This window comes from Curtobacterium sp. MCBD17_019, assembly GCF_003234555.1.
Lineage (GTDB): Bacteria > Actinomycetota > Actinomycetes > Actinomycetales > Microbacteriaceae > Curtobacterium.
On record NZ_QKTT01000001.1, the window covers coordinates 1 to 56,406 of the forward strand.

The following is a 56,406-nucleotide window of genomic DNA, read 5'->3' on the forward strand; positions in this document are numbered from 1 at the left end:
GGCCACGCCCGTCGTCACCATGACGTCGGGCGGAGGTCCCGCCTCCCGGCCCGCCCGACGGGTCGGAGGTCGCATCAATCCGCACTCCGGTCCCGACCGGTTCGACGATGAGGTCTCCCCATGTCGAGAACGCCCGCTGCAGCAGCGCGTCCGTCCACCTTCCGCGCCATCGCGCGGATCTACCCCTACGTCCAGCCCGCGATCGGGCGCATCGTGCTCGGCATGGTCGCCGCGATGGTCGCGTCGCTCGTCGCGCTCGCGATCCCGTTCGTCCTGCAGGCCCTGGTCGACGGGCCGCTGAAGTCCGGCGACCGTGGCCAGATCGTCCCCGCGGGCCTGGCGGTGCTCGGCCTCGGGGTGCTCGAGGCCCTCATGATCGCCGCGCGCCGTCGCCTGGTCCTCCGGCCGGGCACGTACGTCGAGTCGCGTATGCGCAACGCCCTCTACGCCAAGCTCCAGGACCTGCCGGTCGCGTTCCACGACCGGTGGCAGTCGGGTCAGCTGCTGTCGCGGTCGGTGTCGGACCTCAGCCTGATCCGACGCTGGTTGGCGTTCGGCATCGTGCTGCTCGTCGTCAACATCGTCACGATCATCGTCGGCTTCGGCGTGCTGTTCACGTGGAGCTGGCTGCTCGCGCTCATCTTCATGGTCGCGTCGATCCCGATCTGGATCAACGGCCTCGTCTTCGAGCGCAAGTACTCGGTCGTCGCCCGGCGCAGCCAGGACCAGGTCGGTGACCTCGCGACGAGTGTGGAGCAGTCGGTGCACGGCATCCGCGTGCTCAAGGCGTTCGGCCGCGGCCGGTACAAGCTCGACGAGTTCAGCGAACAGGCCGAGCAGCTCCGGGGCACCGAGATCGAGAAGGCCCGGGCCATCGCCGGCATCTGGCTGTGGCTCCTGCTCGTGCCCGACGTCGCGTTCGCACTGTGCCTGCTCGCCGGGATCTGGCTGGCGTCGCAGGGCCACCTGACGGTCGGGGAGCTGTTCGCGTTCTTCTCGGCAGCGGCGGTCCTCCGGTTCCCGATCGAGTCCATCGGCTTCCTGCTGTCGATGACGTTCGACACCCGGACCGCGGTCGACCGGTTCTTCGAGGTCATGGACTCCGAGAACACGATCCAGGACCCGGAGCGTCCGCGCACGATCACCGACCCCCGTGGTGCGTTGACGTTCACCGACGTGCACTTCCACTACCAGGACGCGCCCGCGGGCACGCCGGACCTCGTCGACGGGGTGGACCTCGTCCTGCAGCCGGGCGAGACGATGGCGCTCGTCGGGCTCACCGGGTCGGGCAAGACGACGTTGCTCGCCCTGGTGCCGCGTCTGTACGACGTCACCGGCGGCTCGATCACGATCGACGGTGTCGACGTCCGCGAGCTCACGCGCGAGGAACTGCGGCACCGGGTCGGCGTCGCGTTCGAGGACGCCACGCTCTTCAGCGCCTCGGTGCGGGACAACGTGCTCCTCGGCCGCCCGGACGTCTCGGGGGACGAGGCCGAGGCCCTGCTCCGCGAGGCGCTCGACGTCGCGCAGGCGGAGTTCGTCGACCGGCTCCCGGACGGCGTCGACACCCGCGTCGGCGAGGAGGGCCTGAGCCTGTCCGGCGGGCAACGGCAGCGGCTCGCACTGGCCCGTGCGATCGCCGCCCGACCGAGCGTGCTCGTGCTCGACGACCCGTTGTCGGCGCTCGACGTCGACACCGAGGCCCGGGTCGAGGCGGGACTCCGACGCGTCCTCGCCGAGACGACCTCGCTCATCGTCGCGCACCGCCCCTCCACCGTGACGTTGGCCGACCGGGTCGCGCTCATGCAGGACGGGCGCATCACCGCCGTCGGGACGCACCACGACCTGATGGCCACGAACGACCACTACCGCTACGTCATCTCCTCGCTCGACGAGGACGACGCGACCGCGCGAGAGGAGGCACTGGCATGAGCGACCCCCAGCGGACGTCGGCCAGGCCGGACGCCCCCGGCGAGCCCGAGGACGAGTACCAGACCGAGTTCGAGGAGCGGGCCCAGCCCGCCACGGACACCGCACAACCGGGAGGCCCGGCCGCCGCCGTCACCGCGGCCGACGACGGGCAGCCCGTCACCGCCTCCATCACCGTGCGCGGTGTGCGCGGCGAGGAGCGGGAGCACTTCACGAAGGCCGAGAGCCGGCGGCTCCGGCGTCGGTCGCTCGCGCTCATGCGCTCGCTGCTCGGACCGCTCCGGCGCGACCTGTGGACGATCGCGATCGTCGTGGTGGTGTCGACCGGCGCGCAGGTGGCCGGTCCGACCCTCATCGCGTACGGCATCGACAGCGCGCTGCCGTCGGTGCTCCACCGACAGGACTGGCTCCCCGCGTACCTCGTGGTGGCCGGCTACATCGTCGTCGCCGTCGCGGGCGCGCTGCTCACCGCCTGGTACACCGTGCTCGCGGCGAAGATCAGCCAGAAGATCCTGCTCGATCTGCGCAAGCGCGTGTTCCTGCACACCCAGCGTCTGAGCCTCGAGTTCCACGAGACCTACACGTCGGGGCGGATCATCTCGCGCCAGACGAGCGACCTCGACTCGATCCGCGAACTCCTGGACTCCGGGCTGAACCAGCTCATCCAGGGCGTGCTCTACATGGTGTTCACGGCCATCGCGCTCGTGTCGCTCGACCCGACGTCCGGCCTCGTGCTCGCGATCGCCCTCGTGCCGCTGTGGTTCCTGACCCGGTGGTTCCAGAAGCGCTCGCAGCAGCTGTTCCGGGCGACGCGTGTCACGAGCGCCCGCGTGATCGTGCACTTCGTCGAGACCATGACGGGCATCCGGGCGGTGCAGGCGTTCCGCAAGGAGTCCCGCAACCGCGACGAGTACGCCGGGTACGTCGAGGACTACCGCGCCGCGAACGCCAAGGTGTTCAACCTGTTCGGGACGTTCGACCCGGGCCTCGTGCTCATCGGCAACGCGACGCTCGCGGCGGTCGTCATCATCGGCGCGTTCCGCGTCGTCGGTGGCTCGCTCGAGATCGGCGCCCTGCTCGCCGTCGCCCTGTACGCCCGGCGGTTCTTCGACCCGGCCGAACAGCTCGCGATGTTCTACAACGGGTACCAGTCGGCGTCCGCTGCGATGGAGAAGATCTCGGGCGTGCTCGAGGAGGAGCCGAGCGTGCCGGACCCGGTCCGGCCGCAGCACCTCGCCCAGGCGAAGGGCCGCGTCGACTTCGACGACGTCGTGTTCGCGTACAACGCCGAGACGGTCGTGCTCCCCGAGTTCGACCTGCACATCCCGGCCGGTCAGACGATCGCGCTCGTGGGGTCGACGGGCGCGGGCAAGTCGACGCTCGCGAAGCTCATGGCGCGGTTCTACGACCCGTCACAGGGTTCCGTGCGGCTCGACGGCATCGACCTGCGCGATCTCGACCCGCGGGACATGCGGCGCGCGATCGTCATGGTCACGCAAGAGGCGTACCTGTTCTCGGGGTCCGTCGCGGACAACATCGCGCTCGGCAAGCCGGGGGCGTCACGGGCCGAGATCGAGCGGGCGGCGAAGGCCGTCGGCGCCCACACGTTCATCGAGGCGCTGCCCGACGGGTACGACACCGACGTCAACAAGCGCGGTGGCCGGGTGTCGGCGGGCCAGCGGCAGCTGCTGTCGTTCGCCCGGGCGTTCCTGGCGGACCCGCGCGTGCTCATCCTCGACGAGGCCACGGCGTCGCTCGACATCCCGAGCGAGCGGCTCGTGCAGGAGGGCCTCGAGACCCTGCTCGCCGACCGCACCGCCGTGATCATCGCGCACCGGTTGTCGACGGTCGCGATCGCCCACCGGGTGCTCGTCATGGAACACGGGCAGATCGTCGAGGACGGCACGCCGGACGACCTCATCGCGGGTACCGGCCGGTTCGCCCAGCTCCACGCGGCCTGGCGGGACAGCTTGGTCTGACCCGCCGGCCCCGGTCCGGCCGGTCCGGTCCGGCCGGGCCGGTCCGGCCGTCCCGTCCCGGTCCCGCCGAGATCGCAGAACACGCCGCTCACGTCCTCATGTGAGCGGCGTGTTCTGCGATCTCGGCGACTCCGAGGACGGCGCGGGGGCGGCGCGGAGGCGTCCCGGGACAGGGCAGGATGGTCCCCATGAGCGACGGTGCCCGACCGACCACGACCCGACCGGACCGGACGGGAGGCCCCGCTGCGGCCCTCCCGATCGGCGTGCCCTGGTACGGCTGCCCGCTGCCCGTCGCCGTCCGCCGGTTCTGGCGCGGCTACGTGGTGCTGCGGGGCCGCGCGAGCCGCAGCGAGTGCTGGTGGTGGCTGCTCGTCGCGGCGCTGGTGGGTCTCGTGTTCGGCATCGTGGCCGGGATCGTCTTCGGGGTCACCGTGGCCACGCTGCCCTCGGGCACGACCACGAGCGGCGTCCCGGACGGGCCCGTCATCGCGATCGTCGTCGTCGTGGCCGTCAGCGCGGTCTGGGGCCTCGCCACGCTCCTGCCGACGATCGCGCTCGGGGTCCGACGCCTGCACGACACGGGACGCAGCGGGTGGTGGCTGCTGCTCGACCTCGTCCCGGTCGTCAACCTCGTGCTGCTCGTGCTGCTCGCCCTGCCGACCGCCCCGCGGGGCGACCGCTACGACCTGGAGGCCGGGCGCGCGACCGCCTGACGGCCGCGGCCCGGCGACCGGTCAGGCCGAGGCGGGGTGCAGCACGACCTTCGTCCAGCCCTCGTCGCGGGCGTCGAAGTGCCGGTACGCGTCCGGTGCCTGGTCGAGCGGCAGGTCGTGGCTCACGATGAAGGACGGTTCCGCCTTGCCCGCGGCGATGAGGTCGCGGAGCTGCCGGTTGTACCGCTTGACCGGCGCCTGCCCGGTGCCCATGTGCTGGCCCTTGAAGAAGAACGTGCCGTAGTCGAGCGCGATCTGCCCGTTCTTGGCGAGCTCGTCCGAGGCGCCCGGGTCCTGCGGCAGGTAGACACCGACGACGCCGATGCCGCCCGTGAACCGCACGGACGCGATGAGGCGGTTCAGCACGAGGTTCGGCTGCTCGTTGCCCTCGGGGTCGTGTGCCTGGTACCCGACGGCCTCCACACCGGCGTCCGCCCCGAGCCCCATGGTCTGGTCGAGGACCGCCTGGACGGGGTCGACCTCGGCGTCGTTGATCGGGATCGCACCGATCGACTCCACCAGACGCAGGCGGTCCGGCTGCCGGTCGACGACCATGACCTTCGCGGCACCCTTGATCGTGGCCGACAGTGCCGCCATCAACCCGACCGGGCCGGCGCCGTACACGACGACCGAGTCGCCCGGCTTCACCCCCGCGAGCTCGGTGCCGTGCCATCCCGTGGGGAAGATGTCCGACAGCATCGCGTAGTCGTTCTCCTTCTCGACCGAGTCCTCGCCGAGGCGGAGTGCGTTGTAGTCACCGAACGGCACGCGGAGGAGCTCCGCCTGCCCGCCGCGGTACGGACCCATGTCCGCGTAGCCGTACGCCGCACCGGCCGTCTCCGGGTTCGGCTGCGTCGTCAGGCAGAAGCTCGACCAGCCGCGCTCGCAGTTCTTGCAGAAGCCGCAGCCGATGTTGAAGGGGAGGACGACGCGCTCGCCGACCGAGACCTTCTCGACCCCGGAGCCGACCTCGATCACCTCGCCGAGGTTCTCGTGACCGAAGACGCTGCCCGGCTCGATGTCCGTCCGGCCGTCGTACATGTGCAGGTCCGACCCGCAGATGTTCGTGGCGGTCACCCGGATGAGGATGTCGGTCGGCTTCTCGATCCGGGCGTCGGGGACGTCCTGGACGCTGACGTCGCGCGGTCCGTTGTAGACGACTGCTCGCATGGTGCTCCTCCTGTTCGTCGCCGGACGACGGGAACGCCCGGCCCCCCGGGACGGTACGCGCGGTGCAGGCCGACTCCGGTCAGGGTGTGTCCCCCACGAGCGGTTCAGGAGGGCGACCAACGCGCCCGACGCATGTCGACCCTCCAGGTCGGGGTGCCCGGCCGGAGCGGGGTCCCCTCGGTGCGCCAGTGCTCGAGGGCGCGGGCCTCGTGCTCGACGGGCGGCAGACCCCCGGCGCGGACGACGCGCCACCACGGCAGACCGTGGCCCTCGTGCGCCATGACCCGGCCGACCTGCCGCGACGCCCGAGAACCGAGCACCGCCGCGACGTCGCCGTACGTCATCACCCGGCCGGGCGGGATGCCGCGGACCACATCGGCCACCGCGGCGCCGAAGTCCGTGCCGGGGTCTCCGGGCTCGTCCACCACCGGGTTCAGAGTGTCAGGGCGGCGAAGTGCTCCCCGTACTGCGTCTCGCCGATGACCTGGAACCCGATCGCGCGGAAGAACGGCTCGGGGCCGTCGTCGCCGGGCTCGAACATGACGGTCAGCCGGTCGAACCCGCGCGAGCGGGCTTCCTCGGCCAGGCCGTGCACGGCGAACCGGCCGACTCCGCGGCCCTGGGCCGAAGCGGCGACGTTGAGCCGCCAGATGCAGCTGCGGAGCTCCTCCTGGCTGTTCTCGGCGTCGAAGTTCCCCATGATGAACCCGACGACCTCGTCGCCGTCGAGCACCACGCGCGGCCAGGCCGTCGTCGGTCGGACGTAGGCCTCGGCGATGGAGTGCGACACCGGCTGGACGTACTGCTCCTGCCCTGGCTTGAGCGTGAGCGAGTTCGCCGCGACGATCGTCGCGGCGGAGAGGGGCTCGAGGCGGAGGTCCGTCATGCCGGTCAGGGTAGCGGTGCTCCTGCGAGCGGACCAGAGGGGCTGCCACGAGCTTCCGGAGAACCAGGACGCCCGGGCGTGGCGGGTCGGGCGATAGGGTCGGCCCCGGACGAACGGAGGAGCGATGGCCGAGCATCGACGCGGTGCCAACCTCCCGGCCATCGGCGGGTTCAACCGCACCGTGGTCCTCGACGCGATCCGCCGGAGCACCGACGGGCTGAGTCGCGTCGAGCTCGCCGACCGCACGGGGCTCAGCCCCCAGACCGTGTCCAACGTCACCCGGCACCTCATCGACGCGGGCATGGTCGTCGAGTCGGGCACCGTGGTCGCGGGCCGCGGCAAACCCCGCACGATCCTCCGACTCGAGCCCACCAGTCGGTACGCCGTTGGTGTCCACGTCGACCCGGCGGTCGTCACGAGCGTCCTCCTCGACCTCACGGGGGCGGTCGTCGCCGGGGCGAGCGTCCCGACGCCCTCCGCGGCGAACCCGGACGACGTCGTGTCGACGATGGCCGACGCGGTCGAGCGACTCGTCACCGACGCAGGCGTCGACCGCGCGGCGGTGCTCGGCGTCGGGGTGGCCTCGCCCGGACCGATCGACCCGGAACGGGGCGTCGTCCTCGACCCGCCGTTCCTGCCCCGGTGGCGGGACGTCCCGGTGCGCGACGCGCTCGCCGCGGCCACGGGCCTCCCGGTCCTGCTCGAGAAGGACGTGACGGCCGCCGCCGTCGGCGAGATGTGGCTGACCGACGAGGCGTCGGCCCGGAACTTCGCCTTCGTGTACTACGGCACCGGGTTCGGCGTCGGGCTCGTGATCGACCACGAGCCGCTCCGCGGATCGGGCGGGAACGCCGGCGACGCCGGCCACATCATGATCGACCAGGGCCTGCTGGCCGAACTGCCCGAGGGACCGGCCGCGCGCCGGATGTCGGACCGCGGCAGCCGGGGGGTCGGCACCGCGCCGGTGACGACCCGGGCCACCCGGTCGGGGGAGGGCCGGGCCGAGGTCGGCGACACCGTGACGCCCGAGCGCCTGGTCCGCTTCGGCGCCGCGGCCGGACTGGACATCGGCGCGCCCTGGGCGACCGGGGACGGCCCCACCGACGTGGCCGCGGTCGACGCCGCGTTCTCCGAGCTGTCGGCCCTGGTCGCGGAGGGCGACCCGATCGCGCGGGCGATCGCCGCGGCGGCCGGCACCGCGATGGGCCGTGCGGTCGTGGTCATCGTCAACCTGCTCGACGTGGACCGCGTCGTGTTCGGCGGACCCTTCTGGTCGCGCATCGCCGTGGAGGCCCTGCCCGCGGCCGCGCAGGCGATCGCGTCGTCGCCGGTCCTCGTGGCGAAGCACCCCGTCGTGGTCGAGCAGAGCGAGATCGACGAGGACGTCACCGCCGTGGGAGCGGCGTGTCTGGTGCTCGACACGACGTTGTCGCCCCGGGCCTCCACCCTGCTCATCGACCGCTGAGTGCCGCCCCGGCCGCCGGTCGGCCAGGCAGCCCCCTTTCCGCGAAATCGCACTCGTTGTCGCTCTGAGCGCGTGCTGAACGGCACCGAGTGCGATCTCGCGGGATCGGGGCGAAACGCACCCCCGTGGTGCTTGACAAGCATTAAGTCCATACGGTGGACTAATCGCGGACCGGGCAAGGGAGCCCGAAGCGTCCTGTGGAGCAAAGGAGCACCATGAAACGCCCTCGTCTCATCGCCGCGGTCGCAGCAGCAGCGGTCGCAGCCCTGGCCCTGGCCGGGTGCAGCAGCTCGGGATCCTCGAGCAGCGACACCATCAAGATCGCCTACCAGAAGTTCGGCAGCTTCCAGCAGCTCGACCATCACATGAAGGACGTCAAGGCGGCGTTCGAGAAGAAGTACCCGAACATGACCGTCGACCTGGTGCCGATCCAGGCGCAGGAGAACGACTACTACACGAAGCTCGCGCTCATGAACAAGGCGTCGGCCACCGCGCCCGACGTCATGTACGAGGACACGTTCCTCGTCAAGGCGGACGCGCAGGCCGGGTACCTCCTGCCGCTCGACAAGTACACGGCCAAGTGGAGCGACTGGAGCAAGTTCTACACGAACGCCAAGCAGGCGGGGCAGGGCGTCGACGGCAAGACCTACGGCGTCCCGATGGGCACCGACACCCGGGCCCTCTGGTACAACAAGGACATCTTCAAGAAGGTCGGGCTGCCCGTCCCGTGGCAGCCGAAGACCTGGCAGGACGTCCTCGACGCGGCGAAGACGATCAAGGCCAAGGACCCGAGCGTCATCCCGTTCCACATGTACTCGGGCAAGCCGCAGGGCGAGGCCTCGACCATGCAGGGCTTCGAGATGCTCCTGTACGGGGCGGACGGCAAGGGCAACACCCTCTACCAGAACAAGAAGTGGGTGACGGGCTCGAAGCAGTTCGTCGACGCGCTCCAGTTCGTCAAGGACGTCTACCAGGGCGGCCTCGGCCCGACACCGCAGCAGGAACTCGACCCGAACGTCGGCACGACCGTCGCGAACACGTGGCTGCCGAAGGGCCAGCTGGCGATCGACCTCGACGGTTCGTGGCAGTCCGGCACGTGGCTGAAGACCGGGACGGCCCCGTGGTCGCAGTGGTCGAGCGTGCTCGGTCAGGCGCCGATGCCGACGCAGAACGGCCAGGCCCCGGGCTACAACAGCATGTCCGGTGGCTGGACGCTCGCGGTCGGGGCGCATTCCGGGAACCCGCAGGCCGCGTTCAACTTCATCACGATGGCGTTGGACAAGCAGGGGTCGCTCAAGTACGACATCCAGAACAGCCAGATCGCGGTGCGCAGTGACGTCGCCGAGGACCCGACCTACGACGCGTCCAACCCGACGTTCAAGTTCTTCTCCGGACTCGTGGAACACACGCACTTCCGCCCGGCGACGAGCGACTACAGCCAGATCTCGAACGCCATCCAGGTGGCCATGGAATCCGTGATGACCGGGCAGCAGACGCCGAAACAGGCGGCTGCGACCTACGACAAGGCGGTGATCGGGGTGGTCGGTCAGGACCACACCGTCCAGATCAAGTAGGTGGGCCGGCCGGGAGGGCGCCCGCCGCTCAGCGGGATCGCGCCAGCGATCCGCGGCGGGCGCCGGGCGAGCCTGCGAGCCCGGACGGGCCCGCACCGCGCCTCCCGGCCGACCCGGTCACCCCACCCCACCGGCCACGACCCAGCGAAGAGGCGGTACCCCGATGGCAACCCAGATCGCGCCGGCCCTGCCCGGCACCCGCGGACCCCGACGAACGGACCCGCCCCGGCGGCGGAGCGGACACGGCCTGCGCACGGCCGCACGGGCGACGCCGCTCGTGCCGGCGATGGTCCTCATCGTCGTGTTCCTGGTCGGGCCGATCATCTCGTCGTTCTACGGCTCGTTCACGAACTCCGCGCTCACCGGCGCGGCCGCGTCGAGCCAGCAGTTCGTCGGACTCAAGAACTACGTCGACCTGTTCCAGGACAAGGACTTCCCGAAGTCCGTGCTGCTGACGCTCGTGTTCCTCATCGGCTCCGCGGTGATCGGGCAGAACGTGCTCGGCCTCGGCCTGGCACTGCTCATGCGGGAGGCGAACCGGGTGATCCGGGCACTCGTCGGCACCTTCGTGGTGGCCGCGTGGGTGCTCCCCGAGATCGTCGCGTCGTTCGCGGCCTACGCGTTCTTCAACGACAAGGGCACGCTCAACACGTTCCTGTCGATGATCGGGATCACCGGCGCGAACTGGCTCTACACGTACCCGATGATCGCGATCATCCTGGCGAACATCTGGCGCGGGACCGCGTTCTCGATGCTCGTCTACTCGGCGGCCGTGCAGGAGGTCCCGGACGAGATCACCGAGAGCGCCGAGGTCGACGGTGCCACCGGTTGGCAGCGGCTCGCGTACATCACCCTGCCGGTCATCCGGCGGAGCATCTCGACGAACCTCATGCTCACCACCCTGCAGACCCTGTCGGTGTTCACCCTCATCTACGTGATGACCGGTGGCGGCCCCGGCACGAACAGCTCGACCCTGCCGATCCTGGCGTACCAGGAGGCGTTCAAGTTCTCGCAGCTCGGGTTCGGGACGGCCATCGCGACGATCCTCCTCATCGTCGGCGCGGTCTTCTCGATCGTGTACATCCGGGCGCTGAAGCCGGAGGTGGACTGACCATGGCCATCACGATCGACCAACCCACGGCCACCGCGCCGGGGAACGCGCGCACGGGTGCCCGCGACCACGCCCGGTCGCTGCACATGACGAGCCCGGGGCACCGGACGATGCGCTGGGTGGCGAACGTCGTCCTGGCGATCGTCGCGATCTGCTTCGCCGTGCCGCTCGTCTGGCTCGTCCTCGCATCGTTCGACGCGAGCGCGACCCTGAGCGTCAAGCTGCCGACGCACTTCACCCTCGACAACTTCACGAAGGTCCTCACGCCGCAGCTCGCGTTCGTGCCGTTGCTCAACAGCCTCGTCCTGTCGGGCGGATGCGCGATCGTCACGGTCGTCATCGCGATCCTCGCCGCGTACCCGTTGTCGCGCTACCGGATGCGGGTCAACAAGCCGTTCCTGTACGGGATCCTGTTCGGGACGGGCCTGCCGATCACCGCGATGATGGTGCCGGTCTACAGCCTGTTCGTGTCGCTCAACCTCATCGACAACGTCGCCGGGACCGTGTTCTTCCTCGCCGCGACGAGCCTGCCGATGGCGATCTGGATGGCGAAGAACTTCATGGACTCCGTGCCGGTGCAGCTCGAGGAGGCCGCCTGGACCGACGGCGCCTCCATGATGGCGACGCTGACCCGGATCGTCGTGCCGCTCATGCGTCCGGGCATCGCCGTCGTGTTCATCTTCGTGTTCATCCAGGCGTGGGGGAACTTCTTCGTCCCGTTCGTCCTGCTGCTCTCGCCCGACAAGCAACCCGCCGCGGTCAGCATCTTCAACTTCTTCGGCCAGTACGGATCGGTGGCGTACGGGCAACTCGCCGCCTTCTCGATCCTCTACTCCGTCCCGGTGATCGCCCTCTACGTGATCGTCTCCCGCGGCCTCGGCGGCGGGAACGCGCTGGCGGGCGGCATCAAGGGCTGACGCCCGGGAGGCCCGACCGCGATCCGTCACGGACCGCAGCCCCGCCACGCCCCGGCCCGTCCACCAGCGCCGGTCCCGCCACGACCGGATCCGTCACCACCGACCCCTCCACACGCACGCCCGTCACCAGGAAGGCATCCCCGTGCACCACGACGAACCCCTCGTCCAGAGCCGCATCGCCCGGCTCGTCCGCGACCGCATCGACCCCCACGTGCACCGCCGGACCGCTCCCGTCACGATCACGGCCTGGCAGGTGCCGGACGAACCCGTGACGTTCGCCGAAGCCGTCGCGCAGCCGTCCGAGCCGTTCGCGATCGGCGACCCGTGGGGCGGCAAGCCGTGGGGCACGACCTGGTTCCACGTGACGGGGACCGTGCCCGACGACTTCGGCACCGCCGAGGGCACGAGCGTCGACCTCGTCGTCGACCTGGGGTTCAGCGCGCGACAGGCCGGGTTCCAGGCCGAGGGGCTCGTCTTCCGGCCCGACGGCAGCACCGTCAAGGCGATCGAGCCGCGCAACACCGCCGTGCCGATCACGGCCGGGCCCGGCGGTGCGGTCGACCTCTGGATCGAGGCCGCCGCGAACCCCGACGTCGGCGGGCACTTCGCGTACGACGCCACGCCGCTCGGATCGAAGCACACCGCGGGGAACGAGCCGATCTACCGGCTCCGGGAGCTCGCACTCGCGGAGCGGGACGACGTCGTCTGGGAGCTGCAGCAGGACCTGTGGGTGCTCCGCGGGCTGCTCACCGAACTGCCGACGGACTCGACGCGCGGCGCCGACATCCTCCGCACGCTCGAGCGCGCCGCCGACGCGATCGACCCCGACGACGTCGCGGGCACCGCCGCCGACGCCCGCGCGGTGCTGCGCGACGTCCTCGACGTCCCGGCCTCGACGGCGTCCCACCGCGCGGTGGCCGTCGGGCATGCCCACATCGACTCGGCGTGGCTCTGGCCGGTCCGCGAGACCATCCGCAAGTGCGCCCGGACGTTCTCGAACGTGCTCGAGCTCATGGACCGCGACCCCGAGTTCACGTTCGCCTGCTCGAGCGCCCAGCAGTACGCGTGGATGCGGGACCACTACCCGGAGGTCTTCGCCCGTATCAAGGAGCGGGTCGCCGAGGGTCGCTGGATCCCGGTCGGCGGCATGTGGGTCGAGTCGGACACGAACCTCCCCGGCGGTGAGGCCCTCGCTCGGCAGTTCGTCGCCGGCAAGCGGTTCTTCATCGACGAGCTCGGGTTCGAACCCCGCGAGGCCTGGCTGCCCGACTCGTTCGGCTACACCGGCGCCCTCCCGCAGATCATCCGCGCGGCCGGCTCCCGGTGGTTCCTGACGCAGAAGCCGTCGTGGAACGAGACGAACGTCATGCCGCACACGTCGTTCCACTGGGAGGGGATCGACGGCTCGAGGGTGCTCACGCACTTCCCGCCCGCGGACACGTACAACTCCGAACTGTCCCCGGCGGACCTGCACCGCGGCGAACGGCAGAACAAGGAGCGCGGCACCGCCGACGTCTCGATGCTCCTGTACGGGTTCGGCGACGGCGGTGGCGGCCCCACGCCCGAGATGCTCGGCGCGGCGCACCGCCAGCACGACCTCGAGGGTTCGCCGCGCGTCGAGCTCGGCACCCCGGCCGACGTGTACGAGGAGCTCGAGCGTCTGCTGCCGTCGCCGTCGGTGTGGTCGGGCGAGATGTACCTCGAGTTCCACCGCGGCACCTACACGTCGCAGATCCGGACCAAGCAGGGGAACCGGCGGTCGGAGCACCTGCTCCGCGAGGCCGAGCTCTGGGCGACGACCGCGGCCGTGCGACTCGGCCTCGACTACCCGTACGCGGCGCTCGAGGACGCCTGGCACACCGTGCTGCTCCAGCAGTTCCACGACATCCTGCCCGGCTCGAGCATCGCCTGGGTGTACGAGGTCGCGGAGGAGCACTACGCGGCCGTCGCGGCGACGCTCGAGGGGCTCATCGGCACGTCGACGTCCGCGCTCGCCAACGGGGGAGCTGCCGCGCTCGCCGGGGCCGCCGCCTCCTCGACCGCGATCGCCGACGGTGCGGGCCCGCTCGACGCACCGACCACCGCGGACGCCCTCGGCGTCGGCGGCGACGGGACGACCGGCGCGGTCGTGCGCTTCAACGCGGCGCCGGTCCGCGCGGAGGGGGTGACCGCGCTGGCTGGCGAGGTCGTCCCGGAGCCGGAAGCCGTTCCTCCCGTCCGGCGGGGCGACGCGTGGGTGTTCGACACCGGCGTCGTGGTGGCGACCGTCGACGACGACGGGCTCGTGGCGTCCGTCGTCGACGCCGCGTCGGGGCGCGAGGCGATCGCCCCCGGCACCCGGGGCGCGCTGTACACGGTGTTCCGCGACACCCCGAACCAGTGGGACGCCTGGGACATCGACCGGTCGTACCAGCGGCACGCGACCGAGCTCGCGACGGCCGACACGATCGCGGTCGAAGGGGATCGGCTCGTCGTGACCCGTGCGTTCCACGACTCCACCGTCACCACCCGGTTCTCGGCCCTCCGCGGCGAGCCGGAACTCCACGTCGAGACCGAGGTCGACTGGCACGAGCAGCAGAAGTTGCTCAAGCTCGGGTTCCCGATCGACGTCAAGGCCGACCAGGCGTCGTCGGAGATCCAGTTCGGTCACATCGACCGGCCGACCCACCAGAACACCTCGTGGGACTTCGCGCGGTTCGAGACGAGCGCGCACCGCTGGGTGCACGTGGCCGAGCCGGGGTTCGGGGTCGCGGTGGCGAACGACTCGACGTACGGGCACGACATCACCCGCGTGACGCGGCCCGACGGCGGGACCACGACGCTCGTGCGTGAATCGCTCGTGCGTGGGCCCAAGTTCCCGGACCCGTCGGCGGACCAGGGCCGGCACGTGTTCCGCACGGTCCTCCGGGTGGGAGCGACGGTGCTCGACGCCGCCGACAGTGGGTACCGGCTGAACCTGCCGGTGCGCGCGGTCGCGGGGGACACCCCGGTCGGACCGATCGTCACCGTGTCGGACCCGGCGGTGTTCGTGGAGGCCGTCAAGCTCGCGGAGGACCGCTCCGGCGACGTCGTCGTCCGCCTGTACGAGGCACGCGGCGGGCGGGCGACGGACGTGCTCGTCGACCTCGGGTTCCCCGTGGCCTCGGTCACGCGGACCGACCTGCTCGAGCGTGACCTCGCCGCTGGCGAGCCGGGCTCGGGTGCCTGGGGTGCGGACGAGCCCGTGACGCTGACGCTCCGTCCGTTCGAGATCGCGACGCTGCGGGTGCGGCGGGCCTGACGGCGGTCCCCGCCGGCCGGCCGGCCGGTCGGCCGGACCGGTCGGCCGGACGGGCCGACCGGGATCTCGGCGAAGACTCGGCGACCTCTCGGCATCCTTCTAGCACTCGACCTGCCCGAGTGCTAATCTGGTCACAGCTTGAGTCGATGCGACTCAAGTCCTCGATCATTCGACACGAAGGAGCTGATGACGATGGCCAACTTCGACCCGTTCCGTGAGCTCGACCGCATGGCGAGCAGCCTGTTCGAGAGCCGCGGTCCCCGTGTGATGCCGATGGACCTCTACCGCGACGGCGACCACTACGTCCTGAGCGCGGACCTGCCGGGCATCGACCCGGGCTCGGTGGACATCGACGTCGACGGTCAGCTCCTGACGATCCGCGCCGAGCGGACCGTCGGGGCCCCGGACGGCGCCAAGTGGATCACCCGCGAGCGCCAGTCGGGCTCGTTCCTGCGCCAGCTGACGCTCGGGCAGGGGCTGGACACGGCGCGCATCGCGGCGAGCTACGACAACGGCGTGCTCAGCGTCACGATCCCGGTCAGCGAGGCCGCCAAGCCCCGCCGGATCGAGGTCACGACCGGCAACCCGAGCGGCCAGACCCTCCGCGTCGGTGCCGGCGCCGAGGCCGGTCCCGCGGAACTGCAGTCCTGACGCACACGAAGGGCCCCGACCATCGGTCGGGGCCCTTCGTCGTGCCCACCACTCCGGTGAGATCGCACTCGTTGCCGCTTTGGACCCGTGCCAAGCGGCAACGAGTGCGATCTCGCGGGTGAGAGGGGGAGGAGAGGGCGAAGTGCGGGGTCAGGCCCGGGCGTGCCGGATGACGGGGCGGGCCAGGAGGCCGATGAGCCAGGCGAAGACGGCGAGCACGAACGCGCCGACGATGCCCCACCCGAAGCTGTCCACCCGCAGACCGAAGCCGATCGAGGTCGAGATCCCGGCGACGACGAGCAGCAGGACGGCGTTCACGATGAACGACACGAGCCCGAGCGTCAGGATGTAGATCGGGAACGCGACGATGCGGATCAGGGTCCCGATGATCCCGTTCACGAGCCCGAACACGAACGCGACGAGCAGGTAGGTCAGGACGGTGGCGACGAGCCCCTGATCGCCGAAGGCGTCGACGTGCACGCCGGGGACGATGAGCGTCGTGAGCCAGAGGGCCACGGCGTTGACGACGAGTCGGACGAGGAATCGCATGCCCCCATACTGCCCGCGGTGACCGTCCTGCGCCGAGGGCCGGACGGTGTGCGTCGCTAGGCTGACCGGGTGACCCAGCAGCCCGTCCGCCTCCGTCCCGAGATCGCGGCACTCCCGGCCTACCGGCAGGGCCGTCAGGCGCCCGGCGACGCCTTCAAGCTCTCGAGCAACGAGAACCCGTTCGACCCGCTGCCCGGCGTGGTCGAGGCCGTCCAGCGCCAGACCGCGTACAACCGGTACCCGGACGCCTCGGCGATCGCGGTGCGGGCGGTCCTCGCCGCCCGGTTCGGACTGACGGTGGACGAGGTCCACGTCGCGTCCGGCAGCGTCGCGATCCTGCACGAGCTCGCCAAGGCCGCGGCGGGCCCGGGTGACGAGGTCGTCTACGCCTGGCGGTCGTTCGAGGCCTACCCCGGACTCGTCACGGTCGCGGGGGCCGAGAGCGTGCAGGTCCCGAACCGGCCGGACGGTGGCCACGACCTGCCGGCGATGGCGGCCGCGGTCACGGAGCGGACCCGCATGGTGATCGTCTGCTCGCCGAACAACCCGACCGGGCCGATCGTCACGGGCGCCGAGTTCGCCGCGTTCATGGAGTCGGTGCCGACCGACCTGCTCGTGGTCCTCGACGAGGCCTACGCCGAGTTCGTGACGGACCCGGACGCCGTCCGCGGCGCCGGGCTGCTCGAGCGCTACCCGAACCTCGTCGTGCTCCGGACGTTCTCGAAGGCGTACGGGCTCGCGGGCCTCCGCATCGGCTACGCGCTCGGCCCGGCGTCCGTGCTCGACGCCGCCCGGTCGACCGCGATCCCGCTGTCGGTCACGGCGCAGGCCCAGGCGGCCGCGCTCGTGAGCCTGGAGCGCGAGCCGGAACTCCTCGAGCGGGTCGACCGCATCGCGGCGCTCCGGGACCGCGTGCGCGACGCCCTGCTCGACCAGGGCTGGCGCGTCCCGGTCGCGCAGGGCAACTTCGTCTGGCTGCCGGCGGGTGAGCGCACCGCCGCCGCCGCCGAGGCGTTCGAGCGGGCCGGGATCATGGTGCGCGCGTTCGCTCCCGAGGGCATCCGGGTGTCGATCGGGGAGTCGGAGGCTGTCGACACGCTCTTGCGGACCGCCCAGCACGTTGTCGGGAGTCTCACGGAGTAGGGCCTCGCGCGGCCAGTAGGTTGGTCCGCATGCCTTCCCCCGCCGCGGGTCCCGCGACGACCACGATCCGCATCCTCGACCCCGACGGGCGGTTCGTCGAGGACGACACGAACGCCGAGTACGCCGCTGTCGCGCGGAACATCCCCGACGACGTCCTGCTCGGTCTGCACCGCGACATGGTCGTCACCCGACGCTTCGACCACACTGCGGCGAACCTGCAGCGACAGGGCCAGCTCGGCTTGTGGGCACCGAGCCACGGGCAAGAGGCCGCCCAGGTCGGGTCCGCGCACGCCCTGCGTCCGCAGGACCACGTGTTCCCCTCGTACCGGGAGCACGCCGTCGCCCTGACCCGCGGTGTCGACCCGATGGAGATCATCGGCGTTTTCCGCGGCAACGCCCACGGCGGGTGGGACCCGGACGCCCGGGGCAACACCCACATCTACACGCTCGTCATCGGCTCCCAGGCCCTGCACGCCACCGGCTACGCGATGGGGCAGCGGCTCGACGGCGTGGTCGGTACGGGCGACCCGGGGGTCGACGCCTGCACGATCGTCTACTACGGCGACGGTGCGACGAGCCAGGGCGACGTCAGCGAGGCGTACGTCTTCGCCGCGAGCACCGGTGCGCCCGTGGTGTTCTTCCTGCAGAACAACCACTGGGCGATCTCGGTGCCGGTGTCGGTGCAGTCTCCGACGCCGCTCGTCGACCGGACCCGCGGGTTCGGGATCCCCAGTGTGCACATCGACGGCAACGACGTCCTCGCGGCCTACACGACGACCCTCGCGGCCGCCGACGACGCCCGCGCCGGTCGCGGCCCCCGCTTCATCGAGGCCGAGACCTACCGGATCGGCGCACACACCTCCTCGGACGACCCGACGCGGTACCGCGGCGACGACGAACTCGCCGCGTGGGTCGCGCGCGACCCGATCGTCCGGTCCGAGCGTCACCTGCGGGCGCGCGGCGTGGACGAGTCGTGGCTCGCCGCGATCGAGGAGGAGGCCGAGGACGTCGCGGCCGACGTGCGACGCCGGACCACGGCCCTCCAGGTCCCGCCGATGGAGGCCATGTTCGACCACGTGTACCGCGAGGCGCACCCACGCGTCGCCGAGCAGCGCGCGTGGCTGCGCGCGTACGAGGCGGCCCACGACACCGCAGGAGGCGATGCCGCGTGAGCGGGACCGAGGAGCTCGTCGACTACACCCTGCGCACCCACCCGGGTGCGGGGGCGGTCCCGTCGGATCCGGCCCCGGTCCTCCCGATGGCGAAGGCGCTGAACGCCGGGCTCGCCGCCGCGATGGAGCAGGACCCGCGGGTGCTGCTCATGGGCGAGGACATCGGCACGCTCGGTGGCGTGTTCCGGATCACCGAGGGGTTGCAGGAGCGGTTCGGGTCGCAGCGCGTCATGGACACCCCGCTCGCCGAGTCGGGGATCATCGGCACCGCGATCGGCCTGGCGCTCCGCGGGTACCGGCCCGTCGTCGAGATCCAGTTCGACGGCTTCGTGTGGCCCGGGTTCGACCAGATCACATCGCAGCTCGCGAAGATGGCGAACCGCCTGCCGGCCCACATGTCGGTGCCCGTCGTGATCCGGATCCCCTACGGCGGCCACATCGGCGCGGTCGAGCACCACCAGGAGAGCCCCGAGACGTACTTCGCGCACACCCCGGGCCTCCGCGTGGTGAGCCCGAGCACCCCGAACGACGCCTACTGGATGATCCAGGAGGCGATCCGGTCGGCGGACCCGGTCGTGTTCCTCGAGCCGAAGAGCCGGTACTGGCCGAAGGGGCAGGTCGACCTGGTCGACGGCGGCGTCCCGATGCACACGACGCGCATCGCCCGGACGGGGTCCGACGTCACGGTGGTCGGGCACGGCGCGATGGTGTCGACGCTGCTCCAGGCGGCCGAGATCGCCGAGACCGAGGGCACGAGCCTCGAGGTCGTCGACCTCCGATCGCTGTCGCCCATCGACTGGGAGCCCCTGCTCGAGTCCGCTCGTCGGACCGGCCGTGTCGTGATCGCGCAAGAGGCATCTGGCTTCGTCAGTCTCGGCAGCGAGATCGCGGCGACCATCGCCGAGAAGACCTTCTACACGCTCCAGGCACCGCCCCTGCGGGTCTCGGGGTTCGACATCCCGTTCCCGCAGTCGAAGTTGGAGCACCTGCACCTGCCCGACGCCGACCGCGTGCTCGAGGCCGTGGACCGCGCGCTCGCCTACTGATCCTGTCCGAGCGCGGTTCCCTGGCCGCGCCGGCCCGACCGAGAACGGAGTCACCATGCCCGTCGCAGAATTCCCGCTCCCCGATGTGGGAGAAGGCCTCACCGAAGCCGAGATCGTGCAGTGGCGCGTCGCGCTCGGGGACGAGGTCAGTGTCGACCAGGTCCTCGTCGAGATCGAGACCGCCAAGTCGCTCGTCGAGCTCCCCTCGCCGTTCGCGGGGACGGTGACGCGGCTGCTCGTGGACGAGGGCGCCACGGTGGAGGTCGGCGTGCCGATCATCCAGGTCGACTGCCCGGTCGAGGTCGGCTCCGGCGAGGTCGGCTCCGGCGAGGGCGGCCCCGCCGGGGCCCGCTCGGGCGCCGGAGCGACCGACTCCGCGTCGGACGGCACCGCGGCGGGTGCTGCGGGCCCCGACCGGTCGGGAGGCACGACCGCGGTCCTCGACGCACCGACCGTCACGACGACCCCGCAGATCGCCGACACCGCGATGCCGCTCGGCACCGACGAGGCGTCGGGCGCGGTCCTCGTCGGCTACGGGTCCGCCGCCGGTGCGCCGTCGCGCCGCCGGCCCGGTGCCCGCCGTGCTGCCGCCGTGGCCGCCGAGGCGGGGCGGGCGACCGCTCGGGCCGACCAGGAGGCCGCTGCAGCGCGTCGCCCCGCGAGCGTGCCTGCCGCGTCGGCGCTGCCGGTCGTCGCCAAGCCGCCGATCCGCAAGCTCGCGAAGGACCTCGGTGTCGACCTGACCGGCGTCGTCGCGACCGGACTCGCGGGCGAGGTCACGCGCGACGACGTCATCCGCTCCGCGACCCAGGCCACGGTGTTCCGCAACCTCGAGACCCCCGCGTGGGGCGACGTGCGCGAAGAGCGGATCCCGGTCAAGGGCGTGCGCAAGGCGATCGCGACCGCGATGACGTCGAGCGCCTTCACCGCGCCGCACGTCAGCCTGTTCGTCGACGTCGACGCGAGCCGTGCGATGGAGTTCGTCGCACGACTCAAGACCTCGCCCACGTTCGCCGGGGTCAAGGTGTCGCCGTTGCTCATCATGGCGAAGGCGGTGATCTGGGCGGTGCGGCGGAACCCCACCGTGAACTCGACGTGGACCGACCGCGAGATCATCGTGCACCACTTCGTGAACCTCGGGATCGCCGCGGCCACCCCGCGCGGTCTCATCGTGCCGAACGTCAAGGACGCCCAGGACATGTCGCTGTTCGAGCTCGCGCAGGCGCTCGAACGGCTCACGCTGACGGCGAGGGACGGCAAGACGACGCCCGAGGACATGGCTGCGGGCACGGTCACGATCACGAACATCGGCGTGTTCGGCATGGACACGGGAACGCCGATCCTCAACCCGGGCGAGGTCGGGATCGTCGCGATGGGCACGATCAAGCCGAAGCCGTGGGTCGTCGACGGCGAGGTCCGATCGCGCATGGTCACCACGATCGGCGCGAGCTTCGACCATCGTGTGGTGGACGGCGACGTCGCCAGCCGCTTCGTGCAGGACGTCGCGTCCGTCATGGAGGAGCCGGCGCTGCTGCTCGACTGACGGGCGACGTCCGGAGCGGCGACGTCCAGGGCGGCGGGGGCCCGCGCGTCGGCGTCCTCGATCACGCCTAGGCTTGGACCACGACCGATATACCAGGTTTCGTCCTCGAGGAGTCGTCCATGTCCGCTTCGCCCGTGCCCTCGCCTGGACCCCGCTCGGGTCCCGACCGCTCCGGCCGACCACGACCCTTCCCGGCGCGCATCGAGCGTCCGTGGCTGGCCGTCGCGGTCACGATCGTGGTGGTGCTGGTGCTCCCGTTCGCCGTCCTCGCCGGGCAGGCGGTCAGCACCGGGTCGGGCGTGAACCCGCTGTCGTCGTCGCAGGCGCTCCTGCACCAGTCGGCGGGCGAGGGCGTGCTGCTGGTCGTGTTCGCGGTGATCGTGACCGTGTTCGGCGGGTGGCGTCGGGTGCTCGCCGAGAGCGCGTCCGCCCGCCCGTGGTGGGCGGTGGTGGCGCTCGCCGCGTACGTCCTGGTGGCGGTCCTGACGTTCCTCGCTCCGGTCCGCTCCGGCGCCGCCGGGTACCTCGGGGCGCTCGTCGTCGCCGTGATCGCGGTCGCGGTGGTCGAAGAGCTCGTCTTCCGTGGGATCCTCGTGTCGGGGCTGCGCCGGGCGGCACCGGAATGGGTGGTCTGGCTGGTGTCGACCGCGGTGTTCGCCCTCATGCACCTGCTCAACCAGGGTGAGGCGGCGGGTGGTCTCTACCAGGTCGTGACGACCTTCGTGCTCGGCTCGGCCTGCTACCTGGCCCGACGCGTGGCGGGGGCGCTCTGGGGTGCCGTGCTGCTGCACGCGCTCTCCAACGGGATCCTCGGGTTCCGCGGGCACGCCGCCGTGGGCGTTCCGCCGCTGCTCGTGGTCGCCGCGACGGCGGTCATCGTGGTCGCCGCGGTCATGGGGATGGTCGTCGCGCTCCGTCGCGCTCCGCAGGACCGGGTCCACACCAGCGGCGGGGCGACCCCGCGCTGAGCGCGTGGTGGCTCAGCGGTCCTCGACGTCCTCGATGTCGTCGACGTCCTGTTCGACGTCGGCGAGTCGCTGCTGCCACACGATGCTCGCGGCCGCACCGCCGAGCACCTCCGTGGGCTCACGGTCCTGCTCCTGCGCGAGCGCGCTCCCGAGGCCGGCCGTGAGGCTGCCGCCCATGGCCCCGAGGGTCTCGACGACCTGTTCCTGTCGCGGCGTGAGTGGTTCGTCGACGAGTTCGGCGACGACCTCGCGGAGGTTCTCCTCGCTCGCGCGGAAGGCGTCCTCGTCGCCGGTCGTCATCGCGGTCGCCTCGCCCACCATGGCGAGCCCGAGACGCGCTGCGTCGTCCTGGATCCGTGTCACCCGTTCCGTCTGTGTCGTCTCGGGGTCGTCCTGGTCGATCCGTCCGTGCTCCTGATCCGTCATGCCGGGGACGGTACGCGCTCTCCATGGACGCGCGTCGGGTACCCGGCTGTCCCCGGAACGTGGCCGTCGCGTCGGTTGCGGACACGCGCGGCCCTCGCCCGGTTGGATGGATGGATGAGCCGATCCTCCCGTCATCCCCTCGGTGTCACCCTCGTCGAGGATGGTGCCAACGTCGCCGTGTTCTCCGCCACCGCCGACCGCGTCGAGTTCTGCCGGTTCGACGAGGACGGGACCGAGCACCGCACCGAACTCACGAACCGCACCGGGTACGTGTTCCACGACATCGTCCCGGACGTCGCCGTCGGCACCCGGTACGGCGTCCGCGTGCACGGTGCGTGGGACCCGGCGAACGGGCTCCGCCACAACGCCGCGAAGCTCCTGCTCGACCCGTACGCCACCGCGATCGACGGCGACTACGAGTGGGGCCAGGCGCTCTTCGGGCACAAGATGGACGCCCCGGACGAGATCGACGACACCGACTCCGCCAGCGCCATGCCGAAGTGCGTCGTGGCCGATCGGGCGTTCGACTGGGACGACGACGCCCCGCTCCGCACCCCGCTGTCCGACACGATCGTGTACGAGACGCACGTCAAGGGGTTCACGAAGCAGCACCCCGACGTGCCCGAGGAGATCCGGGGCACCTATGCCGGCATGGGGCACCCCGCCGCGATCCAGCACCTCGTCGACCTCGGCGTCACCGCGGTCGAGCTCCTGCCGACCCACCAGTTCGTCCAGGAGGCGACGCTCACCGACAAGGGTCTGCGGAACTACTGGGGCTACAACACCATCGGCTTCCTCGCACCGCACAACGAGTACTCGTCGTCGGGCACCGCCGGGCAGCAGGTGCGCGAGTTCAAGGAGATGGTGAAGGCCCTGCACGCCGCCGGGCTCGAGGTCTTCATGGACGTCGTGTACAACCACACTGCCGAGGGCAACCACATGGGGCCGACCCTGTCGTTCAAGGGCATCGACAACACGTCGTACTACCGGCTCGTCGAGGGCGACGAGGAGCACTACTTCGACACGACCGGCACCGGCAACAGCCTCAACGTGGCCCACCCGGCCGCCCTCGCGCTCATCATGGACTCGCTGCGCTACTGGGTCGAGGAGATGCACGTCGACGGCTTCCGGTTCGACCTCGCGACGACGCTCACCCGCCAGGGCGGCGAAGCCGAGAAGTTCTCCGCGTTCCTCGACATCATCCACCAGGACCCGGTGCTGCGTGAGGTCAAGATGATCGCCGAGCCGTGGGACACCGCCGGGTACCAGGTCGGCGGGTTCCCCGCGGACTGGTCCGAGTGGAACGGGAAGTACCGGGACGACCTGCGCGACTTCTGGCGCGGCACCCCGGGGTCGCTCGGCGCCGCCGTCCAGCGCGTGCTCGGCAGCCCCGACGTCTACGAGGCGTCCCGCCGCTCCCCGCTCTGCAGCGTCGACTTCGTCACGGCGCACGACGGGTTCACGCTCGCCGACCTGACGATGTACGCCGAGAAGCACAACGAGGCCAACGGCGAGGACAACAACGACGGCGAGAGCGACAACCGCTCGTTCAACGGCGGCGTCGAGGGACCGACCGACGACGGCTCGGTGAACGACTACCGGAACCTGCAGCGCCGGAACTTCCTCGGGACGCTGCTGCTGTCGACGGGCGTGCCGATGATCCTCGGGGGCGACGAGGTCGCCCGGAGCCAGGGCGGCAACAACAACGCCTACTGCCAGGACGACGAGATCTCGTGGTACGACTGGGCCGCCGCCGACCGCGAGCTGCAGGCGTTCACCGCCTCGGCGATCGCGTTCCGCAAGGCGCACCCGGCCCTGACCCCCGAGTGGTACCGCGTCGCGCCGGAGCACGGCGTCGAGACCGTGCAGATCCTCCGCGCCGACGGTGAGCCGTTCGGCGACGACGACTGGGAGGACCCGCTCAACATGGCGGTGACGCTGCTGCTCACCGACGGCGAGGACGTCGTCGCGGTGCTGCTCAACGCCTCCGAGACCGTCGTCGAGTTCACGCTGCCGGAGCGCCCGGGCGGCGGCGACTGGTCCCTCGGGCTGTCGAGCGACGCGGAGCAGCAGGTCGAGGAGGGCGCGACGACGCTCCTGGTGCGCGACGCGTCCTTCACCGCGCTCGTCTGAGCACTGCGCGCGGGACCACGGACGGGTGGTCGGGCGTCACGCCCGGCCACCCGTCCGTCGTGCCACCCGCCACACGTCGACGCGGTCCTCGCCCGAACCGAACCGTCGTTCGAGCACGGCCCGTCGCACCGCGGCGTGGACGAGGGGCAGGTGTGCCAGGTCCTCGCGCACGGACACGGTCGTGACCACGTAGTCGACCGTGCGGCCGTCGTCGGTGCGGCCTCGGACCTCCGGATCGCTGTCGAGCTTGTGGAACCACACGACGTCGTCGGGGTCACGGCCGGCGCGCACGAGGTCGAGCCACATGGCGTCGTCGACCACCACGACCGCGTGCCGACCGACGTGGGCGGCGAGCCACCGTTCGGCGGATCGCATCGGACGGTCGGCATCGGCGGTCGTCAGCCAGCGGAGGCCCTGCGTGGCGCTCGGCACCCAGAACGCGCCGACGGCGACCACCGCGAGCACCGTGCCGGCCGCCATGGCACGCGTCAACGACCGGGGGAACCGGCGGTCGTGTCGCAGCCATGGGCGCAGGCCGCCCTCCACGACGAGCGCCACGAGGACGGCACCGAACGGCAGGAGCACGACGACGAACGGGACGGGCAGGTACCCGCCGGGCCGGAGCGCCACGGCGACGTGTCCGAGCACGAGGACGGCGATCGGGCGGAGCCGCTGCCGGGCCGTGGCGAGCACCGCGGCGGCGAGCCCGGCGACGACGAAGGGGGCGTCGAGGGACCACCACGACGCCAGCGTGCGCGCGGTGTCGCTCGTCGCGTCGAGGACGGAACCCCCGGCCTCCCGACCGGCGACCTGGAACCACGCCGACCCCAGGAGGCTCACGTGACCAGCGCCGGGGAGGAGTTCGTCCTTGATGGCGGCCGACACCGGGTACACGGCGACGAGCAGGACGAAGAGCGGCACCGCCACACCGGCGGCGGTGCGGCGGACGGCCGGGTGCCCGCGCTGCGCGGCGACCCACGCCAGGAACGGAACGACGAGCACCGTCGTCTCCTTGGTGAGGACCGCGACCGCGCACGCGGCGGCCGCGCCGGCCCAGGCCGGCAGCTGACGGTGTCGCGCCGTGACCAGGACCGCCGCGAGCAGGACCCACGGCACGGCGAGGTCGTCGAGGTAGACCATCCGGTGGAACGCGACCGCCAGCGGCGAGATCGCGAAGACCGCCGCCGCGACGGTGGCCGCGACCGGGGAGCCGCCGAGGCGTCGGGTCAACAGCCAGGTCAGGACGGTGGCCGCGAGGGTGGCGGTGACCACGGCCTCCCGGCCGGCGAGCACCGCGGACTGGTGCCGTGCCAGCGCACCCGTCGCGCCGAACCACAGGGCGAGTTGCATCCACCCCGCCGGGGGATGGTCGTACCAGTAGGTGTAGTGGGCGAGCGCGCCCGAGTGCAGCGAGGACCAGGCCTGCGCGACGTACGTGCCCTCGTCGTCGGCGCGCTGGGGCGTGCGGCCGAGGCCGACGCACAGTGCCACGATCTCGACCACGAGCACGGGTCCGCACCAGACCACTCCCCGCAGGACCGCGGAGCGGCTGCTCACGCCGGGGCCCGGCCCGGCGTGGGGGCACCGCGCCGCTGACACCGGTGCAGGCCGGTGTGCACCGTCTTCTGCCACGAGTGGTCGCCGCGCACCTCGCGCCACACCGCGACGACGGCCGCGACGGACAGGACGACCTGGAACGGGATCGCCCCGAGCACGAGTCGGACGTGGTCCGCCGGCCGGACCCGACGGCCGAAGGCGCGACCGAACTGGTCGAGCGCGAGGCACTCGACCACGAGCATGAGCGCGGACGGCGCCACGGGCGCGAGCGTCACGAGCGTCACGGGGACCGGGAGGCGCACCGCCAGCGTCTCGACGACGGCCACCGGGACCGACATGCCGATGAGCACCTGCGCGAACGGCATGCCGAGCACGACGCGGGCGAGCGTGCGCCGCCGCCACGACGGGAGGCCCTTCCAGGCGCCGCCACGCAGCACCTGGAGGAACCCCTGGTTCCAGCGCACGCGCTGGCGGAGGAGCCCCCGGAGGTCCGGCGGGGTCTCCTCGCGGGTCGAGTACGTCGGGTCCGTGACGACGTCGATCCGGGCGCCCGCTGCGGAGAGCCGGATGCCGAGCTCGCAGTCCTCGGCGAGGCAGTCGTCCTGCCAGCCGCCGATCCGCTCGAGCACCCGACGGCGGACGAACACGGTGTTCCCCGCGAGGGGCACGACCCCCGCCGCCGCGTGCGCGTGCAGCCGTGACCCGAACCAGAGCGCGTACTCGACCACGTTCCGGACGCGCCACCACGACCGCGCGTGGTTCATCAGCTGCACCCCGCCCTGCACCACGTCCGCGCCCGTCTCCGCGAACCGCGCGTCCACCCGCTCGAGGAGTCGCTCGTGCACGTCGTCCTCGGCGTCGAACACCCCGATGACGCTGCCCGTGGCGACCGCGAGCCCGCGGTTCAGGGCGCGCGGCTTCGTCTTCACCCGCCCCCGGTCGACCACCACGCGGACGTGGTCCGGGTGCCGGGCCGCCGCGGCCTCGGCGATCCGGGCCGTCGCGCGGTCGTCGTGCCCGACGATGACGATCACCTCGAACCGCGGGTGCGTCTGGGCGGCGAGCAGGTCGAGCGTGTCCGCGAGGACCCCCTCCTCGTGCCGGGCCGGCACGAGGAGCGAGAACGACCGCGTGCACGCCCGCGGCGTCCGGTCGAACCGGCTCCGCCCCACCCGCTCCGGTGATGCCTGCGTGTGCAGGGACCACAGGAGCGTGAGGGCCGCGAAGGCCGTCAGGGCCGCGGCGAGGGCGAGGTGCGTGGCGATCGCGGCGGCGAGGAGTGGCGCGTCGAGCACGGGGTCCCTCCACATCACGGGGCGTCGGGGGTCGGCGTCCCGAGACCGCATGGTGTGCGGGTCCGGACGTGTCGAGGACGTCGAACCACACCGATCCGCCCGTCGGCGTCGCTCCTTTACGGCACGCACTCACCCGGGCGGGGATCCGCTGTCACCCGCGGTCCCGTCCGGCCGGATGACCCTGGCGCTCCCAGCGCTGTTCGCTACTGTGTGCTCGACTGGTCATGTCCGCACAGGACCAGCCCCCGGTCGCCGGGCCTCCACTGCGGGCGAGGAGTACGACGCGTGGCACGACGCAGCGACGAGGGTGCGGCACGACGGATCACCGAGAGCGCGATCCCGAAGCACGCGCAGCTCCGGCGGATCCTGCTCGAACTCGTGACCGAGCGACTGCAGCCGGGCGCCGCCATCCCCTCGGAGCGGCAGCTCATCACCGAGTACGGCGTGAGCCGCATCACCGTGCGCGAGGCCCTCGGCCAACTCGTCAACGAGGGCTACCTGACGCGTGTCCGCGGCAAGGGCACGTTCGTCGCGCACCGACCCGTGCAGTCGACGCTCCACCTCGCCTCGTTCACCGAGGAGATGCGTGCGCTCGGACACACGCCGACCACGGTCGTGCTCGTCCGGGAGGAACGGGTCGCGCCCGCGGACACCGCGGCCGCCCTGCACCTCGAGTCCGACGACGTCGCCGTCCACCTGAAGCGCCTGCGGCTCGCCGATGGCGTCCCCGTGTCGATCGACGACGCCTGGTTCTCGCGCGCCGCGTACCCGGGGCTCCTGGAGCACGACCTCAGCGGCTCGGTGTACTCGCTGGTGGCCGATCGGTACGGGCTGCCGATCGTCCGCGCGGTGCAGACGGTCGCGGCGGACCCGGCGAGCGACGACGTGGCGACACTCCTCGGCACGCGGACCGGGGCGCCCGTGCTCGTGTTCGACCGCGTGTCGTTCGCCGAGCCGGGCCCGGTGGAGCACACCCGGAGCTGGTACCGGAGCGACCGGTACCGGGTCCAGATGGAGGTCTCGGCCGAGGCACCGCGGACGATCGCGCTGATCTAGATCGTGTAGAGCGTCGCGCCCTCGGGCACGGAGCTGCCCACGGCGTCCTGGGGGACCGAGTCGGGCGTCGAACCGAGGACGACGACCGGGCACACCGGGGCGTAGCCGGCCGCCACGATCGCCGCCGGGTCGAACCGCACGACGGGGTCACCGGCCGCGACGGTGTCCCCCTCGGCGGCGAGGAGCTCGAACCCCGCACCGCCGAGCTTGACCGTGTCGATGCCGACGTGCACGAGGACGTCCGTGCCCTCGGCGCCCTCGATCGCGAACGCGTGCGGGTGGAGCTTGACGATCGTGCCCGCCACGGGCGCCACCGCCGTCACGGACCGGGCGTGCTCGTCCGGGCGCACGGCGACGCCCGCCCCGACGAGCTGGCCCGCGAACACCGGATCCGGCACGTCGGCGAGCCCGACGACCGGTCCGGCGAACGGCGTGCGGACGTCCGTCACAGGATGTCCTCGATGTCCTGCGCCAGGTTGTCGGCCTCGGGGCCGACGATCACCTGCACGCCGGTGCCCATGGCGACGACGGCGATCGCACCCGCCTGCTTGAGCGCGGCCTCGTCGACGAGCGACGGGTCGACCACCTCGGTGCGGAGGCGCGTGATGCAGCCCTCGACCTCCTCGATGTTGTCGGCGCCGCCGAGTGCTGCCACGATCGCTTCTGCCTTCGACATGGGTCCTCCTCCAGGGGATGAACTGCGGTCTCGACGGGGCCGGGACCGGGTTGTTGACACGGACCACGCTGATGTGGAGACTACAGCGAACTGGTCATGACCGGACAGGACCGGCACTGTTCTCGAACAGTACCGACGCGGGATCCGGGCATCAACCACCCATGCTCCACCCGATGACGAGAGGATCCACCATGACCACGGCCGAAGCCGTCCCGGTGTCCACCCCACCGGCCAAGAAGCCCAGTCGCGCGTTCGCCAACCTGCAGCGGCTCGGCCGGAGCCTCATGCTCCCGATCGCGGTGCTCCCGGCCGCCGGCATCCTGCTCCGCCTCGGGCAGGCCGACCTGCTCGGCGCCATCCCCGGCTTCGGGCAGTGGGCCGCGGTCATCTCCGCTGCCGGCAACGGCGTCTTCACGTGGCTGCCGCTCATCTTCGCCGTCGGCATCGCGATCGGTTGGGCCAAGAAGTCCGACGGGTCGACCGCCCTCGCCGCGGTCGTCGGCTACATGGTGCTCTCGAGCGTGTTCACCGCGATGTCGCCCATCGTGCTGGGCACCCACAAGAACGCCGCCGGCACCGTGCCCACCATCAACTACGGGGTCCTCGGCGGCATCGTGATGGGGCTCGTGTCCGCGGTGCTCTGGCAGCGGTTCCACCGGACGAAGCTGCCCGACTTCATCGGGTTCTTCTCCGGCCGACGCCTGGTCCCGATCCTCAGCGCGTTCGCCGGGCTGTTCATCGGCGTGGCGATGGCGTTCCTCTACATCCCGTTCGACGCCGTGATCACCTGGATCGGCAACGCGGTCGCGTCCAACTCAGTCGTCGGCGGTGGGATCTACGGCGCGGCGAACCGCCTGCTCATCCCGACGGGCCTCCACCAGATCCTCAACTCGGTCGTCTGGTTCATCATCGGCGACTACCACGGCGCGCACGGCGACCTCAACCGCTTCTTCGCGGGCGACCCGCACGCCGGCATCTTCATGACCGGGTTCTTCCCGATCATGATGTTCGGTCTCCCGGGCGCGGCCCTGGCGATCTGGCGTCACGCGAAGCCGCAGAACCGCAAGGTCGTCGGCGGCATCATGCTCTCGGCCGCGCTCACCTCGTTCGTCACGGGCATCACCGAGCCGCTCGAGTACTCCTTCATGTTCGTGGCCTGGCCGCTCTACGTCGTGCACGCGGTCCTGACCGGCACGTCGCTCGCACTCGTCAACGCGCTCGGGATCCACGACGGCTTCACGTTCTCCGCGGGCGCGATCGACTACGTGCTCAACTTCGGCAAGGCGCAGGGCGCGATCTGGCTCATCCCGATCGGCATCGCCTACGGCGTCATCTACTACTTCGTCTTCAGCTTCGTCATCAAACGCTGGAACCTCCGGACCCCGGGGCGCGAGGACGACGCGGCGGCCGAGTCGGTCGAGGCGGCCACCACGCCCTGACATGGCGCGACGGACGGGAGGCGCGGTGCCGGTCGGTACCGCGCCTCCCGTCCGTGGTTTTGACGATCATTCTCAACAGGTCTAGCGTCGAGGGGCGGCAGCGCACGGATGCTCGCCGCGAGGAAGGACCGCCGTGACCCCGCGCGCACCCCACGAGGACGAGCAGGACGCCGTCCTGTCCCTGCGTGGCGCCGGGCTCGCGTACGGGTCACGGCACCTCTGGCACGACCTCGACCTCGACGTCCGGCCGGGGGAGTTCCTCGCGGTCCTCGGACCGAACGGCGCCGGCAAGACGAGCCTGCTGCGCACCGTGCTCGGGCAGCAGACGCTCACGACCGGCTCGATCCGGTTCCTCGGCGAACCCGTCACCCGCGGACACCGGCGCATCGGGTACGTCCCCCAGCAGCGGCTCATGGAGTCGGGCACGCCGCTGCGGACCCGGGACCTGGTGGCGCTCGGGGTGACCGGGCACCGGTGGGGCCTCCGCCCGGCCCGCGCGGCGGAACGCGCCCGCATCGACGCGATCCTCGACGAGGTCGGCGCCGCCGCGTTCGCCGACGCCCCGGTCGCCGAGCTGTCCGGCGGCGAGCAGCAGCGCGCCCGGGTCGGCCAGGCGATCGCCGCGGATCCCGCGCTCCTGCTCTGCGACGAACCCCTCATCTCGCTGGATCTCCGGCACCAGCGCGAGGTGACCGCGCTCATCGACCGGCAGCGTCGCCAGTGGGACGCCGCCGTGCTGTTCGTGACGCACGACGTCAACCCGATCCTCGACGTCGTCGACCGCGTGCTCTACATCGCGCGCGGCCGCTTCCGGATCGGCGCGCCCGACGAGGTCCTCCGCGCCGACGTCCTGTCCGACCTGTACGGCACGCCGGTCGACGTCGTCCGGACCATGGGGCGGATCGTCATCGTCGGTTCGAACGACCCGCACGACCACCTCGGTGAGCACCACCACCACGAGGGCGATCACGACCTCCGGATCGCCGACGACGCGACGGAAGGACCGGCGCGCCGATGATCCTCGCCACCGACCTGCACCAGCTGCTCTCGACCGTGTTCTCGTTCCAGGACTTCGGCGCGCTGCTCGGCCTCGTGCGGAACTCGATCCTCGCCGGCGCGGTACTCGGGATCGTCGGGGGGCTCATCGGGCCGTTCGTCGTGGCCCGCAACCTGCCGTTCGCCGTGCACGGCATCAGCGAGCTGTCGTTCGCCGGGGCGTCCGCCGCACTGCTCATGGGCGTCGACGTCGTCGCGGGGTCGCTCGTCGGGTCCGTGCTCGCCGCGGTCGTCATCGGCCTGCTCGGATCCCGGGCCCGCGAGCGCAACTCGATCATCGCGGTGCTCATGCCGTTCGGCCTCGGCCTCGGGATCCTGTGCCTCGCGCTGTACCGGGGCCGCGCGGCGAACAAGTTCGGGCTGCTCACCGGGCAGATCGTGGCCGTCGACGACCCCCAGCTCGGCATCCTGCTCGTCGTCGCGGCGATCGTCGTCGTGACGCTCCTCGTCATCTGGCGACCGTTGCACTTCGCCAGCGTCGACCCCGACGTGGCCGCGGCCGCGGGACTGCCGGTCCGGACCCTCGCCCTCCTGTTCATGCTCGTCCTCGGGCTGGCGACCGCGGTGTCCGTGCAGGTCGTCGGGGCCCTGCTCGTGCTCTCGCTGCTCGTCACCCCCGCCGCGGCGGCCCTCCGCGTGACCGTGCACCCCGTGCTCGTGCCCGTCCTGTCGATGGTGTTCGCGGTGACGAGTGTCGTCGGCGGCATCCTGCTCGCCCTCGGCGGAGGCCTGCCGATCAGCCCGTACGTGACCACGATCTCGTTCGCCATCTGGGTCGTCTGTCGGATCGTCGGTGGTCGGCGGGACGCTCGGGGGCGGGACCGCATCGCCCGCCGAGCGGCACGCGAGGACCCAGTGACCACGACGACCCCAGCGGAGGTGGGCGCATGACCCCGACGGACGCGACGGACGCGACGGACGCGACGGACGCGACGGACGCGACGGACGCGACGAACGCCCTGCCCGCGGCGGACACCGCCGACGCGACCCCGCACAAGCGCACGACCCGGCAGCGCGGGGCGGTGCGCGAGGCCCTCGACGCCACCGAGGGCTTCGTGAGCGCCCAGGGTCTGCACGCCCGGCTCCGCGACACCGGGTCGACGATCGGCCTCGCGACCGTCTACCGCGCGCTCGGCGGTCTGGCCGACGAGGGCGCCGCGGACGTCCTGCAGCAGGACGGCGAGACCCTGTACCGCGCCTGCACGCCGGGCACGCACCACCACCACCTCATCTGCCGCACGTGCGGCACCACCGTCGAGATCGAGGCGGACGAGGTCGAGTCGTGGGCGCAGCGCGTCGCCGCGGAGCACGGGTTCACCCGCGCGAACCACGTCGTCGACGTGTTCGGCGAGTGCGCGTCCTGCAGCGCGCGGCGCTGACACGGGGCGGCGCACCGCACCACGGGTCGGCCGGGAGGCACCGCGCGTGCCCGGCACACGCCCTCCCCGTCCGTCCCGGGTCGGCGTTAGGCTGCGGCGCATGTACGTGATCCTGGTGCCGGGGATGTGGCTCGACGCGAGCGCGTGGGACGACGTCGCCCCGGTCCTCCGCGCCGCCGGGCACGAGGTCGAGGCCGTGACGCTCCCCGGGATGCACCCGGGCGACGACCCCGCGTCGGTCGGGTTCGAGGACCAGGTCCAGGCCGTCGTGGACCGCGTCGACGCGGCGAGCCGCACGACCTCGGGTGCCGAGTCGATCGCCCTCGTCGGGCACTCGGCCTCGGGCGCCGTGGTCGGCGTCGCGGTCGACCGCCGGGCGGCGCGGATCCGTGCCGCGGTGTACGTCGACGCGATCCCGTTCCCCGAGGGCGACTGGGACAACGACGAGTTCCCGGTGGTCGACGGCGTCGTGCCGTTCCCGGAGCGCTCGGCGTTCGGCGAGGCCATGGTCCGGGACACCACCGACGAGCAGTGGGCGGCGCTGCAGGCGCGGGCGATCCCCGTGCCCGCGGGGGCGACCCGACAGCACTTCCGGCTGACGGACGAGGCACGCCGCCGGGTCCCGACGACGGTCATCACGAGCGAGATGAGCCCGGACGAGCTCACCGCGGGGATCACGGCGCACGCGGACTGGGCGACCGAGCTCGCGGCGACCGAGGACCTCCGCATCGTCGGCCTCGACACCGGGCACTGGGCGATGTCCACCCGGCCGGCGGAGCTCGGGGCGCTCATCGTCGAGGCGCTCGCGCCGCGGCCGACGCAGGGGGTCTGACCCCGCGTTCGCCGGCGCGGCATTCGCCGGCCCTGCGCTCGCCCGGCCCGGTGCCCACCTGCCCTGCGCCCGGCCGGACCGGTCCCGACCCGGACCCGCGTAGCCTCCCGGCCATGGACGTGAGCACGCTGACCACGTGGGCCGGCGCGACCGACTACGACCTGGCGCGCCAGGTACTGCAGCGTGGTGTCGCGGCGGTCTACGCCATCGCGTTCCTGTCCACGCTCGCGCAGTTCCCGGCGTTGCTCGGTGAGCACGGCCTCCTGCCCGTGCCCCGGTACATGCGGCTCCGGTACGCGCAGCAGCAGCCGATCGTGTGGCGGTGGATCCCGTACACCGACCGGCGGCTGCGGATGCTCGCGGGAGCGGGCGTCGTGCTCGCGCTGTCGGTCGTCGCCGGGTTGCCGCAGCTCGGGCCCGCCTGGGTGCCCGCGGTCGTGTTCCTGCTCATGTGGCTCGGGTACATGTCGATCGTCGACGTCGGCCAGACGTTCTACGGCTTCGGATGGGAGTCGTTGCTCCTCGAGGCCGGGTTCACGGTCGCGTTCCTCGGCTCGGACGACGTCGCCCCGTCGGTGATCGTCCTGTTCGCGATCCGCTGGCTCGTGTTCCGGCTCGAGTTCGGCGCGGGGATGATCAAGATGCGGGGCGACGCGTCGTGGCGGGACCTGACCGCGCTGTACTACCACCACGAGACGCAGCCGATGCCGAACCCGATGAGCCGCACCGCGCACCTGCTGCCGAAGCCCGTGCACCGGTTCGAGACGCTCGGCAGTCACGTCGTGCAGCTCGTCGTGCCGTTCTTCCTGTTCGCACCCCAGCCGGTCGCGAGCATCGCCGCGGCGCTCGTCGTCATCACGCAGCTCTGGCTCGTGGTGAGCGGCAACTTCGCGTGGCTCAACGTCCTCACGATGCTGCTGGCGTTCGCCGCCATCGACGACCGGGCGTTCGGTGCGGTGATCCCCGCAGTGGACGCTGCCGCAGGGCCGACCGCGACGCCCATGTGGTTCGTCGTGCTCACCGTGCTCGTCGGGCTGCTCCTGCTCTGGCTGTCGTGGCCGCCCGCGAAGAACCTGGTGTCGAAGCGCCAGCTCATGAACGCGAGCTTCAACCGCTGGCACCTCGTCAACGCGTACGGCGCGTTCGGCAGCGTGACGCAGCAGCGGTCCGAGGTCATCGTCGAGGGCACGGAGGCCGAGGTCCCGCAGGAGGGCGACTGGGTCCCGTACGAGTTCAAGGGGAAACCGGGGGACCCGCGCCGGCGCCCGCGGCAGTTCGCGCCCTACCACCTGCGGCTCGACTGGCTCATGTGGTTCCTGGCGCTCGGCGCCGACGACGGCTGGTTCCGGGTGTTCGTCGTGCGCCTGCTCGAGGCGGACCGGCCGACGCTCCGCCTGCTCCGGGTGGACCCCTTCGACGGGCGGCGTCCCCGGTGGATCCGTGCGCGGATGTTCCTGTACCGGTTCGCGACGCGTGAGGAGCGCCGTGCGACGGGCGTGTACTGGGTGCGGCAGGAGCAGTTCACCCTCGTGCGGCCGACGGGGATGGCGCCCCAGCGCGAGCGGTGACCCCGGGTGCGGTCCGGCCCCGCCGCCGGCCCCGGTCGGGCCTCGGCTCCGCCGGCCCCGGCTCACGAGCGTGCAAGACGGGCCGCTCACGTTCCTCCCGTACGGCGAGTCGTGCTCTCTCGGCGGACGCGAGCGGGGCGTCGTGCTCTCTCGGCGCGGGAGCGAGCGGGGCGTCGTGCTCTCTCGGCGCGGGAGCGAGCGGTGGCCGCGTGCGGCCGGCCGGGAGGCGCGGCTTGCGACGCACCCGGGCCTCACGTAGGCTTGTCGCTTGGTCCGTCGCGTCCGCGCGGCGAACTGTTGTTCTGCCCTCCGACCATCGCAGCAGCCGTGGTCGCGCGGATCCGCTCCCTCGGGAACGGACGGGGCGGTGCGCACACCCCCCTCGCTCCTGTCGATCGGTCGACACGAGCGCGTGCGCGCCAGGCAAGTGACCTTGGGTGTGGCCGATCCGGCCGCACGGTAACCATCTCAGGAGGAGACCATGGCAGCAGTCTGCCAGGTGACCGGCGCCGTTCCCGGCTTCGGGCACAACATCTCACACTCGCACCGTCGGACGAAGCGCCGCTTCGACCCGAACGTGCAGAAGAAGACGTACTTCGTGCCGTCGCTCCGGCGCAACGTCACGCTCACCGTCAGCGCGAAGGGCATCAAGGTGATCGACGCCCGCGGCATCGAGTCCGTGGTCAAGGACATCCTGGCCCGTGGGGAGAAGATCTGATGGCCAAGCGCGGTCAGGACATCCGTCCGATCATCAAGCTCCGTTCCACGGCGGGCACCGGGTTCACCTACGTGACCAAGAAGAACCGCCGGAACAACCCCGACCGCCTCGTGCTCAAGAAGTACGACCCGGTCATCCGCAAGCACGTCGACTTCCGCGAGGAGCGCTAAGCATGGCCAAGAAGAGCAAGATCGCCAAGAACGACCAGCGCGCGGTCATCATCGAGCGCTACGCCGAGCGTCGTCTCGAGCTGAAGAAGGCCCTCGTGGACCCGAACGGCACCGACGAGAGCCGCGAGGCCGCCCGCGTCGGCCTGCAGAAGCTCCCGCGCGACGCCTCGCCGGTCCGCTACCGCAACCGCGACGCCATCGACGGTCGCCCCCGCGGCAACATCCGCGAGTTCGGCATCAGCCGTGTCCGCTTCCGCTCCATGGCGCACCGCGGCGAGCTCCCCGGCATCACCAAGTCGTCCTGGTGACGCCGACCCGCTGACACTGCGGGTCACCACGAACGAACGCTCCTCGTCCCTCGGGTCGGGGAGCGTTCGTCGTTCCCTGGGTGATGCGGTCGACCCAGGGTGATGCGGTCGGCCGCGGGTGATGCGATGGACCGGGCGCTCGGTCACACGGGTCACAGCAGCCCCAACAGTCCCGAGGAACCGCGAGAATCCGGGCGAGTTGGCCGGGATGCGCCCGGGTGGCTGGTAGGTTCGCCTACGGTTCCACGGGCCCTCGGCCTCGTGGTCACCCCGCTCGGGTGCGGCATGCGCCCGGTCTGTACCGCTGAGAGTCCGAGGAGGACATCCATGGCTGACAAGTCCCTCAACCGCACCGAGCTCGTCGCCGCGATCGCGACCGAGTCGGGCCAGAGCCAGGCCGCCGTCAACGGCGTCGTCGACGCGCTCTTCTCCGTCGTGTCGAAGTCGCTCAGCGAGGGCGCCAAGATCTCGATCCCCGGGTGGATCGCGTTCGAGAAGACCCACCGCGCCGCCCGCACGGGCCGCAACCCCCAGACGGGCGAGGCGCTCGAGATCGCCGCGAGCGACAGCGTCAAGGTGAGCGCGGGCAGCAAGCTCAAGGCCGCCGTCAAGTAACGACGGCGAATTGACGACGGGGACGGCGCGTTGCGCCGTCCCCGTCGTCGTTCCCGGCCTGTCGTGCGTTCCACGACCGCGATCCACAGTCGGTCGGGGTCGCCGGGGCATCGCCGTAGGCTGGACGGGTGACTCGTCTCGCCCGGATCGCCGCGCCCGCGGTGCTGCTCCTCGTGGCGTTCGTGTCCGTGCTCGTGGCACTCGTCATCGGTGGTGCGGCGGACGCCCCGCTCGTGTCGGATCCCGGTGCCGCCGTCCGGTTCGGTCTGCCGATCGCCAAGACCGTGGTGGACCTGGCGGCCGCCGCGACCATCGGCGGCCTCGGGCTCGCCACCGTCGCGCTGTCCCGCACGGCACCGGAGTGGAACCGAGCACTCGACGTCGCCGCCGCCTCCGCCGGCGTGTGGACGGTCGCCGCCGCGGTCACCACGTTCTTCTCGTTCCTCAGCGTCGTGGACGTCCCGGTCACGCTCGACCAGCAGTTCGGCCAGTCCCTCAGCGTGTTCCTGACCGGCACGGATCTCGGGTTGGCGTGGATCGTCACGGTCCTCGTCGCCGCCGTGGTCACGGTCCTCTGCTTCGCGGTCCGCTCCCGCGGGCTCGTGGCCCTCGTCGCCGGCGTCGCGATGGTCGGCCTGGTCCCGATGGCCGAGCAGGGGCACGCCGCGGGCACGGCCAGCCACGACGCAGCCGTCACGGCACTCGGACTGCACCTCGTCGGCGCGGCGCTCTGGGTCGGCGGGCTGCTCTCCCTGGCGCTCCTCCGCGGCGTCCTCCCCGCCGAGCGGCTGCCGCTCGTCACCGCGCGGTACTCGAGCATCGCGCTCGGGTGCTTCGTGCTCGTGGCCGCCTCGGGGTACGCCTCCGCATCGATCCGCGTCGGGAGCTGGGGGGCGTTGCTCACCCCGTACGGCGTCCTCGTGCTCGTCAAGACCGCGGCGCTCCTGGGCATCGGGGTGCTCGGCGCACTGCAGCGTCGTCGGACCGTCGTCGCGCTCGCGGCCGACCCCGCCCGACGGCGCCCCTTCTGGACGCTCGTGGTCGCCGAGCTCGCGGTGATGGGCGTCGCGTCGGGCTTCGCGGCGGCGCTCGCCCGCACTGCGCCCCCGGTCGACCAGGTCGCCCTCAGCACGACCAGCGACCCCACGCCCGCCGAACTGCTCACCGACGATCGTCTGCCCGCCGCGCCCGGTGGGTGGACGTGGCTCACCGGCGGCTCGCTCGACCTGTTCTGGGTCATGGCCGTCGTGCTGCTCGCCGCGGTGTACGCGGCCGGGGTCATCCGCCTCCGGCGTCAGGGTCGGCGGTGGCCGGTGCTGCGGACCGTGTCGGCGATCGCGACGGTGCTCGTGCTGCTCGCCGCGACGAACGGGGCGCTGCACCGGTACGACCGGTTCCTCGTGTCGTCGGCGCTCGCCGAGCACGTCCTCCTCGGGCTCCTCGTGCCGGTGCTCGCCTGGGGTGCCGGTCCGGTCCTCCTGATCCGGGCCGCGGTGCACCCGCGGCAGGACGGCAGCACCGGCGTCCGCGAGTGGACCGGGATCCTCGTCGACAACGTGGTCGTCCGCTACCTGGCGCAGCCGTTCCCCGCGGCCGTGCTCCTCGGCGCGCTCTGGTGGGCGTACGTCGACACCGACGTCCTGAGGTGGGCGGCCGACGACGGCATCACCCGCACGGTGACCGACGTCGTGTTCCTCGCGGTGGGGCTCGTCGCCGTGCCGACGCTCCTGACGCCCGTGGCGGTCGGGGCTCGACGCCCGAGCACCGGCGCGGCACTGGTCCGGATCGGCAGCGGGGCGCTCGTCGCGGCGTCGATGGTGGTGCTCGGCTCGGTGCTCCGAGGCCCGCTCGGCCTGGTCCAGGCGTCCTGGTTCGGCGCGATGGGCCGGACGTGGGGCCCCGATCCCGTGGTCGACCAGGCGCGGGGCGGACTCGTGCTCGTCGTGGCCGGCATCGCCTTCCTCGTGCTCGTCGTCGTGGTGGTCCTCGTGCGGTCCCGACGCTCCTCGTCCGAGGGTGAGCCGACCGCCCGGTCCACGGGTCCGACGGCCCGGGTCGACGCGGGTGTGACGACAGCGGTGGCCCGGTCATGAGTCCCGAGCTGACGCCGGAGCAGCGGGCGGTCTTCGAGTACATCGAATCCACCCGTGACCACGTCTTCATCACCGGCCGGGCGGGCACCGGCAAGTCGACCCTCCTGCACCACCTGTCGTGGAACACCGCCAAGCAGGTGGTCATCTGCGCGCCCACGGGTGTCGCGGCGCTCAACGTCGGCGGTCAGACGATCCACTCGCTGTTCCGGCTGCCGATCGGGCTCATCGCGGACGCCGACCTCGAGCAGAACAGCGAGGTCCGCAAGCTGCTCAACACGATCGACACCGTCGTCATCGACGAGATCTCGATGGTCAACGCAGACCTGCTCGACGCCATCGACCGCTCCCTCCGCAAGGCACGCCAGCGCTCCCGCGAGCCCTTCGGCGGCGTGCAGGTCGTCATGTTCGGAGACCCCTACCAGTTGCCACCGGTGCCGGGGGACGCCGACGAGCGGGCGTACTTCGCCGACCACTACCGGTCGATGTGGTTCTTCGACGCCAAGGTGTGGCTCGAGACCGAGCTGCACATCGTCGAGCTGGCCCGCATCCACCGGCAGCGTGACGACGCGTTCGCGGCGATGCTCACGGCCGTGCGCCACGGGCGGGTCACGGCGGACGTCGCGAACGCGCTCAACACCGCGGGAGCGCGACCGGCTCCGGACGGCGTGATCACCCTCGCGACCCGGAACGACACCGTCGCGCGGATCAACAAGACCGCGCTCGACCGACTACCCGGCCGCGTGAAGACCGCCAAGGCCGAGGTGAGCGGGGACTTCGGCGGCCGGAACCACCCCGCCGACGAGGCGCTCGAGCTGAAGCCCGGCGCACACGTCATGTTCCTGCGGAACGACGCCGACCAGCGGTGGGTGAACGGGACGATCGGCGTCGTCACGAAGATCCGCGACACCGTCTGGGTCGAGGTCGACGACGAGGAGTTCGAGGTCCAGCCGAGCGTGTGGGAGAAGGTCAAGTACTCGTACTCGGCGGCGACGAAGGAGCTCAAGAAGGACGTCGTCGGCGAGTTCCAGCAGTTCCCGCTCCGCCTCGCCTGGGCCGTCACGATCCACAAGTCGCAGGGCAAGACGTACGACCGTGCCGTCGTCGACCTCGGGAACCGGGTGTTCAGCGCGGGGCAGGCGTACGTCGCGCTGAGCCGGATCACCTCGCTCGACGGGCTCTACATGACACGGGACCTCCGGCCCCGCGACATCATCGTCGACAACGACGTGCGGCGGTTCATGTCCGAGGCGCCGCGGATCGTCGCGACCGCGTTGCCGGCGCCGCCCCGGTGAGCTCGCGCGTCCGCGGACGCGGTGGCTGCGCGACGACGCGGAGACCGGGCGAATGACGGGGGAGCCGGGGAGTGCCTCCCATGCGGCGCGCCGCGCGGACAGGACGACGCCCCCGGGATGTCCCGGGGGCGTCGTCGGTGCCGTGGAGCGGGAGCGCTCAGGCGCCGGCGCGGTTGAGGCCGCGGATCGCCCGCAAGTTCTGCTTGTCCGCACCGATCGCGGTGAGCACGAGGATCGCGCCGACGATGACGTGGAACACGTTGTCGGTGGTGTTCGCCGCCAGGACGTTCGCGCTCGTGTTCATGAACACGAACCCGTAGACGCCGATCACGAGGACGATGACGCCGACGAGCAGGTTCATGCCCCGCGCCGACGGGAGCGTCCCCATGCCGGCGATGAGGAGGGCGGCCGCGAGCGCCGTCCAGATGAACGCCAGGGCGGGGTTCACGAGGAACGCGCCCCAGAGGTAGCCGCCTTCGTTGCCGAGGAAGTGGTGACCGCCGTTGCCCGCGAAGAAGAAGCCGAGGACGCCCCAGATGGCGAACATCGAGCCCGCCGTCATGGCGAGCGCCCGGTTCGGTGAGGACGCGAAGCTCGGCTGGACGATGGACATCTCGTTCTCCTCTCCTCGGACGTCGTGGTCGTCCTCGGGATCGTGGGTCAGTGCCGCCCAGATGCGCGCCGAGCGCGACGGTCGATGGTCGCTCTCAGCCTCCGGCGGGCGGGGAAACGGTATCGTGTCCCGCCCCGACCGGCCCAATCGGAGCGCCGCCACGATGCGGATGCCCACGCCGACGACCACCGCCCCGATCAAGAGGAGTCCCGTGACCTTCACGCCCGACCGCACCGGCGAGGTGTCACGTCGGGGACGGTGGTTCCTGCTCGCTGCCGTGGGTTTCGTGGTCGTGCCTCTCGTCTACGCGGCCGCCGTGCTGACCCCGATCGGTCAGCGCCTCGAGGACGCTGCGTTGAGCGGGGTCCGTGACACGGACCTGTTCGGGTCCGACACCGCGCTCAACGTCATCTCGGTCCCGGTGATCCTGCTGCTCGTCGTCGTGATCGTCGCCGTCGGTCTGGGCCGACGGCGGCTCGGCGTGGGCATCGGAGCCGGGGTCGTGGTGCTCGCGTCCGCGGGGACGTCGACCTTGCTCAAGCGTATCGCCGCGCGCCCTGAGATCGCCGGGTCGACGACCCCGAACTCGTTCCCGTCGGGTCACGCCACGATCGCGCTCGCGGCGTCGTTCGCGGTGCTCATGGTGACCCCCCGGCGGTTCCGGCCCGTGGTGCTGCTCGTCGGCGCCGCCTACGCGGTGATCGTGGCGAACCAGACCGTCGTCTACGGCTGGCACCGCATGAGCGACATCGTCGGCGCGTGTGGGGTCGCGCTCTTCTGGCTCGGGATCGTCCGGGCGGTCGGACCGCGGGTCGACCTCGGCCTGCGGGGCGACCGCGACGCTCCGCGGGGGCCGCGCGTCCTCGTCACCGGAGCGCTCCTGGCGGCCCTCGGCATCGCCGTGCTCATCGGCGCCGTCGCCGCGGTCGTGTTCGTGGTGAGCGACGCGGCGGACGGTCCGTCCCTGCTGGTCGCGGGTCGGATGGCGGCGTCGGGGAGCGTCGTGCTCACGATGCTCGCGGTGTGGCTCGCCGACGGCATGCACCACGCCGGTGGGGGTGGTCGGCGCTGACGAGCGGTCTGGCCGGAGTGCGTGAGGCGGTCGCCGCGGTTCAGCGCTGCGAGACGGGCGAGATGACGAGCTCGTCGACGCGGACGTGTCCGGGAGCGTCGAGGACGAACTGCACGGCTGCGGCGACGTCCTCGGGGGTGAGCATCACCGCGCGGGCGTCGGCGTCCGGCACGACCGGACGCATCGCCAGGAAGTCCGAGTCGACGTCTCCCGGGCACAGGTGGCAGGCCCGGACGCCGTGCTCGGCCTCCTGGTCGTTCAACGTCCGGACGACGGATCCCAGGGCGGTCTTGCTCGCGCTGTAGGCCACGCCGGCCCCGGGCGAGAACTGCCATCCCGAGTACGACGACACCACGACCACGACGCCGGCCGCCCGCCGCAGCTCCGGCAGCGCGAGGTCGACCGCCGCCACCACCGCCGTGAGGTTCGTGTCGACGATCTGTGTGAAGCGGGCGAGGTCCTGGTCTGCCCATCGTCGGGCTGGGTCGTTGAGACCGGCGGCGAGGACGAGACCGTCGATGCGGCCCAGACGATCGACGAGCTCGGCGTGGGCGGCGGCCAGGGCCCGCCGGTCCGTCACGTCGACCGGCAGGGCGATCGCGTCCCCACCGTCGGACCGGACCTCGGCCACCACCGCGTCCAGGGCCTCCCGGCGACGGCCGCTCACCGCGACGCGCCACCCTGCGGCCGCAGCCATCCGCGCCGCCGCGCGCCCCATCCCGGTCCCGCCGCCCGTGATCCACAGCACCCGTGCGTCATCGCTCATCGTCCGTCCTCCTGTCGTCAGTATGCTCGGCGGCACGACGCGGACGGGTGGAGGCAGCGAGGATGCTGATCGAGTTCAACGACCAGGTGGTCGTGGTGAGCGGTGCGGGCCGGGGGATCGGACGCACCATCGCGGAGCGGTTCCTCGCCGAGGGTGCGACGGTGTTCGCGCTCGACCTGGCGTTCGGTGCGGCGGGCGACGGAGCTGCTCCGACGCCGGCCGACCGGTTCGTCGAGCTCGTGTGCGACGTCAGCGATCCGGCCTCGGTCCGCTCCGCGGTCGCGACGATCGTCGAGCGCGCCGGACGGATCGACGTGCTCGTGAACAACGCCGGCATCAACGTCGAGGGCACCATCGACACGCTCGACCCCGACCGCTGGCGGCGGTGCTTCGACGTCAACGTGGGCGGGGTGTTCCTGATGAGCCAAGCGGTGATCCCGACCATGCGGGCGCAGCGGTCCGGACGCATCGTCAACGCGGCGTCGTTCGCGGCGATCGTGCCGAGCGTCGGGAGCGCCGCCTACGCGGCCTCGAAGGCGGCGGTCGTGCAGTTCACGCGGGTCCTGGCGGGTGAACTCGGGCCGTGGGGCGTCACGGTGAACGCCTACGCCCCGGGCATGGTGCCGACGGCGATGAACGGCTTCGCCGACATGGACCACGCGGCGCAGGCGCGACTGCTCGACACGCTGTCGCTCCGCCGCTGGGAGACCGCCGACGACGTGGCCGACGTGGTCTGCTTCCTCGCGAGTCGAGCTGCCGGGTACGTCACCGGCGCGCTCATCGACGTGAGCGGCGGCAAGTTCGCGACACAGATCCCGGCGAAGGCCTACGAGATCGCGGCGCTGCCGGACTGACGCGCTCCCTGCCCGGGCGACGGCGCTGTCCCGCTCCGCGCGGTGGGCTCGCTCCGGGTCAGGGGCAGTGCAGCGTCGACGAGGCCCGCTGCCCTTCGCGGCGTTCGACACGGTGCTGTGAGAGGGGCGCGCCGCAGAGCGGGCACGCGCGGTCCACCGTGCGGTCGTCGGGGCCCTCGGGACGCCCGGCGCCGATCTGCGACGGCCCCATCTTCTCGATGAGCGTCGTGTTCCAGCGCGTGTACCAGCGTCCGAATCGACCCGCCATCGCTCCTCCAGTTCGTTCGTACCCTAATGATCAGTGTACGACGCTGTCCTGCCTCCTGACCACAAGCGACGGGTCAGGAGGCGTCGTCGACGACCGACAGGAGGGCCGTCAGGTCGTCCTTCAGGGCCTCCAGACGGGCGACCGGCCACCCGAGCCGCTCGGCGACGGCGAGCGGCACCGCCCGCGCCCGCTCGCGCAGGGCGCGACCCGCGGTCGTCAACGACACCTGCAGCTGGCGCTCGTCGCTCGGGCTGCGGTCGCGACGGACATATCCGGATGCCTCGAGCCGCTTGAGGAGGGGGCTGAGCGTCGCCGAGTCGAGGTGCAGCTCGCGCGCGATCGCCCGGACCGACCTGGGGGAGTCCTCCCACAGCGCGAGCATCACGAGGTACTGCGGATGCGTGAGACCCATCGGCTCGAGGAGCGGCCGGTACAGCCCGATCACGGCCCGGGACGTCGCCGCGAGCGCGAAGCAGAGCTGACGGTCGAGGGCGAGCGGGTCCACGGTCTCCGGCGCAGCGGTCATGGCTCGATCCTACGTTCGTGCCCTCATGGTTCGTGCCCTGCCGCCCTCGAACTGGGGCGCGCTGCGACGTTGTCGGGCGTCCGGCCGACACCTACGCTCGGAGGAGTACCCGCTGCACCCGGACGGACCGGACCCCGCCCGTGCCCGGTCCGAGCGGTGTATCCCTCCCGGTCCCTGCTCCTGTCGACGCGCTACCCGTCCCGTCGAGCGGACGCAGTGGACCGGGACCCCGAAGGCGTCGTGTTCCACGCGTGTCGCCGCCTCCACCATGCCGGTGCCAGCGATGCGGACGCAACGCGGAACGTGCGGTCGACACGGGTCCTGTGGAGCGAGTGACGGGAATCGAACCCGCGCTACCAGCTTGGGAAGCTGGAGTTCTACCATTGAACTACACTCGCGTCGCCCGGAGGCTCGAACCAGCTTAGCGGATGCGCGCGGCACCCGCGCGCACGAGGTGGGCGGGACCTCCCGGTCGATCACCGCACGTCGGCACGCGGAGCGGAGCGCCCGTTCCAGCCGGGAGGCCCGGGCCGGCTCCGGCACGTCCCTCCAGGATCCCTGGGAGCGGCCGTGCTCCACGGACACGCCGAGCGTCCGTGTGTACCGTCCACGGTGCCGAGCAATTCCCTGCGCTCGGTGCCCATCGGCCCGTGAGCAGCACTCGGGAGGCGAAGCGGATGGTCAGACACCCACTCATCGACGACGTCGTCGGACCGGCGATCGTGGTCGAGTCGAGTGCCCCGGTGGTCTGGCTCACCGACGCCCTCGCGTCGTTGCTCGCCCGAGCCGCGACGAGCGAACGCCTCGTCGTGCTCCGGACCGAGGCCGACGCCGCGATCACACCCGCGCTCCGGCACGCCCTCGGTGCCCACGGTGCGGCATGGGCCGTCACGGACCGCGACGGCTCCCTGCGCGACGGCCGCACCGGGGTCCGTGCGACCTCCATCGACGACTTCGTGCTCCGCGGCCCGGAACTGTCCGGGACACCGTCGCCCGAGCACCCGGTCGCCCCGCACGCCGTCCCGCAGGTGAGCATCGACCTGACGCTCCGACACCACCCCGACCGCGAGATCAACGTCGGCGGTGCGCTCGAGGCGCTGTGTGGCGCCGCGGACAGCTGCCCGGAGCGATGGGGAACCGCCGAGCCGCTCACCGTGCCGTGGGACCGCTGGGTCGTCACCCAGTACGCCAAGCACCGCGCCCCGGACGTCAGCACCTCGTACGCGATCGGGGACGGCATGGCGGCCACCATGACCGCGCACATGACGAACGGCTTCGTGGTCGAGACGCTCTCGGCCATGGTCACCGAGCCGGACGGCGGAGTGGACGCCGTGCTCGACGCCGTCCGCGAGGTCGCGAACGACGTCGTCCCGGTGTTCGGCGTCGTCATGCGGCGCCACGGCGATGCTGACCACATGGTCCGCGCGGTGTCGTACGGCGAGCCCGAGCCCGCCGCGGTCGTCGTCGGCCCCGAGGCGACGGCGTTCCTCGACCGCAGCGGCCACTGGCCTCCCGCCGACACCCGCATCGAGACCTTCGGGTCGGACGACCACGAGGGTCTCCTCGTCCGGTTCGACTCCGGCTGGGACGCGCTCGAGGCGTTCCTCGACCGCATGGACGAGGACCGCTTCCTGACGCTCGTGGGCGGTGGCCCGCTCGAGCCCGCGCAGGCCGAGGGTGCCCTCGACGAGCACGATGCACGGACGCTCGGGGGCGCCGGTGCCCCGTGACGTCACCCTGCTCTCCCGCAAGCCCGTCGACCTGCGGGAGGTGGCGGAAGCGATCGTCGCGCACGCGGACGGTTGGGGCGTGCGCGCCCTCGACGACGGCTCCGTGCTCCAGGTCTGCCGTGACGCCGATCACCCCGTGATCAGCGTCCTCGGTGTGCACCGGGTCGACGCCGCGAGCGAGGTGGAGCGCATCCTGCCCGACGCGCCCCCGCTGCCCGTACCGCTGTGGTGGGTCGACGCCGTTGCGCCCTACGGGCCGGACGGGGAGGCCGGGGTCGCCGCCGCCGAGGAGGCCGCCCGAGCGCTCGACGCGGTCTGCATCGTCCACGGGAGCTGACGGCCCCCGGCCGCCGGGTCCCCCGCTCGGCGCAGCGGAAGGCGGCCGGGGTGCTACCGCTGGTCCCCAGCGCCGGGAGCCCGACGGCCGTTCATCGCCGCGAGCCGCTCGTTGTACGCGTTGAGTTCGGCGTCGCCGTCACGGTCCGCCTGCCGGTCGAGGCGCTTGGCGGTGCGCTCGTCCGACTGGATCCAGCCCCGGACGACGAGCAGCGCGACGAGCACCATCGGGATCTCCGAGGCGCCCCAGGCGATCCCCCCGCCGGTGTGCTGGTCGGCGAGGAGCGCGGCGTCGTTCGTCTGCCCGAGCGCGTGGTACCAGTCGAGCGCGTACACGTCCGAGCTCGTCATAACCGCGACCCCGAAGAAGGCGTGGAAGGCGAGCGTGGCCAGCAGCGCGATGATGAGGATGGGGTACGGCGGACGCTTCGGCCCCGGGTCGACCCCGATGAAGACCCAGAAGAACAGGTACCCGCTCAGGATGAAGTGCACGACCATCACGACGTGCCACTCGTGGGACTGCATGGCGTACTGGAACGCGGGCGTGAAGTAGAAGACGATGAGCGAGCCCGCGAAGAGGGTTCCCGCCACGGCGGGCTGCCCGAGGAAGTGCATGTAGCGGGAGTGCACGAACAGCATGAGCCACTCGCGCGAGCCCCGGCTGCCGTCGTTCCGCACGGGCAGGGTCCGCAGCGCCAGGAGCACGGGGCCGCCGAGCACGAGCGGCAGCGGCACGAACATCATGAGACCCATGTGCTGGATCATGTGGCTCGAGAAGTGGATCATCCCGTAGACCGCGGGCCCACCGCTCGTGAACCAGATGAACAGGACGCATCCGAGCAGCCACGCCACCGTCCGGTGGACGGGCCACTTGTCGCCGCGGCGACGGAGCTTGCGGACCGCGAGCAGGTACCAGACGCCCATCGTCACCGCGACGGCGAGCCACGCCCAGTCGATCTGCCACTGGGTCAGGAACGTGTGCAGGGTCTGCGCGGGCGGGTACGGGAACCCGATCAGGCCGCTCCGCGCGTCGTCGCCCACCACCGGCGTCTGCGGCACCGGCGGCTGGCTCCGCGACAGACCGACCGAGACGCCCATGGCGATCGCCATGAACACGATCTCGGCCAGGGCGAACCGCACGAACAGGCGCCGGTCGGACGGGTCCCGCAGGAGGCCCGGCACCAGTCGGCGACGCTGCACCACGCCCGCGATCCCGAGCAGGACGAGGATCGTCGCCTTGATCGTGATCAGCCAGCCGTAGGGCGTGGTCACGAGGTCGCCGGGGCCGGTGATCCGGAGCGACGCGTTGATGATCCCCGAGAACGCGACGGCACCGAAGCACCAGCCCGCGAGCGTCGAGTAGCGGGCGACGACCCGGCCCGTCGCGCCCTTCGTGCCCGTGCGCAGGAGCACCACCGCGACCAGACCGCCGACCCAGACGCACACGCCGACCAGGTGGATCGCGAGCGAGTTGACCGCGTTCGCGTGCTGCAACGACCCCGCCGAGTGCCCGGAGAGCGCGAGCGGCAGCAAGGCGAACAGTGCGAAGCACGTGGCGACGGCGAGCGTCGTGACGCGGGTGGCGAACGCGGCGATCGCCGTGGCGATGAGGACCGCCGCCGCCGAGACCACGAGGGACTCGCCGATCTCGACCTGGAACGCGAACACCAGGAAGTTCCGCGCGTACACGGGGCTCGTCAACGGCACGCTGAGGGTGGTCGCGGCCGTGAGGAGCACCCCGACGACCGCGGCGAGGAACCAGACGGACCCGGACACGGCGGCCCACCGTGCGGCGCGGTGCTGGATCCGCGACATCTGCTTCGGGTCCTTGCGCTGGGCCGGCAGCGCGAACGCGGCGACGATGAGCAGCCCGACGGTGAGCGCGGCCATGCCGTCGTGCACGGCGCGGGCGATCGGCAGGCTGACGGCGACGAAGTTCCCGGCGTCGACCAGTGACCGGTCGCCCGTCAGCGCCCCCGTGAACGCCATCGACCCGACCGCACAGGCCACCGCGAGCGGCACCGCGATGGCGAGGACCGTCGCGACGGTGGACGCGCGGGCCGGGGCGGGCTCGGTGTCCGGTGCTGGGCCTCCCGGCAGTGCGCCGTCGGTGTCGGAACCGGCGCTGCGCGAGGGGTCGACGCGGTCGTCGGCAGCGGTGGGGGCGCCCTCGGCGGGGGAGGAGGTGACGGTCATGCCTGGTCTCGACGGCCTGTTCTCATCAGCGGATGCGCGGCGGGGCCGGGAGGGCCGGGGTGCGCGGACGGTCAATCGTACGTCCGCCTCCCGACACGCCCGCTGAGTCTCCACAGGCCGGGCGCTGCGGCCCCACTCAGTGCACGACGGTCGCGGGCGGAGGCGGCTGGCACCGTCCGGACCGCGCGCAATACGATCGACCCGTGCTGCTCTCCGACCGCGACATCACCGCTCAGCTCGACGCCGGACGGATCGGCCTCGACCCGTACGACCCGTCGCTCGTGCAGCCCTCGAGCATCGACGTCCGGCTCGACAAGTTCTTCCGGCTCTTCGACAACCACAAGTACCCGCACATCGACCCGTCGGTCGACCAGCCCGACCTGACGCGGCTCGTCGAGACCACCGGGGACGACCCCTTCGTCCTGCACCCGGGCGAGTTCGTGCTCGGGTCGACGTTCGAGGTCGTGACGCTGCCCGACGACATCGCGGCGCGACTCGAGGGGAAGAGCTCGCTCGGACGCCTCGGGCTGCTGACGCACTCGACCGCGGGGTTCATCGATCCCGGGTTCTCCGGGCACGTCACGCTCGAGCTGAGCAACGTCGCGACGCTGCCGATCATGCTGTGGCCGGGGATGAAGATCGGGCAGCTCTGCTTCTTCCAGCTCTCCAGCCCGGCGGAGAAGCCCTACGGCTCGGCCGAGTACCAGTCGCGGTACCAGGGGCAGCGGGGTCCGACGGCGTCCCGCTCGGCGCTCAACTTCCACCGGACGGACGTGTCGGGGGAGCGGTAGCGCGCCGGCTCCTCGCCCCCCGCCGCTCCCGCAGACGCGCGGGTCGTGCCCACCGCCGGGAGGCCCATCCCGGCCCGGAACGACGAGGACCCCGCCCGCGACTGGGTCGCGGACGGGGTCCTGTGTGCGTCGGTGACGCGGCGGGTCAGCCCTGCTTGGCGAGCTGCTCGAGCGTCGGGTTGTTCTTGTACGCCTGGACCGCGTTCTCCTTGGTCACGAGGACCGGGGTGAGCTCGATCGCGGGCACCGTCTTGACGCCGTTGTTGTTGTTGGCCTTGTCGAGGACCGTCTTGGGCTTCTTGCCCTGGCTGAGGGTCTTCACCAGGTCGACGGCCGTGTTGGCCTCGAGCGTCGTGTCCTTGTAGATCGTCGAGTACTGCGTGCCGTTCATGATGAGCGGGATCGACGCGGTCTCCGAGTCCTGGCCCGTGACGATCGGGTTCGGCATACCGGCGGCCTTGGTGGCCGTCAGGATCGCGCGGCCCAGGGTGTCGTTCGGCGACAGGACGCCGTCGAGCTTGGTGCCGCCCGAGTAGTAGTGCGTGATCAGGTTCGTCATGCGCGACTGGGCGTTCTGGGCGAGCCAGCCGTCCGTCTCGACGTTCTGGAACTTGGTCTGACCCGACACGACCTTGAGCGTGCCGTCCTTGATCTTCGGGGTGAGGACGCTCATCGCACCGTTGTAGAACACCGTCGCGTTGGCGTCGGTGGACGCACCGGCGAAGATCTCGACGTTGTACGGGCCGTTGCCCTTGCTCTTCTTCAGGCCGTCGAGCAGGGCGTGCGCCTGCAGCTGACCGACCTTGTAGTTGTTGAACGCGACGTAGTAGTCGACGTTCTTCGTGTTGAGCAGGTTGCGGTCCCACGCGATGACGGTCGCGCCGGAGGTCTTGGCGGCCTTGACCTGCGAGCCGAGCTGCGAGCCGTCCTGCGCGCCGATGATGATCGCCTTGTCGCCCTTGGTGACCATGCCGGAGACCTGGCTCTGCTGGTCGGACACGGTGTTCGTGGCGGCGGCGTACTGGATGTCGGCCTTGAAGCCGGCGGCCACGATCGCCTTCTTGAAGGCGGCGCCCGCGAGCACCCAGTTCTGCGACGTCTTGGCGGGGAGCGCGACGCCGATGGTGTCGCCCTTCTTGATGTCCGCACCGCTCGCGCTCGAGCCACCGCGGGCCGAGCAACCGGTGAGGGCGAGACCGGCGACGAGCACGACGCTCGCACCGATCATGAACTTCTTGCGCATGTGATTGCTTTCTCTTCGTTGAGGTAGGGGAGGGACGGTGCCGACCCTCCCGGGTCGTGTCGACGGCGGAGGCCGTCGTCGGGTGCCGGCGGCGGTGGTGACCGCCGCCGGCGGGTTCAGGGGATGGATGGGGTCAGTGGGAGAGGACCTTGTCCGGCTGGTCCTGGATCGACTGCGGCTGCTGGTCCGCGATGGTCGTCTCCTGAGTCTCCTGCCGCCGGAACTGGCGCATCATGCCGCCGATGAGCGACGGACGGCCCTGCGACTTCGAGTAGACGTCGAAGGCGACGGCCACCAGGAGCACGAGACCGCGGATGATCTGCGTCATGTTGGACTCGATGCCGAGCAGCGACAGGCCGTTCGTCAGGAGGGCCATGACCAGACCACCGACGATGGAGCCGGAGACGGTACCGATACCACCGGAGACCGCGGCACCACCGACGAACACGGCGGCGATGGCGTCGAGCTCCCAGCCGGTGCCGTCGTTCGGGCCCGAGGCGTTCGAGTAGGCGGTGAACACCATGCCGGCGACGGCCGCGAGGAGCGACATGTTCGCCATGACGAAGAAGTTCACCTTGCGGGCGCTCACGCCGGACAGGACCGCGGCGTTCGCGTTGCCACCGACGGCGTAGACCTGACGACCGAAGATCGTGTTGCGGGTCACGAAGCCGTAGATGATGACCAGCACGCCGAGGATGATCGCGACGACCGGGACCGAGGTGCCGACGTTGCCGGACGCGAACAGGTAGGTCGCGAACAGGGTCACGGCCACGAGCACGCCGGTCCGGACGAACGACACCCACACCGGGGGGACCTCGGCCTGCATCTTCTTGCGACGCTGGCGACCGCGGACCTCCATGTAGATGAGCGCGAGCGCGGTCACGATGCCGAGGATCAGGGTGCCGTTGCTGAAGCCGAAGTCCGGGCCGAAGTCCGGGATGAAGCCGGCGCCGATGGTCTGGAAGTCGTTCGGCACGGGGACCGACGTCGAGTTGCCGATGATCTGGTTCGCGCCACGGAAGATCAGCTGACCGGCGAGTGTCACGATGAACGCCGGGACGCGGACGAACGCGACCCAGAAGCCCTGCCACGCGCCGACCGCCGCACCCACGGCGAGACCGAGGATGATCGCGAGCCACCACGGGAAGTGCCAGACCGCCATGGACTGCGCCACGATGATGCCGACGAACGCCGCGACCGACCCGACGGACAGGTCGATGTGACCGGCGATGATCACCATGACCATGCCGAGCGCCAGGATCAGGATGTACGAGTACTGGAGGAAGACGTTGATGATGTTCGTCGGGTCCAGCGTGAGCCCGTGGGTGAAGATCTCGAAGATGATCACGATCGCGACGAGCGCGATGATCATGCCGTACTGGCCGACGCTGTTGCCCTTGCCGAAGAGCAGTCTGAGGTTGTTCATTTCGTGAGTGCGCCCTTCCGCGCGGAGGTCATGCTTCGCATGAGGGTTTCGGGGTCCGCCTCACCGGCGGGGAGGTCGTTGGTGATCGCACCCTCGAAGATCGTGTAGATGCGGTCCGAGAGGCCGAGGAGCTCCGGGAGCTCCGAGGAGATGAGGATGATGCCCTTCCCCTCGGCCGCGAGCTGCTGGATGATCCCGTAGATCTCGAACTTCGCGCCGACGTCGATGCCGCGGGTGGGCTCGTCGAGGATGAGCAGGTCGGGGTCGGTGAACATCCACTTCGACAGGACGACCTTCTGCTGGTTCCCACCGGAGAGCTTGCCGACGCCCTCCTCGACCGTGGGCACCTTGGTGCGGAGCATCTTGCGGTACTTCTCGGCGACGTCGTACTCCTCGAGGGAGTCGACGACGCCGCCCTTCGAGATCTTCTTGAGGTCGGCCGCGACGGTCGAGCGCTTGACCGTGTCGAGGAGGTTGAGCCCGAGCGCCTTGCGGTCCTCGGACACGTAGCCGATTCCGTTGTCGATCGCCTGCTGGACGTTGTTGACCTTGATCTCGCGGCCGTCCTTGATGATCTGGCCGCTGACGAAGGTGCCGTACGAGTGGCCGAAGATGCTCATCGCCAGCTCGGTGCGTCCCGCACCCATGAGGCCTGCGAAGCCGACGATCTCGCCGCGGCGCACGTGGAAGTTCGAGCCCTTGCAGACGAGGCGCGTGGGGTCGACCGGGTGCTGGACCGTCCAGTCGCGGACCTCGAAGAAGACGTCGCCGATCTTCGGGGTGCGGTCCGGGAACCGGCTCTCGAGCGAGCGGCCGACCATCCCGCGGATGATGCGGTCCTCGTTGACGCCGTCCGCCTGGACGTCGAGCGTCTCGATGGACTTGCCGTCACGGATGATCGTGATGCTGTCCGCGATCTGCTCGATCTCGTTGAGCTTGTGGCTGATGATGATCGAGCTGACGCCGCGGGACTTGAGGCCGACGATGAGGTCGAGCAGGTGCTGCGAGTCGTTCTCGTTCAGGGCCGCCGTCGGCTCGTCGAGGATGAGGAGCTTGACGTTCTTGTGCAGCGCCTTGGCGATCTCGACGAGCTGCTGCTTGCCGACACCGAGGTTCTTGATCTGCGTGTCCGGGTTGTCGTCGAGGCCGACGCGGGCCAGGAGCTCCTCGGCGCGGAGCTGCGCCGCGGTCCAGTCGATGACGCCGAAGCGGCTCGGCTCGCTGCCGAGGAACAGGTTCTCGGTGATCGACAGCTCCGGGATGAGCGCGAGCTCCTGGTGGATGATGACGATGCCGGCCTGCTCGGACTGCTTGATGTTCGCGAACCGGACCTCCTCGCCTTCGTAGACGATGTCGCCGGTGTAGGTCCCGTAGGGGTACACGCCGGACAGGACCTTCATCAGGGTCGACTTGCCCGCGCCGTTCTCGCCGCAGATCGCGTGGATCTCGCCGGCGCGCACGGTCAGGCTGACCTCGGAGAGGGCCTTGACGCCGGGGAACTCCTTGGTGATGGACCGCATCTCGAGGATCGTCTCGTTCGCGGTGATCGACCGGGTCTCGGTGCCGGTTTCGAACTGGCCGGAGCCGGTTCCGATCGGGTGTGACGCCACAGTGCATCTCCTTCTGCCGAGGTGTCGGCAGTCCTTCTGGTGATCGCGCCAGCGGAGGCCACAGCAGCACTGTGTCGGACTCCGTTGTCGCGTCCGGGTCGTCCGCCATGTGAACGGTCACATCGAGCGGAACGGGGGCAATATTACGCACAGGTTCCGGGCGGCTGTCAATTCCCCGGGGTCGCGGTTTGGTAACGCGGTCCGGAGGCCCCTGGAACGGGGGTCAGGGGCGGTCACGACCGGCTGCGGGGCGAGCCGGTCGAGCCGCGGACGACGAGTCGGGGCACGATGTCGACGGGCCGGAGGTCGCCCTCGACCGGGAGCAGGAGGTCGACGCAACGGCGCCCGAGCTCGGCGAAGTCGACGGACACCGTGGTGAGCGGCGGCCAGAAGTGCTGCGCCTCGGGGATGTCGTCGTAGCCCACCACGGACAGGTCGCCGGGGACGTCGAGCCCGTAGGAGCGGGCGGCGTGCATGACGCCGAGGGCCATGGCGTCGTTCGAGCAGAAGATCGCCGTGCAGTCCCGCCAGCGCAGGAGCTCGCGGCCCGCGTGGTACCCGAAGTCGGCGGTCCAGTCCCCGAGGATCGGCGGCTGCACGGGCATGTCACGGTCGGACATCTCGCGCAGGAACCCCTGCATGCGCGCGTCCGCCTCGATCCAGTCCCGCGGACCGGCGATGTGCCGCACGTACTGGTGCCCGAGGTCGAGCAGGTGCGCCGTGGCGAGCCGCGCCCCCGTCATCTGGTCCACCCAGAGCGCGGTCGGGTCCTCGCCGATGCTCGATCGCAGGGTGACGTACGGCGTCTGCATGCCGGACTCGGCGATCACGTCGAACACCCGCGTCTGCGGCGCGATGACGACGATGCCCTCGACGTCCTGGTCGAGGAGGTGACCGAGGCCCTGGCGGATCGACGCGTCGTCCGGCGCCGCGATGTTCGCGGTCGTCACGAAGTACCCGCGTCGGACCGCGGCGTCCTCGATCGCCTGGAGGGTCAACGTCGGCCCGTAGTGGGAGCGCTGCGAGGTGAGGACCCCGATGGTGCGGGAGCGACTGGTGACCAGGGCGCGGGCGGCCCGGTTCGGCCGGTACTGCAGCTGCTCCATGGCGGCGACGACCTTGTCCCGGGTCGCCTCGCGGATCGCGTCGGAGTTGTTGAGGACGCGGGAGACCGTCTGGTGCGACACCCCCGCGACCCGAGCGACGTCCCGGATGCTGGGCGCACGCGACTTCTCTGTCTTCGCCGACGCCATTGCCTTCTCATTCCACCCCGATGTGCACGTTCACATCGCGAGCCACATCATTATGCACGTTCCGCTGTCGGGCGCCGCATCGAGTTCGCGCAGGCACCGGAGCGGCGGCCCGGCCGCAGGGTCGCGCAGTGGAGGGGACGCCTCCCGGGCCGCCGTCCGGACGACCCGGGGACGGGGGTCCACCAGGCGTCCGCCTCAGTCGAGCGCGCGCGCCGGCAGCACCGCGAGCTGCCACCCGAGCCACGGGCTGAACGCGAACGGAGCCGCGGCGACCGCGGCCCGCAGCTCGTCCTCGGAGACCCAGATCCACTCGGCGACCTCGTCCGCCGCGGGTCGTGGCACGTCGGTCGTCGTCGCACGGAACACCGGGCAGACCTCGTTCTCGACGATGCCGGACGCGTCGACGGCGCGGTACCGGAAGTCGGGGAGGACCGGGGTCACGTCCGCCACGGTGATCCCGAGTTCGCGCGCGGCACGTCGGGCGATCGCGTCCTCGAAGGACTCGTCCGGCCCGGGATGTCCACAGAACGTGTTCGTCCACACCCCGGGCCAGGTGGCCTTCGTCAGGGCCCGGCGTGTGACCAGGATGTTCCCCTCGGGATCCGACACGTGGCACGAGAACGCCAAGTGCAGCGGCGTCGCGTCGGTGTGCACTGCGAACTTGTCGGCCACACCGATGGGGGCGCCGTCGTCGTCCAGCAGGACGACGGTTTCCGGGAAAGTGCTCATCGCGATGGATAGGTTAGGCCAATGAACGACGACGCGACCGCCGTCGCCCGGGACGGACTCACGCTCGTCGACGAGTGCCTCGAGCGGTTCTTCGCACTCGCCGCGCGTCGGGCCAGCACCTACGGCCGTGCGTCCGAGGACCTCTGGCGTGTGCTCAAGCGCGCCAGCACCGGCGGCAAGCAGTTCCGTCCGCGGATGGTGCTCACCGCCTACACCGGGCTCGGCGGGCGGGACCTCCATGCGGCGGCCCACGTCGGCGCGGCATACGAGCTGCTGCACACCGC

General features: G+C 71.4%; 53 protein-coding genes and 1 tRNA gene (1 of these 54 only partly in view). 34 read left to right on the forward strand and 20 right to left on the reverse strand.

Annotation, left to right across the window (positions count from 1 at the left end; genetic code table 11):
* Positions 1-120: 120 nt before the first annotated feature.
* The 3 genes from DEI82_RS00005 to DEI82_RS00015 all read left to right on the forward strand — a co-directional run bounded on the left by DEI82_RS00005 (position 121) and on the right by DEI82_RS00015 (position 4,621).
* Complete coding sequence (locus DEI82_RS00005) at positions 121-1,932, forward strand: ABC transporter ATP-binding protein (protein WP_111035403.1); 1,812 nt, start codon at positions 121-123, stop codon at positions 1,930-1,932.
* Between the two features lie 167 nt (positions 1,933-2,099).
* A complete protein-coding gene (locus DEI82_RS00010; protein ID WP_111035599.1) occupies positions 2,100-3,908 on the forward strand; it encodes an ABC transporter ATP-binding protein in 1,809 nt (602 codons plus the stop codon).
* Positions 3,909-4,096: 188 nt separating this feature from the next.
* Complete coding sequence (locus tag DEI82_RS00015) at positions 4,097-4,621, forward strand: DUF805 domain-containing protein (RefSeq protein WP_111035404.1); 525 nt, start codon at positions 4,097-4,099, stop codon at positions 4,619-4,621.
* Between the two features lie 21 nt (positions 4,622-4,642).
* On the opposite strand, the gene DEI82_RS00020 is transcribed toward DEI82_RS00015, so the two are convergent.
* The 3 genes from DEI82_RS00020 to DEI82_RS00030 form a co-directional block, all read right to left on the reverse strand.
* Positions 4,643-5,791 carry a glutathione-independent formaldehyde dehydrogenase gene (locus DEI82_RS00020; protein WP_111012195.1) on the reverse strand — a complete coding sequence of 383 codons (1,149 nt, stop codon included), beginning with the start codon at positions 5,789-5,791 and terminating at the stop codon, positions 4,643-4,645.
* Between the two features lie 104 nt (positions 5,792-5,895).
* Positions 5,896-6,216: an MGMT family protein gene (locus DEI82_RS00025; protein WP_181434597.1), complete on the reverse strand. Its 321-nt coding sequence runs from the start codon at positions 6,214-6,216 to the stop codon at positions 5,896-5,898.
* A gap of 8 nt (positions 6,217-6,224) precedes the next feature.
* On the reverse strand, positions 6,225-6,677 hold the full coding sequence (locus DEI82_RS00030; RefSeq protein WP_111009740.1) for a GNAT family N-acetyltransferase: 453 nt from the start codon (positions 6,675-6,677) through the stop codon (positions 6,225-6,227).
* A 124-nt stretch (positions 6,678-6,801) separates the two neighbouring features.
* Between DEI82_RS00030 and DEI82_RS00035 the strand changes: the two genes are divergently transcribed.
* From DEI82_RS00035 to DEI82_RS00060, 6 genes are all read left to right on the forward strand, one after another.
* Positions 6,802-8,142 (forward strand): ROK family transcriptional regulator, encoded by a 1,341-nt coding sequence (locus DEI82_RS00035; protein ID WP_111035405.1) that lies wholly within the window; start codon positions 6,802-6,804, stop codon positions 8,140-8,142.
* A gap of 215 nt (positions 8,143-8,357) precedes the next feature.
* The gene (locus DEI82_RS00040) at positions 8,358-9,716 is read left to right on the forward strand and encodes an extracellular solute-binding protein (RefSeq protein WP_111035406.1); all 1,359 of its coding nucleotides are present in this window, start codon (positions 8,358-8,360) and stop codon (positions 9,714-9,716) included.
* Between the two features lie 163 nt (positions 9,717-9,879).
* Positions 9,880-10,827 (forward strand): carbohydrate ABC transporter permease, encoded by a 948-nt coding sequence (locus DEI82_RS00045; protein ID WP_111009737.1) that lies wholly within the window; start codon positions 9,880-9,882, stop codon positions 10,825-10,827.
* 2 nt (positions 10,828-10,829) lie between these two features.
* Positions 10,830-11,744, forward strand: a complete 915-nt coding sequence (locus DEI82_RS00050; RefSeq protein WP_111035407.1) for a carbohydrate ABC transporter permease — start codon at positions 10,830-10,832, stop codon at positions 11,742-11,744.
* Positions 11,745-11,886: 142 nt separating this feature from the next.
* Positions 11,887-15,024 (forward strand): glycoside hydrolase family 38 C-terminal domain-containing protein, encoded by a 3,138-nt coding sequence (locus DEI82_RS00055; RefSeq protein ID WP_111035408.1) that lies wholly within the window; start codon positions 11,887-11,889, stop codon positions 15,022-15,024.
* A 192-nt stretch (positions 15,025-15,216) separates the two neighbouring features.
* Positions 15,217-15,675, forward strand: a complete 459-nt coding sequence (locus DEI82_RS00060) for an Hsp20/alpha crystallin family protein (RefSeq protein ID WP_111012406.1) — start codon at positions 15,217-15,219, stop codon at positions 15,673-15,675.
* A gap of 150 nt (positions 15,676-15,825) precedes the next feature.
* Here DEI82_RS00060 and DEI82_RS00065 read toward each other — a convergent pair whose 3' ends face one another.
* Positions 15,826-16,224: a phage holin family protein gene (locus tag DEI82_RS00065; protein WP_111009734.1), complete on the reverse strand. Its 399-nt coding sequence runs from the start codon at positions 16,222-16,224 to the stop codon at positions 15,826-15,828.
* Between the two features lie 69 nt (positions 16,225-16,293).
* Here DEI82_RS00065 and DEI82_RS00070 point away from each other — a divergent pair, with 69 nt between their 5' ends.
* From DEI82_RS00070 to DEI82_RS00090, 5 genes are all read left to right on the forward strand, one after another.
* On the forward strand, positions 16,294-17,367 hold the full coding sequence (locus DEI82_RS00070) for a histidinol-phosphate transaminase (RefSeq protein ID WP_111035409.1): 1,074 nt from the start codon (positions 16,294-16,296) through the stop codon (positions 17,365-17,367).
* 29 nt (positions 17,368-17,396) lie between these two features.
* The gene (locus DEI82_RS00075) at positions 17,397-18,539 is read left to right on the forward strand and encodes a thiamine pyrophosphate-dependent enzyme (RefSeq protein WP_111009732.1); all 1,143 of its coding nucleotides are present in this window, start codon (positions 17,397-17,399) and stop codon (positions 18,537-18,539) included.
* Positions 18,540-18,625: 86 nt separating this feature from the next.
* Positions 18,626-19,585 (forward strand): alpha-ketoacid dehydrogenase subunit beta, encoded by a 960-nt coding sequence (locus tag DEI82_RS00080; RefSeq protein WP_111012407.1) that lies wholly within the window; start codon positions 18,626-18,628, stop codon positions 19,583-19,585.
* Positions 19,586-19,640: 55 nt separating this feature from the next.
* The gene (locus DEI82_RS00085; protein WP_111035410.1) at positions 19,641-21,128 is read left to right on the forward strand and encodes a dihydrolipoamide acetyltransferase family protein; all 1,488 of its coding nucleotides are present in this window, start codon (positions 19,641-19,643) and stop codon (positions 21,126-21,128) included.
* Between the two features lie 119 nt (positions 21,129-21,247).
* Complete coding sequence (locus tag DEI82_RS00090) at positions 21,248-22,096, forward strand: CPBP family intramembrane glutamic endopeptidase (RefSeq protein ID WP_111035411.1); 849 nt, start codon at positions 21,248-21,250, stop codon at positions 22,094-22,096.
* A gap of 12 nt (positions 22,097-22,108) precedes the next feature.
* Here DEI82_RS00090 and DEI82_RS00095 read toward each other — a convergent pair whose 3' ends face one another.
* Complete coding sequence (locus tag DEI82_RS00095; RefSeq protein WP_111012203.1) at positions 22,109-22,522, reverse strand: hypothetical protein; 414 nt, start codon at positions 22,520-22,522, stop codon at positions 22,109-22,111.
* 114 nt (positions 22,523-22,636) lie between these two features.
* On the opposite strand from DEI82_RS00095, the gene glgX reads away from it, so the two are divergent.
* Positions 22,637-24,655, forward strand: coding sequence for a glycogen debranching protein GlgX (gene glgX, locus DEI82_RS00100; protein ID WP_111035412.1), 2,019 nt, complete (start codon positions 22,637-22,639; stop codon positions 24,653-24,655).
* 36 nt (positions 24,656-24,691) lie between these two features.
* Here the strand turns inward: glgX and DEI82_RS00105 are convergent, their stop codons facing one another.
* Together DEI82_RS00105 and DEI82_RS00110 are read right to left on the reverse strand one after the other, a co-directional pair.
* Entirely contained in the window at positions 24,692-26,212 is a 1,521-nt protein-coding gene (locus DEI82_RS00105; RefSeq protein WP_146242777.1) for a glycosyltransferase family 39 protein, read from the reverse strand.
* On the reverse strand, positions 26,209-27,507 hold the full coding sequence (locus tag DEI82_RS00110; RefSeq protein WP_220037209.1) for a glycosyltransferase family 2 protein: 1,299 nt from the start codon (positions 27,505-27,507) through the stop codon (positions 26,209-26,211). Before DEI82_RS00110 ends, DEI82_RS00105 begins: the two co-directional genes overlap by 4 nt.
* Before the next feature lie 285 nt (positions 27,508-27,792).
* Here DEI82_RS00110 and DEI82_RS00115 point away from each other — a divergent pair, with 285 nt between their 5' ends.
* Positions 27,793-28,563 (forward strand): GntR family transcriptional regulator, encoded by a 771-nt coding sequence (locus DEI82_RS00115; protein WP_258368534.1) that lies wholly within the window; start codon positions 27,793-27,795, stop codon positions 28,561-28,563.
* Here DEI82_RS00115 and DEI82_RS00120 read toward each other — a convergent pair.
* Together DEI82_RS00120 and DEI82_RS16640 are read right to left on the reverse strand one after the other, a co-directional pair.
* A complete protein-coding gene (locus DEI82_RS00120) occupies positions 28,560-29,012 on the reverse strand; it encodes a PTS glucose transporter subunit IIA (RefSeq protein ID WP_111035415.1) in 453 nt (150 codons plus the stop codon). The genes DEI82_RS00115 and DEI82_RS00120 overlap by 4 nt on opposite strands.
* Positions 29,009-29,467: a glucose PTS transporter subunit EIIB gene (locus DEI82_RS16640; protein WP_375334600.1), complete on the reverse strand. Its 459-nt coding sequence runs from the start codon at positions 29,465-29,467 to the stop codon at positions 29,009-29,011. Before DEI82_RS16640 ends, DEI82_RS00120 begins: the two co-directional genes overlap by 4 nt.
* Between DEI82_RS16640 and DEI82_RS00130 the strand changes: the two genes are divergently transcribed.
* From DEI82_RS00130 to DEI82_RS00185, 12 genes are all read left to right on the forward strand, one after another.
* Positions 29,431-30,678, forward strand: coding sequence for a PTS transporter subunit EIIC (locus tag DEI82_RS00130; protein WP_111009723.1), 1,248 nt, complete (start codon positions 29,431-29,433; stop codon positions 30,676-30,678). The two genes, DEI82_RS16640 and DEI82_RS00130, sit on opposite strands and share 37 nt — an antisense overlap.
* Positions 30,679-30,811: 133 nt before the next feature.
* A complete protein-coding gene (locus DEI82_RS00135) occupies positions 30,812-31,696 on the forward strand; it encodes a metal ABC transporter ATP-binding protein (protein WP_111035416.1) in 885 nt (294 codons plus the stop codon).
* Positions 31,693-32,625, forward strand: a complete 933-nt coding sequence (locus tag DEI82_RS00140) for a metal ABC transporter permease (protein ID WP_111009721.1) — start codon at positions 31,693-31,695, stop codon at positions 32,623-32,625. The genes DEI82_RS00135 and DEI82_RS00140 overlap by 4 nt, the downstream gene beginning before the upstream one ends.
* The gene (locus DEI82_RS00145; RefSeq protein ID WP_111035417.1) at positions 32,622-33,113 is read left to right on the forward strand and encodes a Fur family transcriptional regulator; all 492 of its coding nucleotides are present in this window, start codon (positions 32,622-32,624) and stop codon (positions 33,111-33,113) included. Before DEI82_RS00140 ends, DEI82_RS00145 begins: the two co-directional genes overlap by 4 nt.
* 100 nt (positions 33,114-33,213) lie before the next feature.
* A complete protein-coding gene (locus DEI82_RS00150; protein WP_111035418.1) occupies positions 33,214-33,945 on the forward strand; it encodes an alpha/beta hydrolase in 732 nt (243 codons plus the stop codon).
* A 113-nt stretch (positions 33,946-34,058) separates the two neighbouring features.
* Positions 34,059-35,513: a lipase maturation factor family protein gene (locus DEI82_RS00155; RefSeq protein WP_111035419.1), complete on the forward strand. Its 1,455-nt coding sequence runs from the start codon at positions 34,059-34,061 to the stop codon at positions 35,511-35,513.
* A 481-nt stretch (positions 35,514-35,994) separates the two neighbouring features.
* Positions 35,995-36,231 carry a 50S ribosomal protein L28 gene (gene rpmB / locus DEI82_RS00160; RefSeq protein ID WP_111009717.1) on the forward strand — a complete coding sequence of 79 codons (237 nt, stop codon included), beginning with the start codon at positions 35,995-35,997 and terminating at the stop codon, positions 36,229-36,231.
* Positions 36,231-36,401: a 50S ribosomal protein L33 gene (gene rpmG / locus DEI82_RS00165; RefSeq protein WP_110823153.1), complete on the forward strand. Its 171-nt coding sequence runs from the start codon at positions 36,231-36,233 to the stop codon at positions 36,399-36,401. The genes rpmB and rpmG overlap by 1 nt, the downstream gene beginning before the upstream one ends.
* Before the next feature lie 2 nt (positions 36,402-36,403).
* Entirely contained in the window at positions 36,404-36,709 is a 306-nt protein-coding gene (gene rpsN / locus DEI82_RS00170; protein WP_111009716.1) for a 30S ribosomal protein S14, read from the forward strand.
* A gap of 327 nt (positions 36,710-37,036) precedes the next feature.
* Entirely contained in the window at positions 37,037-37,324 is a 288-nt protein-coding gene (locus tag DEI82_RS00175; RefSeq protein WP_111009715.1) for an HU family DNA-binding protein, read from the forward strand.
* 128 nt (positions 37,325-37,452) lie between these two features.
* A complete protein-coding gene (locus DEI82_RS00180; RefSeq protein WP_111035420.1) occupies positions 37,453-39,417 on the forward strand; it encodes a cytochrome c oxidase assembly protein in 1,965 nt (654 codons plus the stop codon).
* Positions 39,414-40,709, forward strand: coding sequence for an ATP-dependent RecD-like DNA helicase (locus tag DEI82_RS00185; RefSeq protein ID WP_111009713.1), 1,296 nt, complete (start codon positions 39,414-39,416; stop codon positions 40,707-40,709). The genes DEI82_RS00180 and DEI82_RS00185 overlap by 4 nt, the downstream gene beginning before the upstream one ends.
* Before the next feature lie 157 nt (positions 40,710-40,866).
* Here the strand turns inward: DEI82_RS00185 and DEI82_RS00190 are convergent, their stop codons facing one another.
* Positions 40,867-41,322 (reverse strand): DUF4383 domain-containing protein, encoded by a 456-nt coding sequence (locus DEI82_RS00190; protein ID WP_111012409.1) that lies wholly within the window; start codon positions 41,320-41,322, stop codon positions 40,867-40,869.
* A gap of 211 nt (positions 41,323-41,533) precedes the next feature.
* Here DEI82_RS00190 and DEI82_RS00195 point away from each other — a divergent pair, with 211 nt between their 5' ends.
* The gene (locus DEI82_RS00195; RefSeq protein WP_181435041.1) at positions 41,534-42,394 is read left to right on the forward strand and encodes a phosphatase PAP2 family protein; all 861 of its coding nucleotides are present in this window, start codon (positions 41,534-41,536) and stop codon (positions 42,392-42,394) included.
* Between the two features lie 40 nt (positions 42,395-42,434).
* Here the strand turns inward: DEI82_RS00195 and DEI82_RS00200 are convergent, their stop codons facing one another.
* The gene (locus tag DEI82_RS00200) at positions 42,435-43,160 is read right to left on the reverse strand and encodes an SDR family oxidoreductase (RefSeq protein ID WP_111035421.1); all 726 of its coding nucleotides are present in this window, start codon (positions 43,158-43,160) and stop codon (positions 42,435-42,437) included.
* 62 nt (positions 43,161-43,222) lie between these two features.
* Between DEI82_RS00200 and DEI82_RS00205 the strand changes: the two genes are divergently transcribed.
* Positions 43,223-44,014: an SDR family NAD(P)-dependent oxidoreductase gene (locus tag DEI82_RS00205; RefSeq protein ID WP_111012215.1), complete on the forward strand. Its 792-nt coding sequence runs from the start codon at positions 43,223-43,225 to the stop codon at positions 44,012-44,014.
* Positions 44,015-44,072: 58 nt separating this feature from the next.
* Here DEI82_RS00205 and DEI82_RS00210 read toward each other — a convergent pair whose 3' ends face one another.
* The 3 genes from DEI82_RS00210 to DEI82_RS00220 form a co-directional block, all read right to left on the reverse strand.
* On the reverse strand, positions 44,073-44,282 hold the full coding sequence (locus DEI82_RS00210; RefSeq protein WP_111012216.1) for a hypothetical protein: 210 nt from the start codon (positions 44,280-44,282) through the stop codon (positions 44,073-44,075).
* Between the two features lie 73 nt (positions 44,283-44,355).
* Positions 44,356-44,808: a MarR family winged helix-turn-helix transcriptional regulator gene (locus DEI82_RS00215; protein ID WP_111009707.1), complete on the reverse strand. Its 453-nt coding sequence runs from the start codon at positions 44,806-44,808 to the stop codon at positions 44,356-44,358.
* Positions 44,809-45,132: 324 nt separating this feature from the next.
* Positions 45,133-45,206 (reverse strand) — tRNA-Gly (locus DEI82_RS00220).
* A gap of 279 nt (positions 45,207-45,485) precedes the next feature.
* Here DEI82_RS00220 and DEI82_RS00225 point away from each other — a divergent pair.
* Positions 45,486-46,538 (forward strand): DUF6177 family protein, encoded by a 1,053-nt coding sequence (locus DEI82_RS00225; RefSeq protein ID WP_111035422.1) that lies wholly within the window; start codon positions 45,486-45,488, stop codon positions 46,536-46,538.
* Entirely contained in the window at positions 46,528-46,875 is a 348-nt protein-coding gene (locus DEI82_RS00230) for a hypothetical protein (RefSeq protein ID WP_146242778.1), read from the forward strand. The genes DEI82_RS00225 and DEI82_RS00230 overlap by 11 nt, the downstream gene beginning before the upstream one ends.
* A 53-nt stretch (positions 46,876-46,928) precedes the next feature.
* Here DEI82_RS00230 and DEI82_RS00235 read toward each other — a convergent pair whose 3' ends face one another.
* Positions 46,929-49,070 (reverse strand): cytochrome c oxidase assembly protein, encoded by a 2,142-nt coding sequence (locus tag DEI82_RS00235; protein WP_111035423.1) that lies wholly within the window; start codon positions 49,068-49,070, stop codon positions 46,929-46,931.
* 203 nt (positions 49,071-49,273) lie between these two features.
* Here DEI82_RS00235 and dcd point away from each other — a divergent pair, with 203 nt between their 5' ends.
* Entirely contained in the window at positions 49,274-49,861 is a 588-nt protein-coding gene (gene dcd, locus DEI82_RS00240; protein WP_111009702.1) for a dCTP deaminase, read from the forward strand.
* 145 nt (positions 49,862-50,006) lie between these two features.
* On the opposite strand, the gene DEI82_RS00245 is transcribed toward dcd, so the two are convergent.
* The 5 genes from DEI82_RS00245 to idi all read right to left on the reverse strand — a co-directional run bounded on the left by DEI82_RS00245 (position 50,007) and on the right by idi (position 56,122).
* Positions 50,007-51,104, reverse strand: coding sequence for a sugar-binding protein (locus DEI82_RS00245; protein WP_111009701.1), 1,098 nt, complete (start codon positions 51,102-51,104; stop codon positions 50,007-50,009).
* A gap of 133 nt (positions 51,105-51,237) precedes the next feature.
* A complete protein-coding gene (mmsB, locus tag DEI82_RS00250) occupies positions 51,238-52,530 on the reverse strand; it encodes a multiple monosaccharide ABC transporter permease (protein ID WP_111012238.1) in 1,293 nt (430 codons plus the stop codon).
* A complete protein-coding gene (mmsA, locus tag DEI82_RS00255) occupies positions 52,527-54,050 on the reverse strand; it encodes a multiple monosaccharide ABC transporter ATP-binding protein (protein WP_111012411.1) in 1,524 nt (507 codons plus the stop codon). The genes mmsB and mmsA overlap by 4 nt, the downstream gene beginning before the upstream one ends.
* A 323-nt stretch (positions 54,051-54,373) precedes the next feature.
* Positions 54,374-55,393, reverse strand: a complete 1,020-nt coding sequence (locus DEI82_RS00260) for a LacI family DNA-binding transcriptional regulator (RefSeq protein WP_111009699.1) — start codon at positions 55,391-55,393, stop codon at positions 54,374-54,376.
* A 195-nt stretch (positions 55,394-55,588) separates the two neighbouring features.
* Positions 55,589-56,122 carry an isopentenyl-diphosphate Delta-isomerase gene (gene idi, locus DEI82_RS00265; RefSeq protein ID WP_111012239.1) on the reverse strand — a complete coding sequence of 178 codons (534 nt, stop codon included), beginning with the start codon at positions 56,120-56,122 and terminating at the stop codon, positions 55,589-55,591.
* A 21-nt stretch (positions 56,123-56,143) separates the two neighbouring features.
* Between idi and DEI82_RS00270 the strand changes: the two genes are divergently transcribed.
* On the forward strand, positions 56,144-56,406 hold the beginning of the coding sequence (locus DEI82_RS00270; RefSeq protein WP_111035424.1) for a polyprenyl synthetase family protein. It continues 796 nt past the right edge of the window; 263 of the gene's 1,059 nt are visible here — the first part of the coding sequence; its start codon is at positions 56,144-56,146; its stop codon lies off the right edge, out of view.

Bases quoted from the DNA above. Each gene is read 5' to 3' on its own strand.
- DEI82_RS00005 (WP_111035403.1), top strand. From the start codon at position 121: ATGTCGAGAACGCCCGCTGCAGCAGCGCGTCCGTCCACCTTCCGCGCC.
- DEI82_RS00015 (WP_111035404.1), top strand. From the start codon at position 4,097: ATGAGCGACGGTGCCCGACCGACCACGACCCGACCGGACCGGACGGGA.
- DEI82_RS00020 (WP_111012195.1), bottom strand. From the start codon at position 5,791: ATGCGAGCAGTCGTCTACAACGGACCGCGCGACGTCAGCGTCCAGGAC.
- DEI82_RS00030 (WP_111009740.1), bottom strand. From the start codon at position 6,677: ATGACGGACCTCCGCCTCGAGCCCCTCTCCGCCGCGACGATCGTCGCG.
- DEI82_RS00035 (WP_111035405.1), top strand. From the start codon at position 6,802: ATGGCCGAGCATCGACGCGGTGCCAACCTCCCGGCCATCGGCGGGTTC.
- DEI82_RS00040 (WP_111035406.1), top strand. From the start codon at position 8,358: ATGAAACGCCCTCGTCTCATCGCCGCGGTCGCAGCAGCAGCGGTCGCA.
- DEI82_RS00045 (WP_111009737.1), top strand. From the start codon at position 9,880: ATGGCAACCCAGATCGCGCCGGCCCTGCCCGGCACCCGCGGACCCCGA.
- DEI82_RS00050 (WP_111035407.1), top strand. From the start codon at position 10,830: ATGGCCATCACGATCGACCAACCCACGGCCACCGCGCCGGGGAACGCG.
- DEI82_RS00060 (WP_111012406.1), top strand. From the start codon at position 15,217: ATGGCCAACTTCGACCCGTTCCGTGAGCTCGACCGCATGGCGAGCAGC.
- DEI82_RS00065 (WP_111009734.1), bottom strand. From the start codon at position 16,224: ATGCGATTCCTCGTCCGACTCGTCGTCAACGCCGTGGCCCTCTGGCTC.
- DEI82_RS00075 (WP_111009732.1), top strand. From the start codon at position 17,397: ATGCCTTCCCCCGCCGCGGGTCCCGCGACGACCACGATCCGCATCCTC.
- DEI82_RS00080 (WP_111012407.1), top strand. From the start codon at position 18,626: ATGGCGAAGGCGCTGAACGCCGGGCTCGCCGCCGCGATGGAGCAGGAC.
- DEI82_RS00085 (WP_111035410.1), top strand. From the start codon at position 19,641: ATGCCCGTCGCAGAATTCCCGCTCCCCGATGTGGGAGAAGGCCTCACC.
- DEI82_RS00090 (WP_111035411.1), top strand. From the start codon at position 21,248: ATGTCCGCTTCGCCCGTGCCCTCGCCTGGACCCCGCTCGGGTCCCGAC.
- DEI82_RS00095 (WP_111012203.1), bottom strand. From the start codon at position 22,522: ATGACGGATCAGGAGCACGGACGGATCGACCAGGACGACCCCGAGACG.
- glgX (WP_111035412.1), top strand. From the start codon at position 22,637: ATGAGCCGATCCTCCCGTCATCCCCTCGGTGTCACCCTCGTCGAGGAT.
- DEI82_RS00130 (WP_111009723.1), top strand. From the start codon at position 29,431: ATGACCACGGCCGAAGCCGTCCCGGTGTCCACCCCACCGGCCAAGAAG.
- DEI82_RS00140 (WP_111009721.1), top strand. From the start codon at position 31,693: ATGATCCTCGCCACCGACCTGCACCAGCTGCTCTCGACCGTGTTCTCG.
- DEI82_RS00145 (WP_111035417.1), top strand. From the start codon at position 32,622: ATGACCCCGACGGACGCGACGGACGCGACGGACGCGACGGACGCGACG.
- DEI82_RS00150 (WP_111035418.1), top strand. From the start codon at position 33,214: ATGTACGTGATCCTGGTGCCGGGGATGTGGCTCGACGCGAGCGCGTGG.
- DEI82_RS00155 (WP_111035419.1), top strand. From the start codon at position 34,059: ATGGACGTGAGCACGCTGACCACGTGGGCCGGCGCGACCGACTACGAC.
- rpmB (WP_111009717.1), top strand. From the start codon at position 35,995: ATGGCAGCAGTCTGCCAGGTGACCGGCGCCGTTCCCGGCTTCGGGCAC.
- rpmG (WP_110823153.1), top strand. From the start codon at position 36,231: ATGGCCAAGCGCGGTCAGGACATCCGTCCGATCATCAAGCTCCGTTCC.
- rpsN (WP_111009716.1), top strand. From the start codon at position 36,404: ATGGCCAAGAAGAGCAAGATCGCCAAGAACGACCAGCGCGCGGTCATC.
- DEI82_RS00175 (WP_111009715.1), top strand. From the start codon at position 37,037: ATGGCTGACAAGTCCCTCAACCGCACCGAGCTCGTCGCCGCGATCGCG.
- DEI82_RS00185 (WP_111009713.1), top strand. From the start codon at position 39,414: ATGAGTCCCGAGCTGACGCCGGAGCAGCGGGCGGTCTTCGAGTACATC.
- DEI82_RS00190 (WP_111012409.1), bottom strand. From the start codon at position 41,322: ATGTCCATCGTCCAGCCGAGCTTCGCGTCCTCACCGAACCGGGCGCTC.
- DEI82_RS00200 (WP_111035421.1), bottom strand. From the start codon at position 43,160: ATGAGCGATGACGCACGGGTGCTGTGGATCACGGGCGGCGGGACCGGG.
- DEI82_RS00205 (WP_111012215.1), top strand. From the start codon at position 43,223: ATGCTGATCGAGTTCAACGACCAGGTGGTCGTGGTGAGCGGTGCGGGC.
- DEI82_RS00210 (WP_111012216.1), bottom strand. From the start codon at position 44,282: ATGGCGGGTCGATTCGGACGCTGGTACACGCGCTGGAACACGACGCTC.
- DEI82_RS00215 (WP_111009707.1), bottom strand. From the start codon at position 44,808: ATGACCGCTGCGCCGGAGACCGTGGACCCGCTCGCCCTCGACCGTCAG.
- DEI82_RS00225 (WP_111035422.1), top strand. From the start codon at position 45,486: ATGGTCAGACACCCACTCATCGACGACGTCGTCGGACCGGCGATCGTG.
- DEI82_RS00235 (WP_111035423.1), bottom strand. From the start codon at position 49,070: ATGACCGTCACCTCCTCCCCCGCCGAGGGCGCCCCCACCGCTGCCGAC.
- DEI82_RS00245 (WP_111009701.1), bottom strand. From the start codon at position 51,104: ATGCGCAAGAAGTTCATGATCGGTGCGAGCGTCGTGCTCGTCGCCGGT.
- mmsB (WP_111012238.1), bottom strand. From the start codon at position 52,530: ATGAACAACCTCAGACTGCTCTTCGGCAAGGGCAACAGCGTCGGCCAG.
- mmsA (WP_111012411.1), bottom strand. From the start codon at position 54,050: ATGCGGTCCATCACCAAGGAGTTCCCCGGCGTCAAGGCCCTCTCCGAG.
- DEI82_RS00260 (WP_111009699.1), bottom strand. From the start codon at position 55,393: ATGGCGTCGGCGAAGACAGAGAAGTCGCGTGCGCCCAGCATCCGGGAC.
- idi (WP_111012239.1), bottom strand. From the start codon at position 56,122: ATGAGCACTTTCCCGGAAACCGTCGTCCTGCTGGACGACGACGGCGCC.